General features: G+C 52.4%; 55 protein-coding genes and 1 pseudogene (2 of these 56 only partly in view). 15 read left to right on the top strand and 41 right to left on the bottom strand.

All coding sequences use genetic code 11. The features are described from left to right. Positions 1-400: the 5' portion of a putative RNA methyltransferase gene (locus BJP58_RS26490; RefSeq protein ID WP_233354776.1), read on the bottom strand. Its footprint begins 473 nt before the window's first position; 400 of the gene's 873 nt are visible here — the first part of the coding sequence; the start codon lies at positions 398-400; its stop codon lies off the left edge, out of view. A 451-nt stretch (positions 401-851) separates the two neighbouring features. Between BJP58_RS26490 and BJP58_RS26485 the strand changes: the two genes are divergently transcribed. The 3 genes from BJP58_RS26485 (at position 852) to BJP58_RS26475 (ending at position 3,204) form a co-directional block, all read left to right on the top strand. Continuing rightward, positions 852-1,367 carry a DUF6773 family protein gene (locus BJP58_RS26485; RefSeq protein WP_194545073.1) on the top strand — a complete coding sequence of 172 codons (516 nt, stop codon included), beginning with the start codon at positions 852-854 and terminating at the stop codon, positions 1,365-1,367. Positions 1,368-1,392: 25 nt separating this feature from the next. Further along, entirely contained in the window at positions 1,393-1,590 is a 198-nt protein-coding gene (locus BJP58_RS26480) for a helix-turn-helix transcriptional regulator (RefSeq protein ID WP_009594955.1), read from the top strand. Positions 1,591-1,752: 162 nt separating this feature from the next. Further along, a complete protein-coding gene (locus BJP58_RS26475) occupies positions 1,753-3,204 on the top strand; it encodes an erythromycin esterase family protein (protein WP_194541264.1) in 1,452 nt (483 codons plus the stop codon). A 184-nt stretch (positions 3,205-3,388) separates the two neighbouring features. Here BJP58_RS26475 and BJP58_RS33980 read toward each other — a convergent pair whose 3' ends face one another. From BJP58_RS33980 to BJP58_RS26460, 3 genes are read right to left on the bottom strand one after another with little or no spacing between them, the layout of a single operon-like run. Further along, positions 3,389-3,523: a hypothetical protein gene (locus BJP58_RS33980; RefSeq protein ID WP_267907840.1), complete on the bottom strand. Its 135-nt coding sequence runs from the start codon at positions 3,521-3,523 to the stop codon at positions 3,389-3,391. Between the two features lie 29 nt (positions 3,524-3,552). Continuing rightward, a complete protein-coding gene (locus tag BJP58_RS26465) occupies positions 3,553-4,041 on the bottom strand; it encodes a helix-hairpin-helix domain-containing protein (RefSeq protein ID WP_194541263.1) in 489 nt (162 codons plus the stop codon). Positions 4,042-4,078: 37 nt separating this feature from the next. Beyond that, positions 4,079-4,567, bottom strand: a complete 489-nt coding sequence (locus tag BJP58_RS26460) for a DinB family protein (RefSeq protein ID WP_194541262.1) — start codon at positions 4,565-4,567, stop codon at positions 4,079-4,081. Between the two features lie 112 nt (positions 4,568-4,679). On the opposite strand from BJP58_RS26460, the gene BJP58_RS26455 reads away from it, so the two are divergent. After that, positions 4,680-5,627, top strand: coding sequence for a helix-turn-helix transcriptional regulator (locus BJP58_RS26455; protein ID WP_194541261.1), 948 nt, complete (start codon positions 4,680-4,682; stop codon positions 5,625-5,627). A gap of 182 nt (positions 5,628-5,809) precedes the next feature. Beyond that, positions 5,810-6,471 (top strand): annotated as a pseudogene (locus BJP58_RS26450) (CatB-related O-acetyltransferase). Positions 6,472-6,624: 153 nt separating this feature from the next. On the opposite strand, the gene BJP58_RS26445 reads toward BJP58_RS26450, so the two are convergent. From BJP58_RS26445 to BJP58_RS26410, 8 genes are all read right to left on the bottom strand, one after another. Then, positions 6,625-7,788, bottom strand: coding sequence for an N-acetylglucosamine-6-phosphate deacetylase (locus BJP58_RS26445; protein WP_194541260.1), 1,164 nt, complete (start codon positions 7,786-7,788; stop codon positions 6,625-6,627). Further along, a complete protein-coding gene (locus BJP58_RS26440) occupies positions 7,781-8,569 on the bottom strand; it encodes a glucosamine-6-phosphate deaminase (RefSeq protein ID WP_374198213.1) in 789 nt (262 codons plus the stop codon). The genes BJP58_RS26445 and BJP58_RS26440 overlap by 8 nt, the downstream gene beginning before the upstream one ends. A 19-nt stretch (positions 8,570-8,588) precedes the next feature. Then, positions 8,589-9,617, bottom strand: coding sequence for a Gfo/Idh/MocA family protein (locus tag BJP58_RS26435; RefSeq protein ID WP_194541258.1), 1,029 nt, complete (start codon positions 9,615-9,617; stop codon positions 8,589-8,591). A gap of 54 nt (positions 9,618-9,671) precedes the next feature. Next, a complete protein-coding gene (locus BJP58_RS26430) occupies positions 9,672-10,682 on the bottom strand; it encodes a Gfo/Idh/MocA family protein (protein WP_194541257.1) in 1,011 nt (336 codons plus the stop codon). Further along, on the bottom strand, positions 10,679-11,545 hold the full coding sequence (locus BJP58_RS26425) for a sugar phosphate isomerase/epimerase family protein (RefSeq protein ID WP_194545072.1): 867 nt from the start codon (positions 11,543-11,545) through the stop codon (positions 10,679-10,681). The genes BJP58_RS26430 and BJP58_RS26425 overlap by 4 nt, the downstream gene beginning before the upstream one ends. A gap of 69 nt (positions 11,546-11,614) precedes the next feature. After that, entirely contained in the window at positions 11,615-12,439 is an 825-nt protein-coding gene (locus BJP58_RS26420) for a carbohydrate ABC transporter permease (protein ID WP_194541256.1), read from the bottom strand. Between the two features lie 60 nt (positions 12,440-12,499). Continuing rightward, positions 12,500-13,465 (bottom strand): carbohydrate ABC transporter permease, encoded by a 966-nt coding sequence (locus BJP58_RS26415; RefSeq protein WP_194541255.1) that lies wholly within the window; start codon positions 13,463-13,465, stop codon positions 12,500-12,502. A gap of 30 nt (positions 13,466-13,495) precedes the next feature. After that, complete coding sequence (locus tag BJP58_RS26410; RefSeq protein WP_194541254.1) at positions 13,496-14,860, bottom strand: ABC transporter substrate-binding protein; 1,365 nt, start codon at positions 14,858-14,860, stop codon at positions 13,496-13,498. A gap of 191 nt (positions 14,861-15,051) precedes the next feature. Between BJP58_RS26410 and BJP58_RS26405 the strand changes: the two genes are divergently transcribed. Then, positions 15,052-16,923: a sensor histidine kinase gene (locus BJP58_RS26405; RefSeq protein WP_194541253.1), complete on the top strand. Its 1,872-nt coding sequence runs from the start codon at positions 15,052-15,054 to the stop codon at positions 16,921-16,923. Continuing rightward, positions 16,898-17,959 carry a response regulator transcription factor gene (locus BJP58_RS26400; RefSeq protein ID WP_194541252.1) on the top strand — a complete coding sequence of 354 codons (1,062 nt, stop codon included), beginning with the start codon at positions 16,898-16,900 and terminating at the stop codon, positions 17,957-17,959. The genes BJP58_RS26405 and BJP58_RS26400 overlap by 26 nt, the downstream gene beginning before the upstream one ends. 12 nt (positions 17,960-17,971) lie before the next feature. Here BJP58_RS26400 and BJP58_RS26395 read toward each other — a convergent pair whose 3' ends face one another. Together BJP58_RS26395 and BJP58_RS26390 are read right to left on the bottom strand one after the other, a co-directional pair. Then, on the bottom strand, positions 17,972-18,502 hold the full coding sequence (locus tag BJP58_RS26395; RefSeq protein ID WP_194541251.1) for a GrpB family protein: 531 nt from the start codon (positions 18,500-18,502) through the stop codon (positions 17,972-17,974). Positions 18,503-18,692: 190 nt separating this feature from the next. Further along, complete coding sequence (locus tag BJP58_RS26390) at positions 18,693-19,238, bottom strand: NAD(P)H-dependent oxidoreductase (protein ID WP_194541250.1); 546 nt, start codon at positions 19,236-19,238, stop codon at positions 18,693-18,695. A 248-nt stretch (positions 19,239-19,486) separates the two neighbouring features. Between BJP58_RS26390 and BJP58_RS26385 the strand changes: the two genes are divergently transcribed. From BJP58_RS26385 to BJP58_RS26370, 4 genes are all read left to right on the top strand, one after another. Then, on the top strand, positions 19,487-19,873 hold the full coding sequence (locus tag BJP58_RS26385; RefSeq protein WP_194541249.1) for a winged helix-turn-helix transcriptional regulator: 387 nt from the start codon (positions 19,487-19,489) through the stop codon (positions 19,871-19,873). A 241-nt stretch (positions 19,874-20,114) separates the two neighbouring features. After that, positions 20,115-20,279, top strand: a complete 165-nt coding sequence (locus BJP58_RS33770; protein ID WP_233354774.1) for a hypothetical protein — start codon at positions 20,115-20,117, stop codon at positions 20,277-20,279. 132 nt (positions 20,280-20,411) lie between these two features. After that, positions 20,412-21,563, top strand: coding sequence for an MFS transporter (locus BJP58_RS26375; protein WP_194541248.1), 1,152 nt, complete (start codon positions 20,412-20,414; stop codon positions 21,561-21,563). Positions 21,564-21,816: 253 nt separating this feature from the next. Then, positions 21,817-22,443 (top strand): DUF3298 and DUF4163 domain-containing protein, encoded by a 627-nt coding sequence (locus tag BJP58_RS26370; RefSeq protein ID WP_194541247.1) that lies wholly within the window; start codon positions 21,817-21,819, stop codon positions 22,441-22,443. A 109-nt stretch (positions 22,444-22,552) separates the two neighbouring features. Here BJP58_RS26370 and htpG read toward each other — a convergent pair whose 3' ends face one another. The 15 genes from htpG to BJP58_RS26295 all read right to left on the bottom strand — a co-directional run bounded on the left by htpG (position 22,553) and on the right by BJP58_RS26295 (position 42,046). Continuing rightward, the gene (gene htpG, locus BJP58_RS26365) at positions 22,553-24,430 is read right to left on the bottom strand and encodes a molecular chaperone HtpG (RefSeq protein ID WP_194541246.1); all 1,878 of its coding nucleotides are present in this window, start codon (positions 24,428-24,430) and stop codon (positions 22,553-22,555) included. 249 nt (positions 24,431-24,679) lie between these two features. After that, positions 24,680-25,921, bottom strand: coding sequence for an MFS transporter (locus BJP58_RS26360; RefSeq protein ID WP_194541245.1), 1,242 nt, complete (start codon positions 25,919-25,921; stop codon positions 24,680-24,682). Between the two features lie 53 nt (positions 25,922-25,974). Continuing rightward, the gene (locus BJP58_RS26355) at positions 25,975-29,073 is read right to left on the bottom strand and encodes a glycoside hydrolase family 2 TIM barrel-domain containing protein (protein ID WP_194545071.1); all 3,099 of its coding nucleotides are present in this window, start codon (positions 29,071-29,073) and stop codon (positions 25,975-25,977) included. Positions 29,074-29,222: 149 nt separating this feature from the next. Next, on the bottom strand, positions 29,223-30,035 hold the full coding sequence (locus BJP58_RS26350; RefSeq protein ID WP_194541244.1) for a carbohydrate ABC transporter permease: 813 nt from the start codon (positions 30,033-30,035) through the stop codon (positions 29,223-29,225). After that, positions 30,032-31,039: a carbohydrate ABC transporter permease gene (locus BJP58_RS26345; RefSeq protein ID WP_194541243.1), complete on the bottom strand. Its 1,008-nt coding sequence runs from the start codon at positions 31,037-31,039 to the stop codon at positions 30,032-30,034. The genes BJP58_RS26350 and BJP58_RS26345 overlap by 4 nt, the downstream gene beginning before the upstream one ends. A 23-nt stretch (positions 31,040-31,062) precedes the next feature. After that, the gene (locus tag BJP58_RS26340; protein WP_194541242.1) at positions 31,063-32,340 is read right to left on the bottom strand and encodes an ABC transporter substrate-binding protein; all 1,278 of its coding nucleotides are present in this window, start codon (positions 32,338-32,340) and stop codon (positions 31,063-31,065) included. Between the two features lie 141 nt (positions 32,341-32,481). Then, positions 32,482-33,657: a response regulator gene (locus BJP58_RS26335; protein WP_194541241.1), complete on the bottom strand. Its 1,176-nt coding sequence runs from the start codon at positions 33,655-33,657 to the stop codon at positions 32,482-32,484. Then, positions 33,635-35,380, bottom strand: a complete 1,746-nt coding sequence (locus tag BJP58_RS26330) for a cache domain-containing sensor histidine kinase (RefSeq protein ID WP_194541240.1) — start codon at positions 35,378-35,380, stop codon at positions 33,635-33,637. The genes BJP58_RS26335 and BJP58_RS26330 overlap by 23 nt, the downstream gene beginning before the upstream one ends. Before the next feature lie 210 nt (positions 35,381-35,590). Further along, complete coding sequence (locus BJP58_RS26325) at positions 35,591-37,297, bottom strand: amylo-alpha-1,6-glucosidase (protein WP_194541239.1); 1,707 nt, start codon at positions 37,295-37,297, stop codon at positions 35,591-35,593. A gap of 361 nt (positions 37,298-37,658) precedes the next feature. Continuing rightward, positions 37,659-38,351 (bottom strand): YqeB family protein, encoded by a 693-nt coding sequence (locus BJP58_RS26320; RefSeq protein ID WP_194541238.1) that lies wholly within the window; start codon positions 38,349-38,351, stop codon positions 37,659-37,661. Next, on the bottom strand, positions 38,344-38,943 hold the full coding sequence (locus tag BJP58_RS26315; protein ID WP_194541237.1) for a TetR/AcrR family transcriptional regulator: 600 nt from the start codon (positions 38,941-38,943) through the stop codon (positions 38,344-38,346). The genes BJP58_RS26320 and BJP58_RS26315 overlap by 8 nt, the downstream gene beginning before the upstream one ends. A 169-nt stretch (positions 38,944-39,112) precedes the next feature. After that, positions 39,113-39,310 (bottom strand): hypothetical protein, encoded by a 198-nt coding sequence (locus BJP58_RS26310; RefSeq protein WP_194541236.1) that lies wholly within the window; start codon positions 39,308-39,310, stop codon positions 39,113-39,115. 19 nt (positions 39,311-39,329) lie between these two features. Continuing rightward, positions 39,330-40,538 (bottom strand): hypothetical protein, encoded by a 1,209-nt coding sequence (locus BJP58_RS26305; RefSeq protein WP_194541235.1) that lies wholly within the window; start codon positions 40,536-40,538, stop codon positions 39,330-39,332. Further along, on the bottom strand, positions 40,535-41,002 hold the full coding sequence (locus BJP58_RS26300) for an RNA polymerase sigma factor (protein WP_194541234.1): 468 nt from the start codon (positions 41,000-41,002) through the stop codon (positions 40,535-40,537). The genes BJP58_RS26305 and BJP58_RS26300 overlap by 4 nt, the downstream gene beginning before the upstream one ends. A gap of 525 nt (positions 41,003-41,527) precedes the next feature. Next, a complete protein-coding gene (locus BJP58_RS26295) occupies positions 41,528-42,046 on the bottom strand; it encodes a TetR/AcrR family transcriptional regulator (protein WP_194541233.1) in 519 nt (172 codons plus the stop codon). Between the two features lie 178 nt (positions 42,047-42,224). On the opposite strand from BJP58_RS26295, the gene BJP58_RS26290 reads away from it, so the two are divergent. After that, positions 42,225-42,761, top strand: a complete 537-nt coding sequence (locus BJP58_RS26290; protein ID WP_233354773.1) for a DinB family protein — start codon at positions 42,225-42,227, stop codon at positions 42,759-42,761. Positions 42,762-42,885: 124 nt separating this feature from the next. Here BJP58_RS26290 and BJP58_RS26285 read toward each other — a convergent pair whose 3' ends face one another. From BJP58_RS26285 to BJP58_RS26255, 7 genes are all read right to left on the bottom strand, one after another. Then, positions 42,886-43,617, bottom strand: a complete 732-nt coding sequence (locus tag BJP58_RS26285) for a nucleoside phosphorylase (RefSeq protein ID WP_071221263.1) — start codon at positions 43,615-43,617, stop codon at positions 42,886-42,888. A gap of 1 nt (position 43,618) precedes the next feature. After that, complete coding sequence (locus tag BJP58_RS26280; RefSeq protein WP_194541232.1) at positions 43,619-44,293, bottom strand: sulfite oxidase-like oxidoreductase; 675 nt, start codon at positions 44,291-44,293, stop codon at positions 43,619-43,621. Between the two features lie 91 nt (positions 44,294-44,384). After that, positions 44,385-45,308: an ABC transporter permease gene (locus BJP58_RS26275; protein ID WP_113060298.1), complete on the bottom strand. Its 924-nt coding sequence runs from the start codon at positions 45,306-45,308 to the stop codon at positions 44,385-44,387. After that, positions 45,292-46,359, bottom strand: a complete 1,068-nt coding sequence (locus BJP58_RS26270; RefSeq protein WP_071221266.1) for an ABC transporter permease — start codon at positions 46,357-46,359, stop codon at positions 45,292-45,294. Before BJP58_RS26270 ends, BJP58_RS26275 begins: the two co-directional genes overlap by 17 nt. After that, positions 46,359-47,852 (bottom strand): ABC transporter ATP-binding protein, encoded by a 1,494-nt coding sequence (locus BJP58_RS26265; RefSeq protein ID WP_194541231.1) that lies wholly within the window; start codon positions 47,850-47,852, stop codon positions 46,359-46,361. The genes BJP58_RS26270 and BJP58_RS26265 overlap by 1 nt, the downstream gene beginning before the upstream one ends. A 69-nt stretch (positions 47,853-47,921) precedes the next feature. Continuing rightward, complete coding sequence (locus BJP58_RS26260) at positions 47,922-48,965, bottom strand: BMP family lipoprotein (protein ID WP_194541230.1); 1,044 nt, start codon at positions 48,963-48,965, stop codon at positions 47,922-47,924. 577 nt (positions 48,966-49,542) lie between these two features. Then, a complete protein-coding gene (locus BJP58_RS26255; protein WP_194541229.1) occupies positions 49,543-50,895 on the bottom strand; it encodes an MATE family efflux transporter in 1,353 nt (450 codons plus the stop codon). Positions 50,896-51,295: 400 nt separating this feature from the next. Here BJP58_RS26255 and BJP58_RS26250 point away from each other — a divergent pair, with 400 nt between their 5' ends. Further along, positions 51,296-52,570, top strand: coding sequence for a chitinase (locus BJP58_RS26250; RefSeq protein ID WP_194541228.1), 1,275 nt, complete (start codon positions 51,296-51,298; stop codon positions 52,568-52,570). A gap of 124 nt (positions 52,571-52,694) precedes the next feature. On the opposite strand, the gene BJP58_RS26245 is transcribed toward BJP58_RS26250, so the two are convergent. Further along, positions 52,695-53,060: an MmcQ/YjbR family DNA-binding protein gene (locus tag BJP58_RS26245; RefSeq protein ID WP_194545069.1), complete on the bottom strand. Its 366-nt coding sequence runs from the start codon at positions 53,058-53,060 to the stop codon at positions 52,695-52,697. 213 nt (positions 53,061-53,273) lie between these two features. Here BJP58_RS26245 and BJP58_RS26240 point away from each other — a divergent pair, with 213 nt between their 5' ends. Continuing rightward, complete coding sequence (locus tag BJP58_RS26240) at positions 53,274-54,029, top strand: YheC/YheD family protein (protein ID WP_194541227.1); 756 nt, start codon at positions 53,274-53,276, stop codon at positions 54,027-54,029. Between the two features lie 101 nt (positions 54,030-54,130). On the opposite strand, the gene BJP58_RS26235 is transcribed toward BJP58_RS26240, so the two are convergent. The 3 genes from BJP58_RS26235 to BJP58_RS26225 all read right to left on the bottom strand — a co-directional run bounded on the left by BJP58_RS26235 (position 54,131) and on the right by BJP58_RS26225 (position 55,747). Then, positions 54,131-54,640, bottom strand: coding sequence for a CYTH domain-containing protein (locus BJP58_RS26235; RefSeq protein ID WP_194541226.1), 510 nt, complete (start codon positions 54,638-54,640; stop codon positions 54,131-54,133). 128 nt (positions 54,641-54,768) lie between these two features. Further along, positions 54,769-55,233: a DinB family protein gene (locus BJP58_RS26230; RefSeq protein WP_194541225.1), complete on the bottom strand. Its 465-nt coding sequence runs from the start codon at positions 55,231-55,233 to the stop codon at positions 54,769-54,771. A 199-nt stretch (positions 55,234-55,432) separates the two neighbouring features. Further along, the gene (locus tag BJP58_RS26225; protein ID WP_113060695.1) at positions 55,433-55,747 is read right to left on the bottom strand and encodes a DUF2628 domain-containing protein; all 315 of its coding nucleotides are present in this window, start codon (positions 55,745-55,747) and stop codon (positions 55,433-55,435) included. Between the two features lie 273 nt (positions 55,748-56,020). Here BJP58_RS26225 and BJP58_RS26220 point away from each other — a divergent pair, with 273 nt between their 5' ends. Continuing rightward, positions 56,021-56,995: an aldo/keto reductase gene (locus BJP58_RS26220; protein WP_194541224.1), complete on the top strand. Its 975-nt coding sequence runs from the start codon at positions 56,021-56,023 to the stop codon at positions 56,993-56,995. Between the two features lie 131 nt (positions 56,996-57,126). Here BJP58_RS26220 and BJP58_RS26215 read toward each other — a convergent pair whose 3' ends face one another. Further along, positions 57,127-57,671, bottom strand: the 3' portion of a protein-coding gene (locus BJP58_RS26215; RefSeq protein WP_194541223.1) for an aldo/keto reductase family protein. 394 nt of this gene lie beyond the right edge of the window; only the last 545 of its 939 coding nucleotides appear in the window; the start codon falls outside the window, past its right edge; its stop codon occupies positions 57,127-57,129.

Below are 57,671 nucleotides of genomic sequence, written 5' to 3'. Positions count from 1 at the left end.
TACCCACACCGAGAACGTCCGGCACCATTCGCTGCTCCCGAAGCTTACGTAAAATGGCGGATAGATGGGAGCCCTCCCCGCAGCCTGCATCAAGCAGTCTTACGGGCTTCACGGATTCCTGGGACTTCAGTTCCTGGATCAGGCGAGTCGTTACCGCTTCTACTATGGGGCCGAAAAAGCCGCTGCCGCTGATCGTTCTTCGAGCCTCAAACAAGGCTTTATCGTATTTGGTTTTGGATGAATGGTTCAACAGGTTTACGTATCCCTGTCTGGATATATCATAGCAGTGCCCGTTCTCGCATTCCAGGCTGGCCATCCGTTCTACCTTCATGGCACCGCCGCAAATCGGGCATTGAAACATCTTCTCGTGTATCGAAAATTTTCGTGCTTTTTTTATCAATTTTTCATTGTTGGACACAGCAAAATCACCCTTTCATTCGATTGATCGCAATGAAAAAGGCACAGAAAAATAAACTCCGGCCGCAGTTGTCAAAAAAAATGGGCCGAGCCTACTTTGATCTGTACCTCACATTAACGTAAACGAATGAAATGGATCACGAAAAAACACGCTCCTGACATCAATTCGGGCAAGAGAGATGCCCTATTCCAATTTTAACACGCGAGCACAGAATGTAAACCTCCGGCGCAAGCATCCGGTTCAGCAAAAAATATCAAGAATTAGCTCCCCCTATGGACTATGATGAGTGCTTGAAGCTCTATCCACCTGCTCACTTAAAAAGACAAATATTAAATTCAAAATGACATATATATATTGCAAAAAGACGTAAATACTATTACAATGCATGTATCCGGAAAATCTCAAAACCTATCTCTAACCAAAGGAAGGAATGATGAGCTTGAATTGGTTTAAGAAGAGCACGGCTGAAGATGAGCGTATCGTCAATCTAAAGAACAAGTTATATAAAGAGGTGTATACCTTGATCATGATCATATGCAGCATTTCCGTTATCATCAAATCTTTTGCACTCCCGCGAACGGAGTCCGTCTGGCTGGAAATGCTGATCATACTGGGAGGAAGCTTATATTTTGGGATACGCAGCGTGGCGCTGGGGATTTACTCGGATGAAGTGGAGGTCCATGACCAGCGGAGCAAAATTTCGTTCAGCATGCGTACGGCGATATGGGGGCTCATTATCGGTGTTGCACTTGCTCTTTTTTTCGGTATCCGCAGCGCGATCCTGTTTGGCAATGACAACAGTGCGACCGAGCTCAAATATTTCTTCAGCGTTTTCTTCGTCTCACTGATCATCTACATCCCGCTCTTTGTCGGAGGGAATTGGTTGATCCACTACGGCGCCAACAAGGTAAGCCAGAAAATGTCACAGAACGATCCATTCGACTCATAGAAAGGGATATCAGGGGGACTGCCGCATGAAAAACATCAAATTGAAGATGGCCCGCGTCGAGAAGGATTTATCGCAGGAAGAACTGGCCCAGATCGTCGGTGTCTCCAGGCAGACCATCGGCCTGATCGAGCTGGGGAAATATAATCCGTCCCTCAGCCTGTGCGTGGCCATATGCAAGGCATTATCGCGTACTTTGAACGATCTGTTCTGGGAAGAGGATTAAGCGGCCAGCTCATGGCGGCGTTGAACCAACGAGCCGTAATCTCGGCTATGTTAAGGAGGTGATTCCCACATTCAAGGCAGAAAGCACTTAGTGGCGGGCATCTTTACACGTCCGTTCATACAATTTAAAAATCATACGACATCTTATAAGGAGTGATCCTCTGTGCCACTACATAACGCTAGAAAAGCATTCACCGTGTTTCTGCTCACCGCTTCTATCGTAGGAACTTCCCTAATCCCTCACGGAGATGCATATGCTGCTACCGCCGATTCCATCCAAGGCCAGGTTACAGAAGTTAAAACAGCCCGAACTTCGGATGAAAAGATTGCCGAGTGGGAGGACTGGGCCAAAGACCACGCGTACCGACTGGATACGATTCAACCCGCCGAGACGGCGGGCGGTCCAAACCAATATAAGGATCTGGCTATGCTAAAACCATTGCTGCAAGATAAACGTTTCGTGTTTCTGGGGGAAAGCTCCCACGGGGTTGGCGAGTTCAATCTGGCTAAGACCCGTTTAATTCAATTCCTGCATCAGGAGATGGGGTACAACGTTCTGGCCTTTGAAAGTGGTCTTGGCAATAGCTCCTTGGCTTACGGCCGGGCCGGACAGCAGAGCGCGGAACAAACGATGAAAGATTCCATCTTTGGCGTCTGGTGGTCCAAGGAGATATTGCCGTTGTTCGAATACATACAAACAGCACAAAAGAGCAAGCAGCCGCTCGTGCTGACCGGTTTTGACATGCAGCTGCAGCATCCGCTGTTGGATGGGCAATGGCTGCAGGATCAGGCCATGGCTAAGCGTCTAACGGAAGCTGAGAAGAAATTGTCAGACTACTCTCTTGGTACGGATCTTGCCGCATACCGCAAAGAGAAAAATCAGCTGATTCAAGTATACAAAGATGCCCTAAAATCCTTAAAGACGGAGGCAAACGAGTCTCATCTGAAGCGGCTATATCCAGATAACCCCAAACTGTCCATGCTGCTTGAAAGAAGCTTGAACGACCGGATTCGGGTAGCTCAGGAATATGTGGAGCTCTCCATCAAGTCAACCCTCGGCATGGAAAGCGGGGATTATGAACCGTTCCTGGAATCGATGGAATGGCGGGATCAGGCGATGCATGACAATCTCATGTGGCTGGCAACCGAAGTATACCCGACGGAGAAATTCATCGTTTGGGGACATAACGACCACATCCGCAAAGCCCAAACGGAAGTGATGGGTTCGCCATATCCGGTGACTTTAATGGGAGAAAAACTCTCGGATGAAATGAAAAAATACAGTTACGTGCTTGGCCTGTATCCAGCCAGCGGACAAACCGCAGATAACATGGGGAATGTGCATGACGTTCTGCCGGCAAAGCCGGGATCCATCGAATCGATCCTGTCGGCCGCAGGCTCGCCGTATACCTTCGTGGATCTGCGGTACCAAAAGCGTGGGACAGGTAATTCCTGGATGTTCGAGCCGCGTTTTGCCTATAGCTGGGGCATGATTCCAGAGAGCTTAATCGCCCGTGACCAATACGACGGTATTCTGCTGATCGATGATGTGAACCCGCCTCAATATATGAGATCTTCCGCTTCATCCAAGGCTTCAGTGCCTGCCGAAGAATAAGGTGCTATCATTTTTCTTAATTATATAAGAGTTTAATAGGTTAACATGCCAAGCATTCCCTGATCGTCTGCTTCTTAGAGCACATAAACTGTGGACTCTGGAGCGGACCAGTACGGGGATGCTTCTTTTTCTTATTTTCTAGCATGTTATTTTATCGAGATATTCCCCGAGGAGGTTTTGAGCTTCACCTCATGCTGCCCGTCACCGGAGCGTCCTTCCGTCTTCCGGTTGCTCTCCTTCCTGTCCCGAGCGGAACGGCAATGGACCGATGTCCGCTACCGGATTGCAGCATGACATGTCGCATCAGGCGTTTCTTCATCGAGCTGTATGTTGGTCAAGTTATGGATCCTATGGTTGTCCATCTTTGTTGTCGTACCACGATAATGTTGGACGGGTTGGAGGATATCCGTGCTGCTCCCTGAATTGCTTACGCACTTCGGTAAAGTCATGCCAGCTCTTCCCGCTCCCCGGATGATTGGCATGATATACGATGCAGCGAAACGCATCCTCCACGCAAGGATCCATCCAGAAACCGCTGCTCGCTTCCATCCGGTCCGTTAAAGCAGCAGCGTCTTCATCCTTGATATCTTCCAATGCGTAATACCCCAACTGGACTACGCGTTCAGCCACTTTCGGTCCGATCGAAGGAACCATCTGAAACTGCGCCATTCCCCGGATATATTGGGCGCGGCTATCCGAAACACCTAGCACGCCGGACAATAACTCGATATCCATATGCGCAATATCGCTGAGCTTCATTTTGTTTGACCGCAGCTTTGCTCGCTCTTTGCCGGTTAACGGCAGCTTCGGCGATTTTCCCGGTATTTGTCGCGGCATCCTTCTCCCTCCTGTTCTTAATCAGCACTCCTGACGTTTAATATAAATCGAACATACTCACTTCATAGCCCTGGGCTTTCAGATAATTGAACATTTGCGCCCGATGATGCTGGGCATGCGTGACAATTTCAATCAGCCACTTGGCTTGGGTTGAACCATGCTCCAAGTAGAAGGGTTTCGTTTTCTTCTGCATAAATTCTTCATCTGTCAGTCCGCCCATGTAAGACTTCACATCCGCAAGTCCCTTCGTCATACAGGAGATCAGCTTGTCCTTGTCCACGCCGTCAGCGACGATGCTAGCTTCCAGCTCCCGGATCTCCGCTTCGCTCTTCTCTTGCAAAATTAACAGATCCGTTGCAGGCACTGACACCAGATGATGCACGAGCTCCTGAAGCGATCTCATATTATGGGCAGGCCTGTAATCCCAATGCTCCGGTGAAATTTTGCCGATCAGATTCGAACTGGTCCTAACGATAAGCTCCAGTTCCTCGAACAACAGCTGCTTCATTTCATGCAATTGATTCACGTTTCATCACTCCATTTTTTAGTTATAAGGGGTCTCTGGGTTCTACAGCCAGTATAGCGTATAATGGTGACAACTATTGTCATAGTCATCAAACAGATACGGAGCTGATCTTATGTCCAAATCCAAACGTCTCATGGAGCTGATGATGACCGTGAACCGGATGCGGAAATTCACGGTAAGGGAATTGGCCGATCAATTCGACGTGTCCTCTCGCACGATCTTGCGGGACCTGCAGGAGCTGAGCGAGCTGGGCGTTCCCCTCTATTCCGAGGTAGGACCGCACGGCGGATACCAGGTGCTCAAAGAACGGATTCTCCCCCCGATCGCCTTCAGCGAGGAAGAAGCCGTTGCGATGTTTTTTGCCAGCCACGCCCTGCGTCACTATCTATTTCTTCCCTTTGAAGCCGAGTCCTCTACCGCGCTTCAAAAATTTTATTATTACATGCCGGGTGATGTTCGTGACCGGATTGACCAGATGAAGAACCGTGTGGATTTTCTGACGCATACCAGACGGCAGAAGGCCGAATCTCTCGGCGTTCTGCTGGATGCCGCTGTTGATCAGCGAGTCGTTACGGTGGAATACGAGACCAAAGACGGCTATACGGAGCGGAGCCTTCAGCCGGTGGGCATCTATGCAAGCAACGGCTTCTGGTATTGTCCCGCTTATTGTTTTCTGCGGGAGGATTTCCGTCTGTTCCGTTGTGACCGCATGCAGACCGTGGTATATGATACAACCGGAGTCGAGCCGCGGGATCACCGCCATATCCATCTGGGCAATTGGAGGGAATACGGGGCAGAGAAATCAGTCTATACCCGGATGGTCGTTGATCTGAGCCGGGAAGGCGTTCAGCGCTGCGAATCCGAATTGTGTCCTGTTCCCCATGTTGACATGCAACCGGATGGAAGCGGACGGCTCGATCAGAGCGTTCCTGTCAGCGAAATTTTGTATTTTGCTAAATTTTTTCTCGGCTTAGGAAATGAAGCCACGGTGAAGGAGCCGCAGGAGCTGGTGGATTGCATGAAGGGGATTCTGAAGAAGGTTATGGCGAAATACGATTAAAGATACCCAACAGGGCTTGTAAAGCATGCGTTTGACGAAAAGATCAACCTTTTGTTACAATCTCACCAATACTGAGGAAAAGGATGAGGACGATGGTTCGTCGCTTGATAAGGTTTAAGAATGTCGCTACTGCATTAAGCTTCTAAGTAATGACCTACTCTACTTAGAAGCGAGGTATAAGAATGAAACAACATCGGTTCGAACACTGGTCCGAAATTAAGTATTTAAAGGATATTGTCACTAACCCAATGATTACAGTAGGAGAATACTCTTATTATTCCGGTTATTACGATCATCATGATTTTGAAGATGGTTGCGTTAGATACCTTTGGGGGATGAGAAATCCCGAAGGTTGTTTAATCCCATCGAAGACCATGGTTGGCATATAGATAAGTTGATTATTGGCAATTACGTATGTATAGCAAGTGGTGTTATTATACTAATGGGTGGAAATCACAATCATCATCCTGAATGGATAACTGTGTACCCGTTTGTCGATCAGATTGAAACTTCTTACGCACCAAAAGGCGATACCATCATCGAAAGCGATGCCTGGATTGGAATGAATGCCATGATTATGCCAGGTGTGACCATTGGCGAAGGTGCCATTGTGGCGGCTGGTTCGGTTGTTGCAAAAGATGTCCCACCCTATACGATCGTAGGCGGCAACCCTGCTAAAGAGATGAAGAAACGCTTTACGGATGGAGAAATTGAGAAGTTAAAGGAAATGCGATGGTTCGATTGGGAACGCGAGAAAGTTGAACGAGCCGGTCAGATCTTGTCAAGTTCTTCTGTAAATCAATTATATGACTTTTATCAAAAAGAAATAAAGCCATACGTTTAAAACGTTAGAAAAAAACGGATGCAAATATCCCTTCTTGAATTCAAGAAGGGATATTTTTTACGTGGTCTTTCACATAAAAATGAAAAAGCGAAGAAATCTGCAGCTGTTCATTACAACCTATGGACCCCGTATTAGATATCCTAAAAAGGACACCTAACAATCCCCTTGGTAAACTGAACGGCCTCCCTTGACGGTCTCCACAATGCGGAGGCACCCCTTGCGCTTCTCCAGAAGCACGAAGTCGGCCTGTGCTCCTCTCTTCAGGCCATAGGGTTCCGCTTGCCCCATAACCTCGGCGGGCCGCATGGAAGCCATGTCCCAAGCTTCAGGAAACGTGCACAGCCCCGACTGAGCCAGCCGCCAAACCGCATCGGCAAGCATCATGGCCGAGCCGGCCAACAGCTCGGGCTTGCGGGCGAGATGCAATCGACCCTCAGGCGTTAAGACAACATTTCCACCGATATGGGTCTCGTATTCTCCTGGCGGCATCCCGCTTAAATAGACGGCATCGCTGACGAGCAGCGCTTTGGACGACTTGGCGCGGAGCATCACCTTGATCACCGAATCCGGCAGATGGTTCCCGTCCGCAATGATTCCTGCCCACAGCTGATCTTGCGCAAGCTGCTCCCATATATAATTCGGATGCCGCGGCAGCGTCAGATGTGCGCCATTACCCAGATGGGTGGACATCGTGGCTCCTGCTTGCACGGCTTCCCGAATTTGCGCAGGCGTCGCAGCGGTGTGCCCGATCGATACGACGATTCCCGATTCGACGCACGACCGGATAAAACTCGGGGCATCGGGCCACTCCGGCGATAGGGTGACGATCCGAATCCGGTTCCCCGATGCCGCCTGCCATCTCGCAAACAATGCCCAGTCCGGCTCCTTGATATACCGGGAATCATGCGCTCCCCTTGGGCCTTCCTCCGGAGAAAGGAAAGGTCCCTCCAAATGAATCCCGCCTATGGTTGAACCGACCGCTTCATCCTCCAGGCAAGCCGTGTCGATAACCCGCAGCAATTGCTCGATCTCTTCGTCTCCGTTGGTAATGACGGTGGGGTAGTACAGCGTTACGCCTTTCTCCCATAAGCGCCGGGTTGCCTGAATGATCGTATCCGTTGTGAGCGGCAGCGAATTGAAATCATGTCCGTAACCGCCGTTAATCTGAAGATCGATCAATCCGGGAGCGATCCACGTATCCTCTTCACCATCGTGAGGAAGTATCCGTTCTATCCCGCCGCCAGAGTCCCATTCTAGCCTTATTCGCTCCCCTGTTGCGTAATGACGGCCCATACGAACAAGTTCATGGCTATCCATTCCGGATTTCCCCGTACGACTCCCGGTCCACGTACAGCGTGCAATCCGAATGCTGCCGAAGAATGCTGGCAGGGCAGGCCTCGCTTATATCGCCGTACAGCGTCCTTTGTACCGCCGCTCGCTTGCTTGCGCCGGGAACGACGCAGAACAGATGGGCAGCCGACATTAAGGCCGGAATGGTAAGCGTAAGCGCGTATTTCGGAACCTCCTCCAAGCTCGCGAAACAGCCGTCATTCACCTGCTGTCGGCGACAATCCTCGTCCAGCTTCACCCGCTTTACCCATAACGGATCCGCAAAATCTGCAACGGGCGGATCGTTGAAGGCGATATGTCCGTTCTCGCCAATGCCGAGGACCACCATATCGATCGGCGCAGCGGTAATCAATCCGCTGTACCTGTCGCACTCCCCTTCAGGATCATTCATGCCGTCGATCAGATGCACCTCTCCTGGAGATACGAGATCAAACAGCCGCCGGGATAAAAAGTTCCCGAACCGCTGCGGGGCCGACTTGGGAAGGCCGATGTATTCGTCCATATGAAAAGCCGTGACTCGGCTCCAGTCCAATCCGTCCGATTGCACCAGCGCCGCCAGGCACTCATTCTGGGACGGGGCGGCTGCAAAGACGATGCGAATGCGCTCTTTCTCGGCCAGCAGGCGCTGCATGGCAACACGAATATCGGCGGCGGCCGCCTTCCCCATCGCCTCGCGCTGGTCATAAATGCGGACCTTCAGTTGATCCTGAACTTTTTCAAGCACAGGCTTTACGCTGCGCTGAGACATCATAAAGTCACCTCCATCCCTACAACACCGGTGTTCCGGTCTGCAGTTCGATTTCCTTGCGCTGGCGGGAAGCCTCGTAGGTGCCGAGAATAATCTCCAGCGAATGCCTGCCGTCCTTCCCGGTGATAACAGGCTGTCGGCCTTCGCGAACGGCAAGCGCCATATCTCGAATTTGCAGGCGATGACCGTCCGGTATGACTTTAAATGGCTCGAACTCAGGCAGCTGAATCTGCTGGCCATCGATCTCAAGGGATACGATTGTATCCTCTTCAATGACGAGCACGCCCTTATCCCCATGGATGACCAGCCGCTGTCCTTTGCCGTCGCAGGCCGTCGTCGTGATCTCCAGCACGCCGAGCGCCCCGCTCGCAAATTCAAGCGCAGCGATAACGGTATCTTCGACTTCGATATTGCGCAGAACGGCCTTGGCCTTTGCAGTCAAGGACGCAACAGGGCCTACGAGCCATTGCAGCATATCCACCGTATGGATTCCCTGATTCATCATCGCCCCGCCGCCATCCATGGCCCAGGTCCCGCGCCAGCCCGCACTGTCATAATAGGCTTGATCACGGTACAGCATGACATACGCCGAGCATAAACTCAGCTTCCCAAGCCGTCCTTCTTGAATGACCTGCCGGGCGTACCCGGCCTGCGGGGACATGCGCCTCGGAAAGACCGTTGCGAGAAGCACATCGTTCTCGGCACATACCTCAATCATGCGCTCGACATCGTCGAGCCGGATCGCCATCGGTTTCTCCACCAGCACATGCTTGCCCGCCCGGGCAACCATCGCCGTCTGTTCTGCATGCATGCCGCTTGGCGTGCAGATACAGACGACCTCCACATCCTCGCGTGCCAGCAGTTCTTCCAAGGTGTTGCAGATATCTCCTCCGTACGTTTCGGTAAGCTTGGCGGCTGATTCCCGTTTCGTATCGAATACGGCGGCAAGCTCAGCCTCCTCCGTATTCAAGATGCCCTTCGCATGAATATCCGCAATAATCCCGCAGCCGATCATACCGAATCGGACGGGCAGCCTTTCCTTTGTCATGTTCCCTACGCCTCCTCCATACGCTCTGTTTTCGATGAAAGCCGTATACATTCCCTATTCCCGGATCAGGACCCGTGCTCCCTCATCGGCCATCACCGTAGCCTCCGAGGCTTTGTAAATATCTTCATGCGTGATGACCCCCTCTTCCCCCTCCACCCGGTTCAGGAAATCCTGAGCAAGGGAGAGGGGCGGCGGTGCCAAAGGCAAAGAACGCAGCTCCTGTTCGGTGATGACAAGCGCAACCTCATCACTCGATAATAAGGGATCGCCTTCCAGCCGAATTTCCGCAATGCCGTGCGTCCCCGTAATGAATATCCGGCCGTCTCCCCAAGTCCAGCTGCCAGCGGGTGTGTGCCAGTCGGCGTACAGCTGTGCCGTGATCCCGCCATCCATGAATACCTGCACGCCGGCTGCATCATAGAAGGTCGGGTATTCAGGCAGCATATGCTTCGCCAGATAACCGGATGCAGCCTCCACCTCCCGGCCCGTCAGCCATCGTAACAGGTCAAAATCGTGCACGAAGAGATCGTTAATGATGCCTCCGGATTGCGACTTGTCAAAATGCCAGGCTGGCCTCGATTCCGGATTCAGCCGATGCGGCTTACGCATCGAGATGTGGACGATGTCCCCTAACTCTCCCGCCCGGATCATCCGATGAATGGTATGCAGCGAAGGGCGGAAGCGCTCGGTCAGCATCATCCCTACCTCGATTCTTCCCCGCTCCAGAACGCCGCGCAGCCTGGTAAGCCCCGCCCGATCCGTCACAGCAGGCTTGTCGATCATGACGGGCTTGCCGTGCAGCTCGCACAGCTCAATGACATCCAGCTTCTCATGGTTGATAGCCGCGCAGCCGATAACGCTCACGCCTTCGTCGCTCAGCAGCGATTCCTGATCCCCTGTCAGTTCCAGACCGTACCGGTCGGCAAAAGTACGGGCTAGCGGCTTATTATCCGGTTCGTATACGCCTGCGCATTCGTAGCCCAGTGCCAGCATCTCCTCGATGAACATGCCGATGTGGGCATGCTGGCAGCCGATAATTCCAAATTTCCGCGCGTTCCCCGTCATCCGATCGACACCTCCACAGCCTGCAGCCACTCCTTGATGACCGACAGATCATAAGCAAGCCGTTCCTTCGGCGGATAGGGAGCTGCGCATTCCAGCGTAAGCCAACCCTCGTACCGGTATTCCCGAAGTCCTCTGAGCAGCCCGTCGTGATCCACTTCTCCTTCACCAAGGCGGCACTGCAGGAAGAACTCTTCCCCGTGACGGGTCAAATTCTTGAACGTTCCCGGTGCGCCCCCCTGCGCGATCCGCCGTTCATCCTTGATGTGCACATGGAACAAACGGCTTCCGAGCTGCCGGACCGACTCTTCCCCAAATTCCGTGTCCGTGATGTACATATTCCCTGCGTCATGAATCAGACCAACCTGGTCATCGCCGATCAAATCCAGCAGACGTAGAGCGCTATCTGTCGTCTCTACCAGGCTCTGGTTGTGAATCTCCAGCACGATCCGTTTTCCCGCAGCGCGGGCTTCCTCCGCGCATTTCCGAATCCAGAAAGCCGCCTTGTCATAATGATAATCCTCCGCCAGGAAGGCATTCGGCCCTCCTTGAAAGATCCGTATCATCCCCGCCTCCAACATGACCGCGCGTTCAAGCAGGCCCATAAACTGATCGTAAGCCTCAGCGCATTCCGCATCTCCGCTTGTCGAGAAATATCCCATATAACCAGCCAATGCAGGAATCTCCAAGCCATGGCCTTCCGCAACAGCCTTCATTTCGCGTACCCGCGGCAGCGAAGCTTCCGGACTTAAGTGCGGCTCGCGGCAGGCAATTTCGATTCCGTTAAAACCGAGCCTGGCCGCGATCGACATCGCTTCATGGATGCTGTAATCGATTAACGATCCGCTGAATGCCGCTATTTTCATCTTCTCTTTCATCCTTTCCATCACAGACATGGCCCCTTCCGGAGCCGATAGTAACGTTAGTAACGTTCATTATTTAATCCCGGCCATATTGTGGTTCTGCACAAAATATTTCTCGGCAAACAGGAATACCAGCAGGATCGGAACCAGACTGACCAGTGCGGCTGCGATCATAAGCTGTTCATTGCCGGTCCACTGGCCTGACAAGGAGAGAATGCCGATGGGCAGCGTATACTTCTCATTCGAGGTCAAATAAATGACAGGCGTCAGAATCTCGTTCCACTTGCCCATGAACGTAAAGATCGCCAGCGTCGCCAGGGTAGGCCTGGCCATCGGAATAAAAATCCGCAGGTAAATCTGGAACGGATTGCAGCCCTCCATCTTGGCCGCCTCCTCGTACTCCTTAGGTATATTCATAAAAGCCTGTCGCATGAGGAAAATCCCAAACGGCTGAGCCAGCCATTCGATAATCCACAGCGGCGTGAGCGTATCCAGCATGTTCAGCTTATTAAAAATGATAAAATGCGGGATGATGATGACCACCGCCGGAATCATCATCGTACCCAGCACCATCACGAACAGCGCACTTTTCAGCGGAAAGCGCAGTCTTGCGAACGCATAACCGACCATCGAGCAGGAGATCAGGGCGCCGATGACGGACAATGCGGCTACGAAGACGCTGTTGAGCGTGTAGCCGCCAATATTCCCAAGCTGGAACACCTGGGCGTAATTGGACCATTGGAATACTTCAGGGATCCAGCGGGGCGGAACCGTTGTATATTCCTTGTAGGTTTTCAATGAATTCATGAGTGCCGACAGAAACGGCACGACCATGATGAGCGAGCTGATCCCGATCAGCACGTATCCTATACTTTTTCCCAGCAGCTTTCTTCTCATTTGAGGTCACTCCTTCCTCCGATGCGGTTCCGAATCCCCGGTTCCATCTTGATCGCTTGATCAGTCATAATGCACCCACTTCTTTTGGGCCCGAAGCTGTATCAGCGTCAACAGGAACAGGATCATGAACAGCACCCAGGCAATGGCGGAAGCATACCCCATCCTCATAAAGGTGAACCCTTCGCGATATAAATACAGCATCATGACCAGACTGGAGTTATTCGGACCTCCCGCCGAGCTGATGTCGCCCCTGCCGGTCAGCACGTAGATCTGTTCGAATGCCTGGAAGGTAGAGATGGTGCTCATGATGACAACCAGGAAGGTCGTCGGCGAGATCAATGGAACGGTAATATACCGGAATTTTCGCAGGGCTCCAGCACCGTCGATCTCCGCGGCTTCATACAAATCCCCGGGAACGCTCTGAAGTCCAGCCAGATAAATGACCATAATATAGCCGATCCCTTTCCAAACCGCGATGAACACGAGCAGCGGAATCGCCAGCTTCGGATCCTGCAGCCAGCCTTGCCCTTCCAGCCCCAGCTTGGCAAGCAGCGTATTCGCCAAACCGAAGCGAGGGTTGAATACAGCGTCAGCAACATACAGGATGACGGTCCAGGAGGAGATCACCGGGATAAAATGGGCCATCCGAAACCATTTAAGCCCTTTCAAACGCTGGTTTAGCGCGACGGCCAGCACCAAGGCCAGGAAGGTCTGGAGCGGCACGAACAGAACCGCAAAATACAAGGTATTCCACAGGGAACGCCAGAACATCGAATCCTCGGCCATGCGCCGGAAATTATCCAGTCCGCTCCACTCGGGCGGATTCAGCATGTCATAATCGGAAAAGCTGAAGTACAGGGATGCGGCGAGAGGCCCCGCCACAAAAATGATAAAGTGGAGAACATAGGGGGAGGCCATGAGCAGCCCCCATCTCCCCTCATGATCCCATTTCCGTTTTCGGGCGGGCTTTCCGTGCGGCATCGGATCGGCTTTGAGTGCTGCATTGTCGTTTAGCGTATTGTCCATTTCACTCCCGCCTTTCTTCCACCCTTGGTTTTATTTTTTATAGAAATCATCGAGGACCGCCTGAACGGCTGCGTCCGCTTCGCTTAAAGCCTGATCGATGGTTGCATCCCCCAGGAAGGCACGCTCCGCATGCTCGTTGAATTTGCCTACCCATTCTTCCCAGACCGCGTTATTGTCGAGCGTCTGTGCGAACTCCAGGCTATCCAGGAAAGCTTGGCGATTAGCAGGCTGCTCTCCCGCCTTGAGGAACACTTCGGATTCCGCAACGGATTTTTTCACGGGCACGGCTTCGCCAAGCTCGGTCCACTGCTTCTGCACATCGTCTTCCGTAGCCCAATATTTAATCCACTCCCAGGCAGCTTCCGCTTTCTCGTCGCTTGACTTCTGATTAACCACCCACGAGTTGGCAATGACCGGGGACACCCGCTTGCCGTCAGGTCCCTTCGGCAGCAGCGCCACATCGTAATTCAGACCGGCTTCATTCGCTGCCTGCACCCGGGCATAAATGCCGATCCGCATGGCGGCCGATCCGCTTGGGAACACGGCGGTATTGCTCTGGAAGCTCTTCAGATCGACCGGATCCGTAATGATGCCGCGCTGCATGCCGTCGACCATCCATTCGAACGCCTGCTTGTTCTCAGGGGAATTGATGATCGAGTTCTCCGCTTTCTCGTCAAGGGTTCCACCGCCGTAGGACTTCATCACGGAGAACCAGCCCTCGGTAATGCTGAAGAACGTAAGCCCGAACTGATTCACGCTGGCTGCGTCGAACCCGCTGTCCTCGGCCGTTTTTCCGCCGGCATCCACCGTCAGCTTGGCTGCCGATGATTTCAGATCCTCCCAGGTCCATTCATCCGAAGGATACGCTACGCCGGCCTTATCAAACAGCTCTTTGTTGTAAAACAGCACGCCGACCTGTATGCCCTGCGGCACGCCCCAATAGCGCCCGTCCGCGTCCTTGTTGAAATCGAGGCCGTAGTACTCATCGGCTTTCAGATCCCTTGCAATCCAATCGGTCAGATCCTTGGCCGCGCCCCGCTGGGCGTATTTCATCACGTAGACGCCGTCGGACAGCCATACGTCCGGCGCCTGGCCGGCCGCGATCTGCGTATCCAGCTTCTGATAGAACTGCCCGTAAGGCGCGCTCTGCGTTTTGACCGTAATGTTCGGGTGCTGTTTCTCGAACTGCTCGATCAGCTCCTTCATCTTCGCATCGGAGCTGTCGCTCGAATAATATCCGAGCAGGATTTCTACCTTCTTATCTTCCTCGCCGCCTCCGGTGCCGGAAGATGCGGTGCCGCTCTGACCATCGCCAGCATTTCCGCATCCGCTTACAATGATGGATATCAGCAATAAGGCCGTTACCCAGCTGTAGAACCCTTTTCTCTTTTTCACAATCCTCGCCCCCTATTGTTTGAAATGGATTAATGCGATTGTAGTTGATAACGACCGAATGCGCCCATGTGCTTTCTTAGCCCACTTGTGATTTCTTGCTGCGGCATCATGGTTTTTTATTTACAACTTGTGTTTTTTTGCTACAATGTTCCTTACATTCCCTACTTCAATGCGAGGAAGGCGGAAGAGCGATGAACATCCAAGGCGTTTCCACCGGTAATCTGACCATTAACCAACGTTTGTTCGTGCTGATCACCCTATTCATTGGCCTCCCCTTCTTTCTGCTCGGCAGCTTCTGGTACCAGTCGTCAACTGAAGCGATTGAACAGTTTGCCGCAGGCGCTAACAAGCGTATTATCGAGCAAACCAACGTCTCGCTGGATTCGTACATATCCAATCTGGAGAATTCCACCTATCCCTTTATTCACAACCCTCAGATCCAGCAATTTCTCTCGGCTGCCCAGCTTACTCCCTATGCCTACTTTCAGCTTGCCAAAAAAGTGGAGGACGACTTGTTTGCCCAGATGATTTACGGCAGATCCGACATTATCGGAATCTCGCTCGTCGCCGAGAACAAAAGACAAATTACCGATTACGAAAGCGCGCCGGGACTGCTCGACATGAGTGAAATCCGCAAACGCAACCGATCCTATCAGGCGCAGCTGGATCAATTCAACGATTTTCAAATCATCGGCCTCAGCCGGGTAGGAAACACGCCAGCCCTTACCGTAGCCCGGAAGCTGTATGACAATTCGTCCTTTCTCTATAAAGGCTTATTGATTGTCGACCTCAATCTGAAGCAAATCGGAGCCATCTGCTCTAACGATTCGCTGGGGGGCTTTGACGTCTGGATCATGGGCAAGGATGGGCAGATGATCTACCACCCGGATCCGAGCCGGGTCGGAACCCCAGTCGAACCGGGGCTGTTAACACGTATTCAAAACCGGGACTCCTCCTTCTTCCAGCATCAAGACACCGTTTCGGGCACCGAAAAGATGGTCCTGCATGAACGCTCGCAGATCACCGGCTGGACGGTTGTTGCCGACCTGCCGCTGAACAATCTCATCGGCGGTTTAATCACCCAGCGCAATTACTCGCTTGCGGCCGCAGCCGTTCTCATGATCATTGCATTGGCGCTTGTGGGCGGCTTCTCCTTGTCTTTAACAAGACCGCTCTCCATGCTGCAGAAGCTGATGGCCCGCGTTGAGCGGGGGGATTTTGTGCTTCCTACCAACGTGAACCGGTTCCGCAACAATGAAATGACCGCCGTGTTTCATAGCTTCTACAGCATGACGGGAGAGCTGAAGCGGCTGATCCGGGAGGTCCAGGATTCCCAGCTGAAGGAACGGGAGCTCATGATCAAGCAGAAGGAATCCGAGCTCCGCTCCATGCAGTCCCACATCAACCCGCATTTTTTGTACAATTCATTGGAGATTATTAATTCATATGCCATTGCGGACGATCATATGGAAATCAGCCGCATGACGAGGGCGCTGGCCCATATGTTTCGTTACAATATCGGTCATGCCGGATCCGTCGTTCCGCTGCGGGAGGAGATAACGCATGTCCAGTATTATCTCGACCTTCAAAGCGCCCGTTTCCGCAGGCTCCGGATCGATATGAACCTGAACGAACGGGACCTGGATCGCGTAAACGCCGTCAGGCTGACGCTGCAGCCGATCGTAGAGAATGTGTTCATCCACGGATACCGGGGCAAGAAACCAAGCTACCTCGGGATCAGCTCCCGTGCGGAGGCGGGCTATTTTGCCATCATCATCCGGGACAAGGGGATTGGCATGACGGCGGAAACACTTTGGCAAATCAGGCAAATCCTGCAACCCCGCGAGAAGCCGGGTGAAGGCATGCTGCCAAACGACGGAGAGGAAACCACCAGCGGCATCGGCCTCTTGAACGTACATCAAAGACTTCAGCTTACCTTCGGTGACGAGTATGGCCTGCAGCTTGTGGAATCCGTGCCCTTGGAAGGCACGATATTTGAAATCAGACTGCCGTACAAGACTAGCGAGGAGGGACGCCATGTACCGGATCATGTTGTTAGATGACGAATACGCCATTCATTTGAGTTTGCGAAAGCTTGTAGAGAGGTCGGGTCTTCGGATTGAGTTTGCCGGCGAAGCCGAAGACGGGGTTGAGGCCTTGGAATTGCTGGAGGATAGCCGGCCCGACATCATCGTGACCGATATTTGCATGCCTGAAATGGATGGACTGGAATTTATCCGCCGTGTGCGGGAATCCCATCCCCAGATGTTTTTCATTATCCTGTCGGGCCATGACAACTTCGAATTCGCGCGTCAGGCCCTGCGCTATGGCGTTTCGGACTTCCTGCTGAAGCCCATCGATCCTGCCCAGTTCCAAACGACGCTGGAACGTGCCTGCAGGGAGCTGGATGAGCGGAAAGCGCGGTTCTCCCGGCAAACGGAATGGACGCTTGCGCAGCAGCGCCATAAAGCCAGGCTGGCTGACCTGTTGTATTCTGCCGATGAACAGGGAGCGCTGGAACAATTTCGCGAGATCATGGCTCTTTTCGAGACGAGCGGGCCAGAAGAAGTCAGCGTGTCACGGTACGCCCATATGCTGATGCAGGATCTGCTGACGGCGATGAAAGAACGCGGTTTGCTTCTTGCGATGGAGATTGGCGAGGATCACTGGCCACAGGACGATCCCATTGCCTGCAGCCGTCAATTACAAGAGAAAATCAAGGAAATGCTGGCGTTGATTAAGGGCTCCCGAAATTTAGGGTCTCGCCACAATATTCAGAAAGCCAAACGTTACATTGAAGAGAATTACGCGATGGAGGATTTGTCCTTGCAGGAGGTAGCTGATTCGGTGGGGATGTCGGTCACGTATTTAAGCCGTACCTTCAAGAGCGAAACAAATATGAACTTCGTAAAATACCTGGTGCAGGTACGCATGGAAAAAGCGAGGGAATTGCTGGCCGAGTCTGAGCTTTCCGCTCAGGAAACAGCCTACCGCGTCGGCTTCTCGGACTATGTCCATTTCAGCAAAACGTTCAAAAAATTTCATGGCCTCACCCCTTCCGCTTACCGAAAGCAGTGCAAGGCCATGAATGGAGAATAAATTCGCAGGCGCTTATTCGGATTGCACACCGTTCTTCCATGCTTTCGCCCTGGCAAGCAGCTGCTCAACGAACACATTCTTCTCATCGGAGTATCGGAGCAGGGTCCGGGTCCCTTGTGAAATGATCCGTCGTTTGATCTCGCTGTAACGCTCGGCTTCGACGGCATGTGCCCGCAGGTAATCCCTGATCATGATGTTATGATTCCAGATGTCGCCACGAAATAACACAATATGAACGTTATAGGCAAAGCCGCCTCTTTTGCGGAGATATAAACGGCCTGGAATTCCGGCTTCTCCGAGATCCTCATAACCCATAGCGGTCAGTCTGGGGATGATTTCACTCGAATGCAGCGCATTCTCCACGCCCACCAGAATATCGATGATGGGTTTGGCTGTCATCCCCGGTACGGATGTGCTTCCAAAATGTTCGATGGCAGCCGTATAGGGACCAATCTCCCTCGTTAACGTCTGAAGTTCTTCGCTAAACCGATCGGCCCACTGCTGGTCGTAGGACTCCAAGTGAATGGCTTCGTCAATTGTCATGAAGGCTCCTCCTCACAAGTTTTGTAAGCATGTGCGATGAAGCCGGTTCGAGCCAACCCAACCCGTAAATGGGCTGGCCCAAAAACCCGAGGCACTGCTTCAGGTCATGTCATACATGACTCCATCATGCCTTTTATGGCGCCGGCCGGCAAGTGCCAATCTTCTATCGGTTCAGGCCGAGAAGCATGCCTCAATATCGGCTTTCGGCTGCAGGTGCTAGAACCTGGTCGGCATATCTGCCTGCCTCCGCCTGGAGCTCCTCATCGCTTACCTTCTCTACGTTATAGGTCGCAAAGGCCGGCAAATATCGAACTTTGCACCGGTTCAACGTAGCTTGAATCGGGCGCAGCAGCTCACTTACAGTATACCAATTGTCCCCGCCTGCCTGATATCCTTGTTCTAAGCCTGCTGCCGTCGTGGCCACCATAAATTCCTTGCCCTTCAGATTGTTGCCTTCTGGTCCGAACGCCCAACCGAAGGTCAGAACGTCATCGAACCATTTCTTCAACAGGGGCGGGCAGCTGTACCAGTACAACGGGAACTGGAACACTACTCGATCATACTGAAGAAGAAGCTGCTGCTCGCGCTCAATATCGATAATCCAATTCGGATACTCCTTGTAAAGATCCCGGATATCTACATTTCCATTCGCATAGAGCCTGCTGTGCTGCATCAGCACTCGATTCGCACGCGAGTTGTCTAAATTCGGATGAACCACAATCACCATGATTTTCATATTCAGGTCTCTCCTGTCCCATTTGGTTTGTTTGACACCCCCATTATGTTTCGGATCCGTTTGGTTGAAAAGTACGCTCTTTTTATGTACTTAGTCGGTTTTAGCATACCTATTCATCCCATGCATAGTACGTCAAAACGTACTAAGTACGAAGAAGAATAGTACTGGGTTTAAATCGAATACTGTGCTACATTACTAACATCAAATGAACAAAGACCGATAACACACTTCCTATGGGAGATGAGAACATGAGAACAACCGATCATGAACGGCCTAACACCGACGGCATCCTGACAACGCTGCAATTAATCGGCGGTAAGTGGAAACCGCTGATTCTGTTTATACTGCTTCAGGACGGAACCAAACGGTTCGGGGAGCTCCGGCGTCTGCTTCCGGGCGTGACCCAAGGCATGCTCACGAATCAGCTGCGCGAACTGGAACAGGATGGACTTGTCGTACGCAAGGTATATCAGGAGATTCCGCCCAAGGTGGAGTATTCCATCTCGCAGCATGGAAAAAGCTTGGACAGCGTTCTGACCGACATGTGCACCTGGGGATTTCAACATTTGGATTATGTCGAGAAGGTCAACGGCCAGCCTAAAGAGAGTCACGGAAAAAACGCAGGCGGACTGTAAACAGCAGGAAGCAAAACCCTTAATGCTCTTGCCGGGCACGGCTCGCCTGTGCAAGCACAGGCATCTACTCCCTGCTGTGCAAACCGGATCCAAGTCTGCTATATTTCTCAATTTGAGTTGGCTTCTTTCCCCCTTCGCATTCTTCCAGCCGATCCTTCTGGGATCGGCTTCAATTGTTGCACCTCATATGTATGAAATTTTTGTTCTGGGTGAATTGATGACCGGGGATAAACACGGCTATATGCTCCAAGAGATCCTTAAAAATGCAGTTCCGAAAAAGGTTCGACTCGACTGCCTGGAGCAATATTTAATTTATCTTGAGACAAACCTGCAGCATGTAACGGATTTTGAAGCAAAGATCACGTTCTACAAGCCCGAGCCCGAGAAACAACGGCTTCAATGCTGAGGGTGCTGGATCATCGGAAGCAGATGGCAATGACGAATATCGAGTGGGTCAAGAAAGAAATAACGGCCGTTAAGTCCGAAGAAGACTAGCGTTCAAGCGTTTTTCACATTGGATATAAGGAGGGATACGAAGATGGAACGTTTATGGACGAAACCGTTTATTCAGATGACGGTCGGGATGCTGTTTCTATTTACGGGCTTCTATCTGCTACTGCCCACGCTTCCGCTGTATATTAAGCATTTAGGCGGTTCCGAGACTCAAGTGGGCTTGGCGGCCGGCGCGTTCACGCTGACGGCGGTTGTGTTTCGCCCAATGGTTGGGGGATTGGTGGATCGGTACGGCAGGAGAGCTTTTTACATTTGGGGTCTTATCTTCTTTGTTCTTTCGATGTATCTCTACGATTGGGTCAGCAGCATTCTGCTTCTGCTTGCACTGCGGATCCTGCACGGCGCGAGCTGGGCTTTTTCGACAACCTCTATCGGTACGGTCATTACGGATTTAATCCCGGCCTCCCGCCGCGGGGAAGGCATGGGCTGGTATGGAATGGCGATGACGGTGGCGATGGCCATCGGCCCCATGCTGGGGACCTATATTGTCGGTGGATATTCCTTTCAGACCTTGTTTCTTGTCGCTACCGGGCTCTCTCTGGTTGCCTTCATACTGGCCTACATGACCAGAGCACCTTATCAAGCCAAACCTTCGGCAGGCAGGATTCAGCTAGTCGAGAAATCCGTTCTCCCTGTCACGGTCGCCATCTTTTTTCTGGCTGTCGCTTATGGGGGAATTACAACCTTCCTCCCGCTGTTTGCCGAGTCCATTCGGGTCAATCCGGGAACCTTTTTCCTGGTGTACGCCGTCGCTCTTACGTTGATTCGGCCCTTTGCCGGAAAGCTGTCGGACCGTTTCGGCGAAGCGGCTGTCATCATTCCGTCCCTTGTCGTAACGACTGGCGCTCTCATCGTCTTAAGCCTGTCGAGCGGATTGCCCGGACTGATTATCGCCGCTATTCTGTACGGCATCGGCTTCGGCTCGGCCCAGCCCGCTCTTCAAGCAGCCACCCTGCGCATTGCTCCCGAAGATCGGAGAGGCGCAGCCAACGCCTCCTTCATGACCGCATTCGATCTCGGCATCGGGCTTGGCGCGATCCTGCTGGGCCTGGTTTCCGAGCGTATCGGCTATGCATACTTGTTTACGGTTACGGCAGTATCGGTTGTCGTATCCCTGGTCATATTCACGATCTTTGTAAGAAGACTGCTTACGTCTGGCGTTGCGGAAAAAGAGTGAAGGCTATCCGATTTCCGGCAAACACACGCCACGGACCGGAACCGCCGCATAAGAGCGTTCTGTCTGCTCGAAAGCCGTTCCGCGGAGATGACCGAGTTTCCGAGTTTCCGAGTTTCCAAGCCTCCAAGCCCGCCAGCCTCCGAGGTTCCAAACTTTCGTGGTTCCGGACTTCCGAGCCTCCAGACTTCGTAACCTTCGCGCCCGCTTCCGAATAGGCTAACGTATCTGATGTTAGATTGGAGCGATGGTACGCATGGCGCAATATGTACCGCCGGTGAGCATTCATACCCTCACGCATACGGCACCCGGTCTCGTGATTCATTATCCGCAGGTATACGGCCTCATGAATCCAGGAGCAGAAGAAGCCATCAACCGGGCGATTATTGATCAAATCCAGGATATGCAGTGCGAACAGCAACAGATTCAGACCGGCACCAACCCGCAAACGACGGGCACTTTTGAGATCAAAACGAATGAACGAGGCATCCTTAGCCTCGTGCTGACCAACTACACCTACTCCGAACCTATGGCACATGGACATACGGTAACGAAAGGCCTGACCTTTTCCACGGCCACCGGTAAATCCTACGCCTTATCCGACCTGTTCCGTCCGGGCTCCAGTTATCAAGCCGTTTTGGCCGCCGAAGTGAATCGTCAGATCAAGGAACGCGGCATTCCCGTGCTGGAGAGCAGTCCGGTCACCGTTTCGCCGAATCAGGATTTCTATTTGGCAGATAAGTCACTGGTCATCTTCTATCCGCTATATGCCATCACGCCGTACTATGTCGGCTTTCCGATGTTCCCGATATCGGTATATGACCTCTTGGGCATGGCGCCCGAGACCGGATTGTTATCGGATCTTGCCGGAGACGTGGCGTAGGGAGCTGCATCGTGTTCAGGTGATAAGCATAAAAAACAAACCCGATTCCCTGGTGCCATACCAGCGTTTCGGGTTTGTTTATTATCATCGCATGAGCCAGCTACGACGGTTACACCATGATTTTGCAAATATCGTTCGTGAATTCCACCGGATCGGCAATCGGCAAGCCTTCGATCAGCAGCGCCTGATTGTACAGGAGATTCGTGTAGAGCTTCAGCTTATCTTGATCCGCTTGCTGTGCCTTCAGGGATTTGAACACCTCATGGTTCGTGTTAATCTCCAGCACCTTGTCGGCTTGGATATCCTGTCCGTTCGGCATCGCCTTCAAGATCTTCTCCATCTCAATCGAGACATCGCCCTCCGTGGACAGGCATACCGGATGGGATTTCAGTCGTTTGGAGGCTTTAACGGATTTCACCTTGCCGGCCAAGAGGCTGCCCATAGCTTCAAAGAGCTCCTTATTGTCGTTCTCTTCAGCTTCATTCTCCTGTTTGTCCGTCTCGGAATCGAGGCCAAGATCGCCGCTGGATACCGACTTGAATTCCTTCTCCTTGTATTTCATGAGCATCTTGATCGCAAACTCATCGACATCGTCGGTGAAGTACAGAATTTCATAACCTTTGTCGAGCACCATTTCCGTCTGCGGAAGCTTCTCGATCCGGTCGATGGAATCACCGGAAGCATAATAGATATACTTCTGATCCTCCGGCATCCTCGATACGTACTCGTCCAGGGAGACCAGCTTCTTCTCCTTGGAGGAAGTGAACAGCAGCAGATCTTGAAGATCTTCCTTGTTCATGCCGTAATCGTTGTAGACGCCGAATTTCAGTCCTCTGCCGAAGGATGCGAAGAACTTCTCGTAATTCTCCCGCTCGTCCTTCATCATGCCTTGAAGCGCGCTTTTCACTTTGCTCTTGATGTTCTTGGCAATCAGCGTCAGCTGACGGTCATGCTGGAGCATCTCGCGTGAGATGTTCAGCGACAGATCCTCGGAATCGACCATCCCTTTCACGAAGCTGAAATAGTCCGGCAGCAGATCGCCGCATTTGTCCATGATCAGGACGCCGTTGGAATAGAGCTCAAGCCCTTTCTCGTATTCCTTGGTGTAATAATCGAAAGGCGTATTCTCGGGAATGAACAGAATCGCGTTATATACAACGGCACCGTCCGCTTTTACATGAATGTGTTTGAGCGGTTTATCGAAACCGTACCGTTTCTCGTTGTAGAAATTCACGTAATCTTCGTCCGTCAGCTCGCCTTTGTTCTTGCGCCAGATCGGCACCATGCTGTTGATGGTCTGCTCTTCCTGGACTTCCTCGAACTCATTCTCGGCATCAGCCTTCGGACGCTGCGTTTTCACGTCCATCTTGATCGGATAACGGATGAAGTCCGAGTACTTCTTGATGATCGCTCTTAAGCGGTATTCTTCCAAATACTCGTCATACTGATCATCTTCCGTGTTCTCTTTGATCTTCAGAACGATCTCGGTTCCGATGGAATCCTTGTCGGCCGGCGTAATGGTATATCCATCCGTGCCTTCAGATTCCCACTTGAACGCTTCGTCGCTGCCGAGGGCACGGCTCGTCACGGTAACGACATCGGCAACCATGAAGGCGGAATAGAAACCTACGCCGAATTGACCGATGATATTGTGGCCGTCCTTCGCTTCGTTCTCACTCTTGAATGCAAGGGAACCGCTCTTGGCGATGACGCCGAGGTTGTTCTCGAGGTCTTCCTTTGTCATTCCGATCCCCGTATCGGTAATGGTCAGCGTACGGTTTGCTTTATCTGCGGTAATCTTAACGTAATAGTCTTCTTTATTAAAGGTCAAGTTGTCGTCGGTCAGCGCTTTATAGTAAATCTTGTCGATCGCGTCGCTGGCATTTGAAATCAGCTCACGCAGAAAAATTTCGCGCTGCGTATAGATGGAGTTAATCATCATCTCGAGCAGCCGTTTGGACTCAGCTTTAAACTGTTTTTTCGCCATGAAAAAATCTCCCTTCCAATCTGAACGAGGTTTCTTTTTAGCACTCTTTACAGCAGAGTGCTAACACTTCTTCTATTTAAACATGTACCAATTTTTGATGTCAATATGTTTAAAGACTTTCCCTGGAACAAATACGGATTCAGCCTGCAGTGGTGAAGCAGACAGCGTAAGATGAATTTGAAAGAGACTGCTGCAATCGGCAAAAAGGCCGCCTAAAAGGGGATTCCCCTCTTAGACGGCCTTTCACATTCATGGCTCGATACCGCTGTTTATTCTCTTGGATAAGACAGGGCGAATCCACCATACGTAATACAGGCCGCATAGGAGCAGCACGCCGGCCGTGGCCAGAAAGGGAAGCCGATAATCCTGCCGGGCCAGGATCAGTCCGGCCACAAAGGTTGCCCCGGACGAGCCTAAACTCCGGAATACCGACCTCATGCCGGCGTACAGATTCCGTTCCTTTTCATTAAAGGCCGACATCAGCAGACTGTCCAGCAGATTGGACAGCATGGTCACGCCGCCGCCCCGCAGTAGAAACAGCCCGACAAACAGCCATACGGGGAGAATCATGTATAGAGCGGCAAACAGCACAATATTAACGATAAATACCGAGATAATGGCCGTGTTATAACCGAACCGCTCCATGACGTACGGCGTCATCAACGAGCATATAAACAGAAGGATCGCGCCGATGGCCAGAATCAGGGATACCTGGTCGTCCATCCAATCCAGGCGGAACTTCACGATGACGTTCAGGAAGGAGCCGGTCATGGCGATACAGCCGCCGAGCAGCGCCGTAAACACGGCGAACAGCCACAAGGTCCCGGAGGATAGAGGTCCCATTAGCCTGGAGATGCCTCTCGAAGGTGAAGCTGCCGCCGCTGCCGCCTCCGAAGCCTTGTTCTCGGCAGGCAGCCAGAACGCCCGGATGACGCCGTGAAGCACAAGCACCAGCCCGGTCAGCAGAAGCGACACTTCATAACCTCTGCTTCCTTCGAACCCCTTCGAGATATATCCTGCCGCCAGCGTTCCGAGACCCGTGAAAGCCGTAAAGACGGCAAACATCAAGGAAAATGCACGGGCTTCCTCCTTACGGGAACGGCAATAATGGAAGAGAAGCTGGATCTCCGTCGTCTCCACCAGCGTCAAGCCGGCAGACACCAGTATTTGAGCGGCATAGAACCACAGCAATTCATCGCTGACGGCAAACAGCACATTGCCCGCGGCAATAAAGAATACGCCGGCAACCAGCAGTTTCTTTCTTCCGGTCCGGTTAGCGAGCAGGGATACCGGAATGGCGAGAACGCCCATGATCAGTATGCCCATCGATACCAACGCGCCGATCTCGTCCTCCCTTAGCCCCCGGAAGAGCAGATGCAGATTCAGGACGAGTGTATAGAGACCGATTCCGATGCCGTAGAAGGCCTCGCTTATCAGGAAGCGGCGCACCCCCGTAGACAGCTGCAGCAGGTCTTTGATGTAAAAGGACATGTTATTCCCCTTCTCCAGAAAATCCGAAAACGATCTGAAATGAAATCAGTCGGTTACTTGTATAATTCCGCTTCCGAGCGCATCCGCCGGCTCAGCCGTACCGGGTCGGTATCCTCGGCAGCGTGAGCCTTCAGCAGCATGCGGAACGAGAACGGCTCCGGCTCGATTGAGTGCTCGGGAGCCTGTGCCGGACCGCAGCTGTTGCTGCCAAGCCCGTTCTGCCGGTAATCCAGGTTCAGCGTAATGAAACTGCGCGGAACAAGATCGCTGGCATGCGCCGCGGCCTCGACATCCTGATCGGTGTACCGGCTCGCACTGAAGTTCAAGGCGGGCTCGCCAACGGCGAGAAGCCCCATTCCCGCGCCATCCGCGAGCGAGATCCAGCGGACATCCGATCGGTTCCCGTTCTCCTGCGGATAAATATAAGGCGTGAACAAGCCGTCCACGGTGCTGCGGTATTCCCCGAACCGTCCCGCTTCCAGGCTGTCCGGGTAGCTTTCCCCAGGTCCCCTGCCGTACCACCGGACATGTTCCATGTCGCCCGCGACTTGCATTTGCAATCCGATTTTCGGCAGCATGGCAGGCGGCGTGCCGATTGGCTCACCCTTCACGTCCATGATTATCAGACCGCTGGAGGTGACCGTATAGGTCGTTTCGCAGCGGAAGCCCCAATCATATACCGGCGGAGCAATGCGGGAAACCCGCCGTACCACAACGCATTCCCGGTCTAATCGTTTCCATTCGAAATGATCGATCCGTTCAGAGAGCCGGTCCAGATGGGCCTTGCGCCAATCCGGGAGCACGTACATATCGTTATCGATCGGCGGACGCCAGAAGTTCAGCGCGGGACCGCCAAGCATGATTCTTTTGCCATGCAGGGATAAGCCTTGGAAGCCTGAACGGAGAGCGCTGAGTGACAACTGAAAGCTTCCATTCCCCACTTGTAGGCTATGCTTCTCCTCGCTAATCTGCAAGGGGCCCCGCCGCAGGGCAGCCGTTGACTCGAATTCTGGCTTGGACGATTCCCGCAGCAGAAGCTGGGACCACGCCACCTCATGTCCCCGTTCCGCCCAGCGGCAGTCCTCAGCCAGCGAGAGGGATACCTCAAGCCACAGCTCGGCATAAGGACTCACGCCTATTGTCGCCTGCTCCAAAACCTTCGAGAGGCTAAGCTCTGCACTTGTGCCTGCTTCGATGCGGGGAAGCTCCAGCACTCCGCTGTGGGCAAGCTGCCCGTCGGACAGTACCCGGTAATGGGCCTGCAAATGATCCAGCGAAATGAAATCATAACGGTTCATGATATGAAGCACACCGTATCTTCCCATCGTCATACGGACCGGTTCAATGACCTTTTTGTATTCCAGAAGTCCGGGTGAAGGCGTCCGGTCCGGACGAACCAAACCGTCAATGACAAAATTGCTGTTGTTCGGCACATCGCCGTAATCGCCGCCGTATGCATAATCCTTCCGGCCGTCCGGAGTCCTTCTGCTCAGCCCGTGATCGATCCATTCCCATACGAAACCGCCCGCCAGGCGGGGATGCGCTTCAAAGGTATCGAAGTAGGGGCGCAGTCCGCCGGGCCCGTTGCCCATCGCATGCGCGAATTCGCACAGAATATGCGGCTTGGGATGATCGGTCATTTTGCCGAAGCCTTCCATCTTCTCGACGGAGGAATACATCGTGCTCACCACGTCGCACACCTCGGCTTCACGGTCCTCCTCGTAATGGATCAGCCTCGTGGGATCATTCTCCCGGCACCAGTCCGCCATTGCGCGGAAATTGCAGCCGAAGCCGGATTCGTTGCCGAGGGACCAGAACAGCACGGACGGATGGTTTTTGTCCCGCTCCACCATCCGGCGGACGCGGTCCACGTACGCTTCCTTCCACTCGGGATCGTCGCTCAGGCGGGAAATGTTGCCGAGCGGCTCGAAGCCGTGGGTCTCCAGATCCGTCTCTTCCACCACGTACAGCCCATACACGTCGCACAGCTCGTAGAACCGCGGATCATTCGGATAATGCGCCGTCCGTACGGCATTGATGTTGTGCTGCTTCATCAAGCGGATGTCCTCCAGCATCGTGGACAAGGTGACGGTTCGGCCCGTATCCGGATGATGGTCATGACGGTTGACCCCTTTCAGCAGGATCGCCCTGCCGTTAACGAGGAGCTGTCCGTCCTTTACTTCGATGGTGCGGAAGCCCACGCGCTGCGCCAACGTCTCCAGCGTCTCCCCCTGAGCATCCCGCAGGGTGATCACCAGATGGTACAGTGCCGGTGACTCGGCACTCCATAAATCCGGACCGGCTACCTCTATGGCAAAGTCCTCCACGGCGGAGTGCCCGACGTCTTTCCCGATTGATCCCACTTCCGCTCCGTCTCCATTCAACAGCCGCAACTGGGCGGAGCCGTGCTCTCTTCCTCCCAGTTCCAAACGCACGTTCAGCTTGGCGTTCAGATACTCCTCATCCAGCTCGGTCGTTACGCGGAAGTCGTTGATGCGAAGTCCCGACGGCTCGGCAACCAGATACACATCCCGGAAAATGCCGCTCATCCACCACATGTCCTGGTCTTCCAGATAGCTTCCATCGGACCACTGGTATACCCGGACGGACATCCTGTTTACCCCAGGCTTTAAATAAGGCGTCAGATCGAATTCCGAGGTCAGCCGACTGCCTTGGCTGTAACCGATAAACGACCCGTTCAGCCACACATGAAACGCGCTGTCCACCCCGTCGAATTTGACGCAAATCTTTCTGCCGTCCCAATGTTCCGGAAGCTCGAACTCGCGTACGTAACTTCCGGTCGGATTCGCATTTGGCACATGCGGCGGATCCACAGGGAACGGATAGTACAGGTCCGTGTAATGCGGATGCCCGTAGCCCTGCAGCTGCCAGTGTCCCGGAACCGGAAGGTCATCCCAGGCCGATACATCGTAATCCTCTTGATAAAATGCTTCAGGAGCGCTTTCCGGCTCCTCGGCATAGTGGAATTTCCACACCCCGTTCAGCGATTGGTACCAGGCCGAGCTGCCTCTGTCATAACTGAGCGCTCCGTCCTCATCCGCAAACGGAATGAAATAGGCCCGGCTCTTCGCCCGGTTCCGTTCCAGCACGCTCAGGTCATCCCAATCGCGGCCGATATGACGGTCTTTCATCATGTCTCTCCATCCTTTCCCAAGCGGTCTAAGCTTCTAGTTGTCGTTCAAAAAATCATCTGTCCATGGCTTTTTGAACACGCACAACTATGTTCGGATATTGCATCATGCTGCATCGATCGTGGATGCCTATTATCAACCGGCACCGTTTATCCCTTGATCCCCGTCGTGGCAATGCCGCCAACGATATAACGCTGCGCGAAGAAAAAGACGGCCAGCGGCGGAATCGAGATCAGGCAGGTGATTGCCATGATGGATTGCATGTCGACGCCGTGCATGCCCTTGAATTGGGATAACCCCAGCGTCAGCGTATATTTTGTCTGATCATTCAGGAAGATGAGCGGACCCAGATAATCGTTCCAGCAGCTCATCATATGGAACACGGCCACCAGAATGAGTGAGGGTCCCATTAGCGGCACGATGATCCGCAGCAGAACGGTCATTTTGCCCGCCCCGTCAATCGTTGCCGCTTCATCCAGCTCCTTCGGCAAGGTCATGATGAACTGGCGCAGCAGAAAAATAAAGTAGGCGGAACCGAACCAGGACGGAACAATCAGCGGTTTGAGCGTATTGATCCAGCCCAGGTAGTTGAATTCCATATACTGCGGAATCATGGTCACTTCCCACGGAATCATCATGGTGGCAAGCACGATCAGAAACAGCGCATCCCGCCCCTTGAACTGAAACCGGGCGAACCCGTACGCCACCAGCGTGCACGATATGAGCTGCCCGAGCGTCGACAGCAGTGTCACGATCAGCGTATTTTTCAAAAACAGGTTAAACGGCTGAATGCTCCAGGCTTCCGCAAAATTGCTGAATCTCCACACGGAAGGAAACCATTTTTGAGGAAACAGATACAGCTCCTGCTGCGACTTCAGCGCTGTTGTGATAGCCCAGAAGAGCGGAGCAATGAACAACAGCGAGCACAAGATGAGCAGCGTGTAAGTAATTACTTTTTTCATGCGGAACGCCCCTCTCTGCCGGCAGGCACGCCTGCTTTGGCATGCTTCGGCTTCGCCTTCTCCTTCTTCATCTCGCCCTCATAGAACACCCAGGCCTCCGAGGACTTAAACACAAGGAACGTCAGCGTTAGCACGATCAGGAACATGAACCAGGCGTTGGCTGCGGAATAACCCATCTTAAAGTACTTGAACGCATTCTCGTACATGTACATCGCATAGAAAAACGTCGACTTCAGCGGGCCCCCGCCCGTAAGCAGAAGCGCCAGCGTCAGCTGCTGGAAGGCCGCAATGATGGACGTAATCAGGTTGAACAACAGGGTCGGCGTGATCATCGGGATGGTCACATTGAAGAACTGCCTGATCTTGCCCGCCCCATCCATCGAGGCCGACTCATACAGGTCCTTCGGAATTCCCTTGAGACCCGCCAGAAAAATAAGCATCATCGAGCCCTGACCCCACAGGCTTGCAATGACCATGGCGACCAGGGACCACTTCGTATCGTTCAGCCAATCCGGCCCTTCGATGCCGACCAGCGATAAGAAATAGTTCAGGATCCCGTAATCTCCGCTGTATACCCAGGACCAGATCATGGCGAGGGCTACGCCGGAAATGACCGACGGCAGGTAGAAGGCGGTGCGGAAGAACGCGCTCCCTTTTACCTTCTGATTGAGCAGCATGGCGAGTCCCAGAGCCACGATGATGTTCAGCGGCACGAACAAAGCCGCGAATTTTAACGTAACCAGCAGCGATTTCCAGAACAGCGGATCGTTCGAGAACATCTCCACATAGTTGTCGATGCCGACAAAGGTCACCTGGCCAACGATCGGCCAATCAAAAAACGAAATGACGAGGGAAAACAGCAGCGGACCAAGCGTAAAAACCAGGAATCCGAATATCCATGGAAAAATGAAGAGGTAGGGCACGGCCCCACCCCATCGTTTTGGTCCAAGTCGCTTCGGGGCCGCTGTCTGCTGTTGTGAGTAAGGCGCATGAGTGTGGGCCATTTTCGCGAACCTTCTTTCTTCGTTTATTTCAAATAGCGTTCGCTATCCTTCACCGCCTGGTTCAGAACCTCCTGGGCATCGCTGCCGAACATGACGGATTCCACGGCTGCCGACAGCTGGCGGTTGACTTCGTTCCATTTCGGATTCAGCAGGAAGGCCGGCGTATTGTCCGAACGCTCCAGCATCGTGTAATACGGCTTGTAGAGCGGATCCTGGTCCTTCTTCAGTTCGTTGACCACGCTGACCCGGACCGGCAGATCGGCCACGCGCATTTTGATCGCTTCATCCGATACGTAGAACTTAATGAACTCCCACGCCAGATCCTTGTTCTTGGAATCCTTCGCTATGGATAGCGCGGATTCGGCCAACACGCCCTTCACAGGTTTGCCCTCGAAGGCCGGCATCTCCACCGTACCCACATCGATTCCGGCTTCCCTGAAGGATTCCAGCGGCCAGATACCGCTCTCCCACATGGCAATTTTGCCGGCCTTGAAAATATCCTCACCGCTCTGCTGCCCTTTGCCTCCGGTCAGGACGGCTGAGCCGTTCTTCAGCATATCGCCCAGCATCTGAATGGCTTCCGCCGTTTCCTTGCTGTTCATGTACCCTTCAATCGTTGTCCCGTCCTCCGAAATAAAGGAACCGCCGTTGCTCCATACGAACCCTTGAAGGTCATACGTATCATTCTCGGCCCGAACGCCGAAGCCGTACTGCTTCTTGGATTTATCCGTCAGCTTCTGAGCGAGTTCCTGGAATTCCGTCCATGTCCATCCATCGCTCGGGTAGGGAATGCCCGCATCGTCAAACATCTTCTTGTTGTAGTACACCACCCGGGTCGTAAAGCCCGCCGGGATTCCATACAGCTGATTATCAATCTTGCCGTAGTTAAACAATCCTTGGTAAAAATCATCGATATTCAAGTCCTCATCCTTGGACGCGTAGGAATCCAACGGCTCCAGGGACTGGTGATACGTCGGAAAATCCCACATGTACATCACATCCGGCGGATTGGCTGCGCCAAATCCGGCGGCCAGCTTCTGATCGAATCCGTCGGCGTAGGCCTCCACCTGTACCTTGGTTCCGGGATGCGACTCCTCGAACTTCTTGGCGATCTCTTGTTCAATCTTCAGCGCATCTCCCGTATCCCAGGTCGCGAAGCGAAGCGTCGTTGCCGCGCCCGATGAATCGCCGTCCGGCTGCTTCGATGCTCCAGTCCCGCCGCTGCCGCCGCATGCGGCCAGCAAGGATGCCATTAACGTCATCACCGAAACCAACGCGATCCATGACATTTTCTTTTTCATATTGTCAGCTCCCCTAAAGTATTGAGTTGATATGAATTGAACCGCTTTCATCATAACTCGGATGAAAGCGGTTCAAAACGTGCGCTGATTCGCAGATGATCGTATTTTTGTTCGAACTTGCATAGACGGGTGTTCATTTGTTTACAATGATTCCCCTTTTTGTTCGGCACGGTATTGGCTTGGCGTTTGACCCGTGCAGCGCTTGAACCATTTGCTGAAATATTTGCTGTCGCCAAGCCCGGTCTTCTCGGCGATCTCCTGCATCGTTAAGGAGGTTTCGCGCAGCAGACCATAGGCGAGACGGAGCTTGCGCTTATATTGGAATGTGATGAAGCTGTCGCCAACCGTTTTCTTGAACAGGATCGAAAAATGGCTGCGGCTCAGCCCTACCTGCTGGGCCAGCTCCGCTGCCGACCACTCGTCCGCGGGATGTTCGTGCAGCAGATGAACCGCCTGCAAGATCGGCTCCGGCCAATGCTCGCCGCTCAGACCGTACACCCGTTCCAGCTCGGCTTCCTTGTGCAAGGATTGAAAGGCTGCCTGCACATCCATTAAACCGTGAAGACATTCCCGCGAATTCCAGGTGAGCTTCCCGCACCGGCTCTTGATCTCCACCAGCAGGCTGTCTGCCACTCCCTTAAACTCCTCCGGTACGGCCCAATAACAGCTGTCCGCGCCGTAAGGAATCAGCTTGCTGCTGCGTAAACCCGGCTCATCGGTGCCCTGCTCCTGCAGCAGGTGCTCCCAATTGCTGCTGCAGCCCGCCGTTTTGATCAGATACAGCGAGATGGGCTTGCCCTCTCCAAGCCCGACGCGGCTGCAAAGCTTTCGGAGTTCTCCAGGGAAACGGTCACTGTGCCCGTTAAGCCAAGCAAACAGTTGAGCAGAAACCTGCTCTTCCAACTCGTATCCGTAGGCCGGCGTATCGGACAGCTCACGCTGGAATTTTCCCAGCATCGCTTCGAGCTCTTCGTCCTCGAAGGCGGTTTTCAGCAGATATCCCGAAGCGCCGAGCCGCATCCCCTCTTGGGCATATTCGAAATCCCGGTGACAGCTGAGCAGAATGATCCGGGTTTCCGGTGCAACCTCCTTCACCTTGCGCGACAGCTCGATCCCATCCATCTCTGGCATGACGATATCCGTAATGACCACCTGCGGGCGAAACTCCAGAAACGCCTCCCAGGCCACCTGACCATTGGGGCTGTCCGCCACAACCTCCATCCCGAACCGGTCCCACGGGACCGTGGAGCGGAGTCCCTTCCGCACAATGCTCTCATCGTCGGCAATCATCACCTTAATGTTCCCTGCTTTCATCATCGCAAGACTCCTCCTTTTTCGGCCATCGTATAGTAATCGTTGTTCCTTCTCCCTTAACCGAATGCACCTTGAGTCCGTATAGAGGGCCAAAATGCAGCTTGAATTTCTGATCGGCGTTCCGCACGCCAAGCCCGCCGCGTCCCTTCCGCTTCATCTCCGGCGAGAATAACCGGGCGAGTTTCTCCTCCCTGATGCCGGCTCCGTTATCGCGAAGCGTAAGCACCAGCTCGTCATGATCCTCCTCGACCTTGACATGGATCTCTCCCTGACCATCGGTGAAAGCATGGAAAAAAATATTCTCGAACAGCGGCTGAAGCGTCATCCGCGGAATCAAATAAGGCAGCAGCGCCTCATCGCAATCCAGCGCATAACGGAACACCTCGCCGTACCGGATCTCCTGGATTTTCAGAAAGTGACCGATCATGCGCAGCTCCCTGTTCAGCGTGACGAGCTCCTGCGAAATATCCAAATTCCCCTCCAGCACCATCGTCAGATGATACAGCATCTGACGGATGTCTTCCGCGCCTTCCAGCCTGGCTTTCCACTGGATGGAGTTGAGTGTGTTAAACAGCAGATGAGGATTGATCTGATAATGGAAAGCGCGCAGCTCGGCCTCTTTTTTCAGCCGCTCGCTCTGCTCCACCTCGCCAATCAGGGTCTGCACGCCCGTTACCATCCGGTTAAAACTCATATCGAGGCTGCCCAGCTCATCCCTGCCCTCGATTGGCGTCCGGGTATCCAGCTTGCCGAAGCTTACCTTCTGCATCGAGTCCTTCAAGGTCCGGATTCGGGAGGTGAACCGGGAGGAGAACAGATAGGCGATGCCAAAAGCGAGCAAGCAGGAGACGATGGCAACAACCATCGTGTTCGCCCGGATAATGCCCGAGGATTGATAGAACGCCTTGGCGGGAATTCTGGCTTCCATGCTCCATTGGTTGACGTCAAGCGTCCGCGACCAGGTCACATCGTTGTCACGGGGCGTATACGGAGCATCCGTCTCATACACAATTGTGCCGTCCGGCGATGTAATAAGCAGGTGGGCATGCGTGTCGGCCTCGAACTTGGCATAACTGCGCAGCAGCTCCTCGGCGTTCTCCTCGATCAGAATGATGCTGCCGTCCTGAGCCTTGTCGGGGTGATGGATCGGCACCGCCAATCCAAGGACGGGCACATTGTCGCTATCGCTGCTCTTGATGGAATGATCCTGTTTATAAAAACCGAGCCAATAAGTCCCGGCATATGCCTTCGGCCTCGTGTTCCACAGCGGGATATTGCCGAGTTTATTCACATCCAGATTGTTCTCCCCATAGTAATAGCCGGAGGACGTTATGATGTAAATTCCTGCTGTCAGCTGCGTCCGAAGCGACTTCAACAACGATTCGAAGTCGTTCTTCTCCATAATGTCGCCGTATGTGGATGGCGTCCCGGCTCCGATTCCCGAATGGCTCGGGTCCAGTAAATAGGAATAAATCGTTTCCGCCGTCTGCTTCATCCGCCCCAAGGCCGAACTGGTCTGCTGCTCCAGCTGCGCCACAGCATTATCGCCGTATTTGCCGAATTGGGAGTTAATCACTTTAGCGGATTGAACATAAGAAAGTCCGCCAAGCGAGAACAACGGAATCAGGGTGACGACTAAAAAACAGGTAAGCAGCTTGGTTCTTATGCTGTGATAGGTGCCGGTGAACAGCCGGCCCACTCGATCTTTGATCCCCTGAAGATTCATGGTTACTCTCCCTATTGTCGTATCGTATCGTGAAACTTACATCCACTCGTTCGAATGAGGCAGGACTGCGAACCCGCCCGTGATACCGCTTTCATTATAAACCCGAACAAAGAGCTTGTAATTAGGCGGCAAATGGAAAATGAGAGAAACCGGAAAAAGCACCTCCCCCTCAAGGCCAAAAGCCCGGGAAGAAGTGTTAGTCCGTGACAGTTATAACGTGTATTCATGTCCAAGAATCAAAAATACGCTGGAAGTCCAGGTGAACGCCCGGTCGCGCAGCCCCGCTCCGGTCAGGGCATCAAAATTCTCGGCCATCCCGCTGAGACTGACCATCCGGCAGTACCGCTGCGCAATCTCCATCGCCAGCTCCATATCGCCGGCGGCCGCCACCCCTTCGACCAGCAGCATCGTGGAAGGGGCCCAGATCGGCCCGCGCCAATATCCGTCCGCCTTATAGTAACGGCTGTTTACGCTCTCGGTCGCCCAGCCGTTGCTCGTCAAGAATCGGCCTTCCTCTCGAAGTCCTTCCAATAGAGCCGTGCGGATATACTCGGGAAGGCGTTTTCCCAGCAGAATCGGAACGAACAGCAGCAGGCTGTCTCCCTCGGATACCTCATGCGTTCCCGAACGGCAGGCGGTGAATCGACCGTCTCTCCAGAAATGCCGGAGCATGCGATCCAGCGTATCATCCGCACTCCGTCTCCATTGACTCGATTCCTCGGTCAGGCCCAGCAAACCCGCGATTTCAGCCAGCGTCTCCATCTGGATAATCAAATAAGCGGCAAGGTCAGGGCTCTCAACGGGGATGCCGTTATTGAACGCCGTACTGTTGTCCCAGCCCGAGTCATTGCCGTGGTTATATTGGGGAATGCCGTCGCCGTCATGATCCCGGTGTGTGAACCACCACTGTGTCCATTTCGCTAGAGGACCATAGACCTCGCGCAGCTGGGCCTCCTTGATGTAATCCGTCCGGCGCATCATCCAGGCCAGCGTCCAGCCGTGAATCGGCGGTTTGTTGCAATTCCAAAGCTCGTATCTATCGTTCACGAAGTCGGGGATCAGGCCGCTCTCATCCTGCCGGTCAAAAAAGATCATGAACTGATCCCAAGCCAGCTCCGGCTGATGCCGCACGAGGGCCATCGCGTTAAAGCAGTTGTCCCAGCTCCAGATGTTGGTCATCCAATTCTTGGACATATACATGGCTGGGCGGGTTAAACAGCCTTCGGCCGGAACTACGCAGGACCAGGTAATATAGGCAGCGAGCTCCCTTGCTTCCTGCCACCGTTCAGAGACGGTCAGGGTATTATTCAACCAATTGGCATAATCCTCGCGAACGCTTTCAACCGCATCGTCGAAGGACTCCCAGTCGGTACGCGGCGTCAAGGCGGTCATGAACTCTTCGACCGCAAATTCCGCCATATTCGTTAATGCGTCCACGGAGAAGTCGGCGGTTACCCGCGAGCTCTTGATCTCGTTCCATTCGACCTCCATGCTCATCTGGCCCGCAAGCCGGGTCAGCATGAAGCGGCAGCTATGGGTAAAGCTGTTCACCTCCCAGCTGTCCGGATGGGTCTCATAGGCGTAATCATACGCTGCGGGGAAAAAGGTAAGCCGGATTCCGCAGCCTTCCGAGCGAAACCGGACGGTCCGGGAGTCCGATAAACAAATGTCCGCATGGCCTTCCGAATCGGAGGCCGTTAGCCTGATTTTGTCGGGTGATGCTACAGGTTCAAAGGGAACCGGCTCGTTCTGCCGGTTTAGCAGCTCTATCAGAAACGCCTCGCCAAACTTGTCATCCCCTCCGCGGACGGTTCGCAGGTAAAGTCCTGGTCTGCGGTCCTTTGCCGCGGGCAGAAGGGAAATTGCCAAGAAGGTCTCTCTACGGCTGAAAGGTACGATATTCAGATCAAAATTCATAAGACATCTCCTTCGCTGAGGTATCGCTTTCATTGTAAAACTTCTCATGGGAAGAGAGGACTGCCTGATGTCTTGCCGATAGAGGGATATTGTTTGCCGGAGGTTCGACTGAGCGGGAGAGGTGCCATTTTGTTCGATAAGAAGGGGGACAAATGTTATGGCAAACCACAGCGACGCGAAACTTCTATAAAAACGAAGATGACCGCATCATCGGCTTATGACAATGGCGATCATCTGGTTTAGCTGGGCGACTACTGCCATCTGAATGAACCGCTTGTCGTTCAGCCGGAATTATGCGATTCGGTATTTAGTGCGCCATTATGTCGCTATGATGGCTTCGTCTGCTATAGCTGCTCCGGCGTTATGGCCTCTGCCCGTGCTGCCTCCAATACTGTTTTTTTCCGTCATCCCGCACCGTAATGCCCAGCTTCGAAAGTTCCCGGCGCAGATCGGCTGCATCCTCTTTATCCTCGTTCTCCATCGCCTTCTCCCGTGCCAGGAAGAGCGCGTTCATGCTGGGCGTAAGCCCCGGCGTGTCGGCAACCCATCTGACGTAATGATCGGCGAACGGATCGCGGTCTCTCCAGGAATAACCGTGACGCATGAAGGCTTCGGCCACCGTTTCCCGCTTGGCTTCCGGTTTCTCGCGATAGAGCTCCTCCCCCTCGTTGCCCAGCAGCACCAGCTGCCTGCCGTCCATAAAGGCAGCGGAAACTTCTTCTCTCATAAAGGTTCGTTCAGCCTCATGAATGCGGAGTGTAATCTCCTTGTCCGACAGGCGGACCGCAAGGCTTTCTTTAATGGCTAAGTGGGAGAGCACGATGCCCGCAAGCAGGCCCAGAACAGCGGTTACGATGACGATCCAAGGTCCCTGTATGGTTGCGATTAATTCCAGCGGTCCTTGAAAAGGCACCCAAGCTAGACCCGTTGCCCAATCCGCAATCGCAGGCAGAAACCAGCCGATCACCGCGCCTAATAAAGGCGGCACCGCCCAGACCAGCATTCGGTCTGCCCACGATAATCCGAGATCACTGTATTCCATCCCGTTATTCAATGGGATCCGCTCCTTTCCTGAGAACGCTGTTCACCGCTTCTTTCCAGACCGCCTGATAGTCCAGCGGAATATCCATCATGATATAACTCGTGATATTATCAATGACCAGTGCCAGCACATACGCCTTGGAATCTGCATTTTGCCGCTCAATGATCCCGAAATCTGCGCCTAACCGCATCAGTTCCCGAAAGCCGTCCAGGAACGATTGCTGCATGGCGACCACCCGCTGGCCGTAATTGGCACTCCGGCTTGCGGTCAGCATGAACTCGCTCAATAAGCGCATCACCGGCACGAAAGCCTCTTCCTCTTCCGGAAACATGCGCAATCCCCCTTGATACAGCTTCTCCGCGAAGTTACGCTCGTTCATTTCGGTCAGGGAGAAATAATGATCGAAATGGTAATCGCTGAACATGTACTCAAAGACCCGCTCCACCAGTTCATCCTTGGACGCAAAATGATAGTAGATCGACGGTTTCGTAATGCCCACTTCGCCGGCAATCATCGCCAGGCTGGTCTTCTCGATGCCATGTGTCGCAAACAATCCGATGGCAGCCTCGACGATTTGCTGTGAGGTTAAATCCTTCTTTTTCACGCTGTCATCCGCTCCTTTTTTACCTACCGATAGGTAGAATTTTAAGACGAAGGATGATGGATGTCAATATTTTTTAACTACCGGTAGGCAAAAAAACTAAAAATCGCCGATGCTTATCGCATCGACGATTCATAATAATTAGGATTTGTAGCTTAACCGGCTCAACTGATTAAAGCATTCTTCTTCCCATCATCATGATGGTTTTTAACAGTGACTTCCATTTTCCCTCGACTGTACGTACAGCCGCTGCGGCGTGGGCCGCTTCATTGCGTTTAGAGCGCAATTTCGTTGCCATCCGGCATCGTTCCAGTTCCTGACGGAGATCGCGAACATGCTGTTTGGCAATATCTTCATTATTAATATTCATGTTTCATTCCTCTTTTCTTTTATAGCGACAACATTCCGACATTACCAATACCTGCAAGCTCCTCTTCCGTCCCCTTCACTATAATACTTCCATTGTTTGCCCGAAGGTAAGGGTACAAAATGCCTTTAATTCTTTTTTCCCCTACAACGACTTCGCCGAAAAGATCCAGGGAGGACATCGAAGCCCTAATATCTCCCTCGGTGACGTCATCGTCAAAGGTCAGCGTCCCGTCAACAATGAAGCTCGCCGGCTGGCCCAAAGCCGCCAGCTGATCCTTCGACCAGGTCTCCTCGCCGCTGATGAACACAAACAGCCGCTCATAACTTACGATTTCCGTATTCAGGTTGGGACAGCGCTCCCAGACCAGATCTTCGATCTCTTCGCCGCAAATGATGAACGAACTGGAATGTATCTCCGACACGGCCTGGCTGAAGGCGTCCCGGGTCACGTCCGCCTCGAGAATGAGCGGCTTACTCGTGTAGAGCTTATGGCTTTTAAAGCGCCGTACGCTTCTTGCGTTTAGCCGTAGCGGTTTGGTTACATGCTCGAATCCTGCCGGGATCACCTCGACCAAGCCGTTGATCTTTTTCAATTTATCGTAGAAATAAGGGGATTGATGTTCATGGATAATCGCCTTGCCGTTGACTTGGATCTTTTCAATCCGGGCCGAGAACTGCTCCATATCGAGCTCCTTATCCAGATGAACCATGCCGTTCAGAACCAGCTCCATAGGCTCGCTGCCGGAGGCCAGATATGCATTGTTCAGCTGCACTTTCCCGGACTCGAACCTTGGTTCGTATTCGTAAGCGTGAATCTCCGCGCTGGCGCCTCCCACTTTGAGGAGTGCAGAGGTAACGGCAGCGGCCAGATGCCGGGGAGCATAGACCTCGCCGTTGACCACCAGGTGCAGCGTGCCGTTCTGGAATGCTTCAAGGGATACTCCCTTATCGATGATGACCGTGCCGTTAACGAATACGCGGTCCGGCTGCTCCAAGAGCTGAAAGTATTCCTCGTCCAGCCGCAGGGTGCCGCTGTAATAACGGTGTCCCTCGGGGATTTCAATCGTCTTGCCGATATTGCCTGCGTTTTTTAACAGCGTGAGGAGGTGTGCCGTCTCTGCCCGGTATATCACAAGGCCCACGTTTCCGATCCGTTCGATGCTTGTTACGGTTTCCTCCGTTGCCTGCGTAAGATCCAACATCCCTACATTCTCAATGATTCTGCTCATTTCATATCTTCCTCCCATAGTTTTCTCAATTTTTTGATGGCGGTTTGCAATTTGTAACGAACCGTGGCTGCCGGCATGCCCAGCTGCTCGCCGATTTCCTGGCTGGACATCCCGAGCCAAAAGCGCTTGAACACGATATCGCTCTGCGATTGCGGCAAACGGGCGAGCCATTCCGTCATTTCGATATTGCGGCTTGAAACGGGGAGCTCGGCGATGTCCAGATCATCCTCCCACGATACGAGCCGCTTCTCCCGGCGGCTAATATCGATCATGCGATTTTTGACGACTCTGAAGAACCAGGCCTTTTGCTTGTGAAGGGGCAGCGCTGCCAGGTTCGGCTCCTTGATGGCTTTCATAAAGGCATCCTGGACCAGATCATCCGCTTCGTAAGCATGCTTGGCGATGGATCTGGCATAACGCTGGACATCGTCCTTCAGGTTTTCATAAAGATCACATACTTGCATTAGCCAACCTCTCACTTTTCGTTTTGTCTTTTCTGTTAATATAACGTTTGGGCAAAAGAAACTGATGGATAGTCTTGAAATTTTTTTCGTGCCCATAAAAAAACACGCCAACCGTCTACGCAGTCAGCGTGTTTACCTATAATTAATCCCACATGGAGAACAACACCAGCAGAGTGGCTGTTACACCGAGCAAGACCGTGTGCCTAGAAAACCATATCGAACGTATTTCTTCCTTCATACTTCATTCCTCCTTATTGTTTTCATTTAACCTGATCATTCATCTTCCCTGATGGCTCAGTCCCACCAGCTAAGCACACTTACCAGCATAACCGCTACCAAGAAACCGTCCATAAATTTGAGCTGAAGTTTAGCCAAATTGGATTCACCTCCTTTAAAGAGTCAACCACTCGAGTAATTCATTATTGATTGATCAATCATAATTATTTATAAAAAAGTGCCCTTATCCCACCGCGCACCAGTCTTGAGGTACGCGGTGCGGCACTTCAGAGCGCGCCTGGGCGTACTCTATCTTATGGGCATCATATTCGGCATATCCATCGCCATAGCTACATTGCACAGCATGCCCCGGGCCAGAAAATCGGAGGTTTTCTTGTCGGCATCCTCAAATCCCGCTCGCATAAAGGCATTCTCCACGAGATCCTTCACCTCATTCATTCCCTGCTGCATCGCTTCGCGGATGGGCGCTTCCTGAATCGTCTGCGCCTGCATCTGGAGCAGGATCTCGCTGCGATGCGATTGCACAATCCCTTCGTATGCCTGAATCAAACCCAACTCCAGATTCTCTGAAGAAGCGGATTCGATCACCGCTTGGAATGCCTTCACAATGCGCTCCCAGGAAACAGCCAGCGATTCCACAAGCAGCGACTCCTTGGTAAAGAACCGATAGACGTAAGGCTGGGATATCGCTGCCCGTTCGGCAACCTGAGCCGTGGTCGCGCGATAATACCCGATTTCTGCAAACACTTCGATGGCTGCCGCCACGATGTCATTGCGCCGATTCGCAGAGGTTGACGCTCTAGCCATTTCTTCCCCCTCCTTTCATTCATTTCGATCCATTATTGATTGACCAATCACTAATTAAACAAAGTATATACGGAACGCTTTATTTTTGCAACTGCTTTTTCCAAAATTATTAAATTCAACATCTGGCTATAGCTTAACGCGTAGGGAAGGAATCCGCTATTTCTTATCGAACTGTTTTATGAACCGCAAATTAAACCGCATCATCCAAGAAATTTATTCTGTGATCGATCAAGGAGGACAAATCATGAGTCATGAAGGTCAACAGCTATTCGAACGATGGCATAAACACCGTACGGTCTTGCTTCATCTGCTGCAGGACGTTCAGAACGAGCATTTGGATTATAAACCGTGGGAGAATGCCTATACCTTGGGCGCATTAGCAGTTCATATTGCGGCGTCCTCAGACATGTTCCTGCGTTCCATTGTAAAAGGCTCGTTCTCTCCACCCTCTATTTCCACCGAATTCGAAACCATCGATGACATTAGAAATATCGTGCAAGCTTCGACCGAATCGTCTACGGCGGTTTTTAATGAATTGTCCGACATCCTGCTGGAGCAGCCGCTGGACTTTAACGGGTTCGTTGCCCCAGGAAAAGTGTGGCTGAGCAACATGGTCGACCACGAAATCCACCATAAAGGGCAACTATTCACTTATGTTCGAGCTGTGGGTATTGAGAAGGTTCCCTTCTTCACGGTTCAGCCGCCCAAACAGTAAAGATGGGTATGACTGGATTTTCAGCTGCAAGTTCCTGATACTCCCCCGAATTCATCTCACGCAAAACAAAAAGCCGGGTCTCCTGCAGCTTACGCTTTAGGAAACCCGGCTTTCTTACCCCTTACTAACCCTGCTTCGCCAGCTTCACCACAGCCTGCAAGGCCGTGTTAATCTCGCGTTCCACCGCGTCGGCAACCACATTCGTGTTCGGGTCGTACTCGGCCGCGAGGTCTGCGTCGGCAAAACCGTCCATAGCGACAATCGCGCCCGCGCGAACGCCGCGGATCGCCGCAACGACGTACAATGCCGCAATTTCCATCTCAACGCCGAGCGCTCCCGCTGCTTTATACTTCTGGTGCGGTACTTCTTCAACGCCGTTAAAGAACACGTCCAGGGTTACAGTAATCCCCTTGCGCACCACGCCTTCGCCAATTGAAACCGCGGATTCGTACAGCGCCTCCGCTACCTGGCTGTCTGCAACCGCTGGAAAGCCGTCCGGCACGAGCTGTTTCGTCAGGCCATCCGTACGGATCGCAGCCGTGCTGACCACAAGGCTTCCCGCGGGGGTATCCGCCCGATAGGATCCGGCCGTGCCGACGCGAATCAGGGTTTTCGCCCCCGCGCGAATCAGCTCCTCGAAACAAACCGCAGCTCCCGGACATCCAACGCCGTGGCTGGTTACCGCGAGTTCAACGCCTTCATACGTTCCCACGAAGGTGCGGTACTCGCGGCTGAACGCGAGCTCGCGCGCGTTTGTAAGCTTGCGGGAAATGGTCTCCGCACGCTTGGGATCGCCGCAGACGATCACAAATTCAGGTATATCCTCTGAGTTCACTTGCAAGATAGGCATCAACATTTTAGTCAAACTCCTTATGTGTCCATTCATCTTCGGGTATATCCAGCGCCTCGCCGCTAAACCGCTCTTCCTTGAACGGGTCCGCTTCATTGTGGAAGCCGTTGCGTTCCCAGAAGCCCGGACGGTCTTCCTTCATAAACTCGATCCCGCGCAGCCATTTGGCGCTCTTCCAGAAATAGCGATGCGGCACAACCGTACGCAGCGGCCAGCCATGCTTGTCCGTCAGCGGCTCGCCGTTAAAGCGATAGGCCAGCAGCACATCGTCCTTAAGCAGATCCTCGATGGGTACATTCGTATCGTAATCGGGATCGGCATGAAACATGACGTATTTGGCATCCGGCTTGATCTTCAGCCCCGCCAGGAAATCCCGGAACAGGATTCCCTCCCATACCGTATCGAACTTGGACCAGCGGGTAACGCAGTGGATGTCCGCGTTCACGGTCACCGTTGGCATCGCCAATATATCTTCATAAGAAAACGTCCGTTCCTCTTCGACTTCCCCGAACACCTTGAGCGTCCACTCCGACATGTCGTAATGTGGAACCTCCCCCTCGTGCAAAATGGGGAATTTCTCGGTCAGCGTCTGCCCCGGCGGCAGTTTGGCACGCTGCTCCTCGGTCAGGTTGCTCACCGCCACCGGCTTCATTTTTTTCAATCGTTCTGCCTTTTTGTGCACCAAGTTCATCTCCTTTACGCTTGATCGCTGTTGCATCCGCTTATCGTTTGGATGACTTCAATCACAGGTCGTCGCGGCGCGGCATACGCGCCTATCTGGAGCTGGATCCCTGCTTCAGCGCATCCTGCTGGAAGCTTTTGTCCTTAAAGAAGAACATCGCCAGAATCGTCACGACATACGGCAGCATCTGCGTAAAATGCGTCGGCAGCGCCAGCCCCTGGAACCGGATGCTGAGTGCATCCATAAAGCCAAACAGCAGACTTGCCGCCGTTACCCCAAGCGGACCCGATTGGCCCAGCATCGTGGCAACGAGCGCGATAAAGCCGCGTCCGGCCGTCATGCCTTCCGTAAACATCGTCACTTGTCCAAGCGACAGCTGCGCGCCGGCAAGGGCACATAACACGCCGCTCGCCAGTACGGCTCCATACTGATACCGTCTTACACGGATGCCCACGCTTTTGGCAGCGAGCGGATTTTCGCCGGCAGCCAAGAACCGGAAGCCGTTCTTCGTGCGATAGAAATAATACCACATGAGGCCCGCAATCAAAAACGACAGATAGACAAGCGGCGTCAGGCCGGCCAGAATGGGACCGAGCACCGGTATATCCTCGATAATCGGAATGTTCCATTTCGGCAGCCCGACCATCGTATTATCATAAAATGCACCTTTAACATCAAAAATAGCCCGTAAACTAAACGTGGTCAATCCCGCCGCCAACGCATTCATCGCGATACCGACCACAATGACGTTCGCCTGCAGATTGATGCTGAGATAAGCAAATATAAAAGAGAAAATCGAAACGATTGCAATCGCGAACAATATCGCATAAAAGACGTTGCCGAAGAAGTGGTTCCCCACCACGGCAGAGAAAGCCCCGAGCAGCATAAAGCCTTCCAGACCGACATTGAACAATCCGACGCGCGAACACAGGGCACCGCCGAGGGCCGCAAGCAAGATCGGAGTGAGCACGCGGAGGGCCGAGTTGATTAAAGCAAGATCAAACAGCTGTTCCATCGGATTTGTTCCCCTTTCTGCGCTTCAGGAAGCTGTATGTGAATCGGGCGGATATAAAGAGAATCAGCACGGCTTGGATGATCGCTCCTACCTCAAGCGGCACTTCCGTATTCCGTTCCACGCCCATACCGCCTGTCTGCAGCGCGGCCAAAAAGATCGATGCAATCAGCGTGCCGATCGGATGCGATCCTGCCAACAATGCAGCCATAATGCCCGTCCAGGCATAGTCGGCCGTAGATAATGCACCATCGATATAACGATACTGGGAGCCCAGAATTTCAACGGCGCCGCCAAGTCCGGCCAAGCCGCCGCTGAAGAACATGGCCCCAAGCATCATGGGACCGCGTTTAACGCCCCCAAACAGGGCAAACAGCGGGTTGCCGCCAAGCATCCGCACCTCGTAACCAATCACGGAGCGCTTCAGCAGAACGAATATAATCAACGCAGCCAGCACCGCGAGCACAAATCCTACATGCAGCGGCATGCCGGAAATCAGCTTTGGCAGCCACACGCTGTTATCCAGCATTTCGGATTGCGCCATCGCAGCCGAGCCCGAACGGTCTTTCAGCGGATAGGCAACCAGATAGCCTGCAAACAATACCGCCACATAGTTCAGCAGCAGCGTGGAGATCAGCAGGTTCACCCGGAACCGGGCATCAAAATAACCGGCCATCACCGACCATAATCCACCTGCGATAACACCGGCAAGAATCGCAACGATGCACACCAGCCAGCCGGGACCCGGCATGTACAATCCGACCAATGCGGCAGCGAGTGCGCCAAACACCATCTGACCTTCCGCGCCAAGGTTAAAGAAACCTGCACGGAAGGCAAACGCCGCACCCAGACCGATCAGAATGATCGGGGTCGCCCGGGATAGCGTATTCGTGAAGAAATACATGCCGCCGAAGGCACCCTTCCACATCTCCGCGTAAGTCTGCAGGATATCGCCGCCGGCAATCATGATGGCAATGGCACCGGCGAGCAGCCCCACAATGATGGCGGCGATCGGCTGGAGCAGCGGAAGCGTAAATTTTGTCCATTTATTCATTACAAGGTTCCTCCCGCCATCAGCAGTCCCAATTTCTCCTCTGTCGCTTCCTTCGCCGACAGCTCGCCCGCGATCCGGCCTTCAAACATAACCAGAATGCGGTCGGACAGCTTCAAGATTTCCGTTAATTCCGACGATACGAGCAAAATTCCCGTGCCCTCTTCGCGCCGCTTGAGCAGTTCGCTATGAATCGTCTCCATGGCCCCGATGTCAACGCCGCGCGTCGGTTCGGCTGCGATCAGGAACGGAGTTCCCTGCTCCAGTTCCCGTGCGACGATCAGCTTCTGCAGATTGCCGCCGGATAAATACTGCGTGCTGGTCTCCAGGGAGCCCGTCTTGATCGAGAACTTCTGAACCCATCCGGAAACCAGCTTACGAATGTCCTTCAGATTGAGGAAGCCGCCCTTCTGCAAGCGGCGATGGTGACCCATAAGCCCGGTATCCATAACGGTTGCAATGCGATTCGCCCCCCACACATACCGATCCTCGGGAATATGAGCTAATCCGTGCTCCCGTATTTCTCTTGTCGACATGCCGGTTACGTCCTTGCCCGAAACGGCAATTCGCCCGCTGTCCGGCTGAGCCAGACCGGAGATCACCTGAAGCAGTTCGGACTGCCCGTTGCCGGAAATACCGGCAATCCCGACAACCTCACCCGCACGGACGTCCATATTGACGCCGTCCAGAACCGGCTTTCCTTTCGTACCGCGGATTGAAACATCCGATACTTCCAGCACCTTCTCGCCCGGCGTGACCGGCTTACGATCCAGCTCCATGAGCTCACGGCCGACCATGAGTCGGGAAAGCTCATGGGCATCGGTATTCCCCTTCTCCACTACGCCTGTGACGGCGCCGTCACGGAGCACCGTGATGCGATCAGCCACATCAAGGACCTCGTTCAGCTTATGACTGATCAGAATAAAGCTCTTTCCCTGTTTGGAGAGCTGTTTAATGGCATCCAGAAGCTCCTGCACCTCAAGCGGCGTCAACACGCCTGTTGGCTCATCCAATATAATGATCTCGGCGCCCTGATACAGCACCTTCAATATTTCAACCCGCTGCTGCACGCCGGGGGCGCTGCTGCTAACGGTGGCGCGCGGGTCCACTTTCATGCCGTATTTTTCGCAGAGTCCTTCCACGATCTTTACGGCTTGATTGCGGTCAAACCCTGCACCTGAGCCCGGCTCATTGCCGATCACGATGTTCTCGGCGATCGTAAACGTAGGAAACAGCATGAAGTGCTGGTGCACCATGCCGATTCCGCCTTTAATCGCGTCAAGCGGGCTTGCAAACGAAACTTCCTTGCCATTCAGCCGAATCGTACCCGAGGTTGGCTGCTCCATCCCGTACAATATCCGCATCAGCGTCGTTTTGCCTGCACCATTCTCCCCGACAATCGCATGAACCTCACCCGCGCGCAGCGAAAAATCAATGCCGCGGTTTGCGCTGAACTCGCCATACTTTTTCGTAATATTGTCCATCTGGAGTAGCATCGAGTCATGCCTTCCTTTCGCTTCTGAATGAAAGACCGACTGCTCATGTGCAGCCGGTCCAGGTGAGAACTAATTTTGTTCCAATGCGTTGGTTACTTTAATCTTTCCGGCGATAATATCGTCGGAAATCACCTTAAGCTGATCCACGATGTCTTGTCCAATGAATGGGTTAAGCGGTGTTTTGCTCTCATGCGTAACGTAAGTAAGACCCACGCCGCCTTCTTTCAGTCCGTAATCACGAATATCGAATGAGTATTTGTCTTCTGCAAAGTCTTTAACCGTTTCGTAGACAACAGCGTCTGTACCTTTTAATTGAGCGAGCACAACGTGCTCGGGATCCGTGCCCGTGTTATCCGTGTCTTGTCCTGAAGCGTAGAAGCCTTTCTCTTTCGCGGCTTCGAATACGCCCAAATCACCAACAGCGGAAAGGCCTGCAACGAAATCGGCACCTTTGGAGTTCTGCAGGAGCGCGAGTTCCTTCGCTTTAGCCGGATCTGTGAAACCGCCGACGTAGTTAACGAAAATTTCAACGTTAGGGTTTACCGATTTTGCACCTTCTGCAAAGCCGGTCATATATTTATGCATAATAGGAATGTCGTCTGCAACCACGTTGCCAACCTTGTTGGTCTTCGTAGCCAATCCAGCTGCTGCACCAAGCAGGTAAGCTGCTTCATGTTCACGGAATACGACGCTGCGGACATTCGGCAAATCCACTACCGTATCGATAATGGCAAAAGGCACGTCCGGATTCTCCGGTGCAACCTTCTTCAGTGCATCTTCCATCTGGAAGGTGGATGTAATAATCAAATCATATTTTTCGGCAACCGCCGTACGCAGGTTTTGCTCAATCGAAGCCGGGTCTGTCGATTCAATCGTCTTCACTTCGACATTGAAATCGGCAGCAGCCTTCTGCAATCCTTCGTCCATCAATGCAAAGAAAGGATTCACGCCGATCTTCTCGGGGAGAACAAGTGCAATGCGTTTCTTATCTTGAGATCCTTCAGAACCGCCATTAGCTGCACCACTGTCAGTAGACTTATCATCATTGCCGCAACCTGCAAGCAATCCAACGGATAATACGAGTGTTAATAGAATTGACCATGTCTTTTTCATTTCCTGACCTTATCCTCCTAAGTGAGCACTTTTTATACTATTATCCTATGGTATAGACAAGCAGATGTCAAAACAAAAATTTTAGCGTTTTATGTAGTTTAATGTGTTTTTTAGCAAAAATTTGGTGGAAAACTGCGGATATCACAGAACATTACCTTATCCAATTGTCGATAATGTTCGGAATTTGCCAACATTTGATCAAACGTTTTCGACAGGGATCAGGATGAAAACGCATTATTTTCAAATTCTCGGTATCCTGCAAACATACCTGCAAAAAAAAGGATGCCTGATGGCATACTTTTAAAAACTTGATTTCTATTTAGATGAAGCAAGCAACATGTGAGATGCTTCTCGAACCTTCCTCCATTATTAAGGAAAATCTTTGTTTGGCGATCAATCGATCAGCTCTGCCGCTCTCAATAATCGCTGCAGCATGACTGCCGCTTCACCACGGTCTTTGAAAGATGAAAGGACAGCAGCTGATTCCATCTCATTCATTGCACTCAACCCAGGGATACACATTCCCGAGGTTTTTTTACTCTATGGATTTCCTTATCTTATGACTGCCGTCTACCCATCATGAACTGAAGGATCGTATCCATTTGAATCGGTTGACCTTCACGATCGCCACAAAACACTTCAGAATCTGATCGGACTTCAAGCAAATGAATATGGCGAGCGGTGGTAAGTGGAATACAAACGCGCATAATGCCGATGAGGGTAGCACGATCAGCCACATAAAAATCAAATCATTGTAGAGCACAAAGCGGGTGTCTCCCCCGCTTCGCACAATGCCCGTCAATGCCGGCATCTGATAAGCCGTTCCGACGACGGTGATCGACAACACCGTCATGAAATGCAGCGCGAGTGTCTTCGCCTCATCGGAAATGGAGTAGAAGCCCAGCACGAAATCCTTAATCACAAACAGCACGGCGCCCGTCAGCAAGCCAAGAAGGATATACAGAATCTGCAGCGTTTTGGCATAGGATATGATTTTGTCCATCAAACCTTCTCCGATGGTCTTCCCAATCAGCACAGCCGTTGCGCTGGCCGAAGCGTATACGATGACTGTCACCATCTGGAAAATCGTTGTGGCAATGCTGTTGGCGGCGATCGCCGATTCTCCCATATGCCCCAGGATGGCGGTTTGTGCCGCCATGGCAAGCCCCCATATCGTGTTGGACATCAGAATCGGGGAGCCAACGCGAATGTACTGTTTGAAGAGCTCCATATCGAACTGCAGGAAATCCTGCATTTTTAACAAGATTTTACGGTCGAACCGCTTAATATAAACGATGACGATCACACATTCAATGATTCTTGCCGTCAGGGTAGCGATTGCCGATCCGGCCACGCCCAGTTCAGGGAAACCCAAATACCCGTAGATGAGGATATAGTTCAGGCAGATGTTGATTATCAAGGTCGATAATGATACCACAAAGCCGATTTTTACCGTTTCCACGCTTCGCAGTGAAGCCAGCAAGGAATTGGTGACGGCAAAGAAGATATAAGAGAAACAGATGATTCGTAAATAGTCCACGCCGGCGGCGATGACATTCTCTTCCTTCGTAAACAAAGACAATACCTCATGCGGGAAAAAGAACACGATTATCCATAACACAATACTGAGGAAGATCGCCATGCGCATGCCGATGCTTGCCGCTTTTTTGATCGAGCCTAAATCCTTCGCACCCCAGAATCTGGATGACATGATGACCAATCCTTCGCATACGCCCAAAACCAGCATGTGCAGCAGGAATTGGATCTGGTTCGCGAGGGCAACGCCCGATAGCGCCGATTCACTGTATCCTCCCAGCATGACGTTGTCCGACAAATTCACGCCGACCGATATCAGGTTCTGCATCCCGATGACAAGCGTCAGCCAGAAAAAACTTTTGTAGAACCCTTTTTCGCGAACAAATAAACTCATGTCAGTTAACCCTTCTTCGTCTATAAGATGATGAATCTCTAATATATATATGAAATTACGCAAATGAACAGAACAAAATGAAGTGAAGGATCCTTTCATTAGAATCATAGATTCATAGAATCAAAAACATAATAACATTATAATGTTTTCACGTGAAAAAACTAGTCATCAAGTTGGAGGGCGCTGCGAATGCCGGTATTCGAACTTCGACGGCATCCTTGGCCATTCCACAGCATATCCCCTGCCTATCGTCATATTTCCCCCGGCTTGGTCCCGCCAGAGATTCCCTTCAGTGTCAACTGTGCGTTACATCGTGGGAATTCCTGACTATGTACAAAAAAACATACCGTATATATGATGGCAGTGTAATCCAATCCCAATGATGCAGAGGAGAATGTGTATGACCGTGTGGAAATATCCGTTATCTCGCAAGATGATCCAGCGAAGTATGATTGCAGCGCTCGGCGCTGCCCTCCTCATGCCCCCGCTTCATGCCTTTGCAGCCGATGAAGCGCCCCAAGCCGATGCATCTTCCACTCATTCGGCAGCCAGTACTAGATCCGGCACCTCGGCTCCAGCACAAATCACGGAGAATCCAATCGATTCCCTGGTGATCGGGGAGCATAGGCTGATTAGCCGCAAGGAGATCGACCAGAACTGGGACGGCCTCGATCCGGATTACACTCCGGAGAAGGTGATTGCAGCCGTTAAAGCGCTGCTATCAGAGGAAGATTTCGAGGCGTTGTTCCCTTATCGGCTGGGTTCGGCGGAATGGTTTAAAGTCGCCAGTGGCAAAGAATACTACAAAGCCGATCAGACGGACTATTTCTCATACGATAATCTCATCAACGCGGTCGCGGAGGTGTCCAATCTTAAGATCAAGATCAGCACGCGGCAAGGAACTCCTTCCGCACAGGAGATTTACCGATTAGACAAGGACGCCCGCGTTGAAACACTCGTTGTGCGTTCAGCTGACTTCCATTCGTCTGAGAACCTTAACAAAACGATTGAAACCGTTATCATTGATGGCGGCACTTTCCTGAAGGAAGGGGTCAAGAAGGACCGTAAGCGCGAACTGGCAGCCTTCCTCGCCAATCTGTCCCACGAGACGGGCGGAGGCTGGGCTACCGCCCCGAGAGGACCGCTCCGTTGGGGTTTGTTCTGGAACGAGAACATCGCCGGCCGGACTGGCGTTAATAAAGACGCCTTCGTCGATCCTGCCAGCGCTGAGCTGTATCCCGGAACACCAGACAAACGCTATTATGGACGGGGACCGATCATGCTCAGCTGGAACTTTAACTACGGCCTGTTCAGTTCCATCATCTATGGAGACAAAAGCGTGCTGCTGGACCATCCGGAGATCGTTGCCGCTGACGGTAAGATCGGCTACATGACCGCCATCCTGTTCTGGATGACGCCGCAAGACCCGAAGCCTTCCGCCCACGACGTCATGGTTGGCAGATGGAAGCCTTCCCCGCTCGAGAAGTTCAGAGGGCTTGGCGATCCCGGCTTCGGTACGACCGTAATGGTCTTGAACGGCCTGGAAGCCAACCTCGGTGAAACCGAGGGCAGCCCGGTGCAGCGGCGCGCCGGCCATTACCGCGATATTACAAGCCGTATGGGCGTTGATATTACCGGAGAGAAAATAGATACGTTGGGAATGAGACCATTCTGATACGAAACCTTCCTGCGGATAGGTTGGAACAGGTTTGATGGTATCCTCTAATCATCGCCCTCTGGCAAATGGATGTTTTCCTGCCTCCACTCTGCCACAGGGCGATGAATCATTTCAGCAGGCTTCAGACCAGCCGCTGAGCGATTGCAACGCGCTGAGCTTTAGGTAAGCTCTTGAGCACCAAATCATAGGAATGATCAATCATATCGTGCAGGTCCGCTTCCGTTAAGGAACCGTCCACGGCAACCGTATTCCAATGTTTCTTGTTGAGATGATATCCGGGCTGCACCGCGTCATGCTGCTGACGCAAATTCTCTGCGATCACCGGATCGCATTTCAGGGATATATGGCTGACCTTCTCTCCTGCGATTGTGGTAATCAGGGCAAACATTTTGCCCCCGACTTTCATGACGATCGGAAGCGGTCCGAACGGATAGTCTTCGGATGCAGCTTTCTTGGAAAGACAGTAAGCAATGAGTGGGCTTCGCACCTGGAAATTCTCTCCTTCTTTCATCAGATCTATTTGATTATAGTAGATGATGTTTCCCTGTTCAATCCAGTCGCAGCAGTCTTATTTATCATCTTATTATTTTCGATAAAAAAATTCTTTCAAGTACATAGCTTGGTTCAAGGCCAACGTGGAGGCTTGCTCTACTTTTTCGGCATATGCTGAACAAAAAAGAGAGAGGTGAGCCTCTTAACTATGAAATATAAAAGCAGTACCATCAAGAGCAAATGGAAGAAAACGAAATGGTTAAACGAAGATTCTTATTTCAGACAATACGTACCGCACACATTGCCGTTCAGCAAAAAAAACCTGAACGCTATGCTGGCGGACTACACCACGGTTTTCTTCAAACCTACGGATGGTTCAGGCGGTGTAAACATCGTCCGAATCCGCAAAACGGACGGGGGCTACCAGAGCCAGCTGAATACCAAGAAAACGTCGTACTCCAGCTCATCTCAATTGTACCGTGATCTGAACCGCTTTGCCGGGAGCAGACCCTACCTGCTGCAAAAAGGAATTCGTTTGGCCAAAAGCAATGGCAAGCCATTCGATATCCGGGTGATGGTCCAGAAGACTAAGCAGGGAGCCTGGGTGAGCACCGCCTTATTCACCAAAGTCGGCAACCCTAACAAAGTCGCAACCAATTATAATCAAGGCGGCACCATTGGAACGTTCCGCAAAACGATGAGCGGCACCAATTTCAACTCGGCCTTCACCCAGCAGCTGGAGTCCGAGCTCAAAGGACTTGGCGTGGCCGTTGGCAAAAACTTCGACCGCCATTATCGCGGTTTCAAAGAGCTGGGACTCGATGTAGCTGTGGATTCCAATGGCAGACCATGGATTCTCGAGGTGAACACCAGACCGCAAATTTATCCGCTCAAAACGTTAAAGGATCGGAGTCTGTACCATAAGGTTCTCTCTTACGGAAAGCATTATGGGCGCACGAAATAATAAGGATACACCCTTCTCGGACAAACAAAACTGCCGGGCTTAGTGCCCGGCAGTTTTTTATTGAACCTTACTAGGGGCCGATTTCAGGGGCTTGGTTTCTGCTACGATTCCCTGCCAGCTTGCTGCTGCAGTTCCCGCCATACCTTCTTGTTGCTGTATTGTTTCTCCGTGCTGATATCCTGTCCAAACCACGCCGGCGGTACAAAGCCGTCTGCAGCTTCTATGGAAGGAAACTCTACCTCCAGCACCAGCAATTGAATCTGCGCATAATCGTCGATTTCGATGATCGTGTTCCCTAAGCGGGCGGTAACCCGTCTCTTGGTCAGCGGAATCGCGCCATGCGCCTTCACCACTTGGTCATAGAGTCCTTCGGAAATGGCGAACTCTACTTCCTCCCTGGCAATTCCCCACCCTTTTTTGAACGTATGGGTGAATTCAACCTGTCCCGATGTCAGATCCGTTATTTTGCGGACACGAAGCTCCTGATCCCCATCCAGCGCCAAATACGTCTGCTCGATGAACTGCTCCTTCTCGACCACGATGCTTCCTTCCGATATCAAGTCTTCCGGATAAGCCTCCAATAGGTATTTGCGTTCGATTTCAATCGCCATAATTACATCCTCCAATCGATGATCCCCATCTGTGCCTGATTCCATTATAAGGATCGATCACCGCAGCGACAAACAAAAGCGATAGAAGGGATGCGCGAGGGCACTCTTCTATCGCTTCGTTTTCATCGTTACTTTATTAATTTTCTGTATGCCTTAATCGTCTGCGTGTGCATCCCTTCATGATACAAGCTGAACACTAGAAATTCCCCCACGGTTTGGAACGTCAGGGGACCGATGGTCAGCGGATGAGCTGAAGCCTGGTCGAGGCGATTCGAGAAGGTTTCACGAATTCGGGTCGTTTGCTCCTGCAAAAGCTCTACCAGTTCGGAAATCGCAGGCGGCTTCGACGTCCAATCGGCCGGTTTGGTTCCGGTTGCAAACCACGCCTCGAATCCTTCCGGAAGTCGGGGCTGCTCGCCCGCAGTCGCAAAAGCGAACTGCTCATGCACGGTGTAGATATGTCCCAGGTTCCAGCGAATGCTGTTCGCAAATCCTTCCGGGATGATATCAGCCTCCTGCTCCGTTACATTTTCCACCGACTTTAAGGTCCCGCCTCTGGCAAAATCCAATTGGTTAAAAATCGCTTCATTCATATGATAATCCCCCTTCCAAATGGTTCGTAACTATCCTATCGTAATATTGAGCCTATCGCAAGGAGTCCTAAGGCATTCACACGACCTTTAGTATTTGCGTACATACCGCTTTCGATTAGGCTATAAGATATAACATAGTAAAGCCTGGAGCTTGAATGAAAGATTCACTCAGGTTCCAGGCTTTACGCATGAAATCGAACTATGCTACTCTCGCAATAATTTGGTTATTCTCAAGCACTGCTCTTGCTTCTTCGGTTGCAGGACGATAACCCTTTTCCAACAGTTCTTTAATATAAATCTTGTTATACACGAATGAGAATATGATTCCGCTAATCCAAGCCCCGATTCCCAACGTAAATGGACCGACGACGGCAGAAATAATAAACATAATAACTGCCCACTTCAGATCGCCTCGAAACAAGGCCGGGAAGAAGGCAAAGAATAGTGTCGTCCAGCTAAAGCCTACCTTTACTTGTTTAGTTACCCCAGCATCATTTTTCAGATAAATCTTCATGATTCACACTCCAAAGATTAGTGAAAAAAGAAGTCGTACTCCAACATCCGAAGTAGTTCTTATGTAGTATCTCTCATTGTCCAATCCGAATCTTTTCTCCTAAGACTATATTACCATTTGGTGGTATGGAAGTTAATCACTTTTTTTAGATATTGTCGAAAAAAGATGTAATATCTTACATCTATATCATTCTGTTGCGTTCGATCCATTTGAAGCGGTTCCGGAATCATGTTTATACTATAGGAAAATCAATACATAAAGGAGTGGATCAAGATGAACTACCGCCGTCTTGGCAACAGCGGACTGAAGGTTTCGCAGCTCGGTCTGGGCACGAACGCTTTTGGCAAAAGGGCTGATCAAGGGACATCCACCCGCATCATTGACCATGCACTGGACCATGGCATCAATTTCATCGATACCGCTAATATTTATGCAGGCTCGGAATCCGAGCGCATCATCGGAGAGGCGCTCGCCGGCAAACGCCATAACGTCGTATTAGCCACGAAAGCCGGGCTCGTAAGTGGCCAAGGGCCGAACGAACGCGGTTCTTCCCGCTATCATCTGCAGCAAGAACTGGAGGACAGCTTAAAGCGGCTAAAAACCGATTATGTGGACCTGTATCAGATTCATACGTTTGATCCGCATACTCCCCTCGAGGAAACCTTACGCACGCTGGATGATATGGTATCGTCGGGCAAGGTCCGATATATCGGCGCTTCCAACTATGCCGCCTGGGAAATTATGAAGGCGCTCGGGATCAGCGAGCTTCGCGGATACGCCCGGTATGTATCCACCCAAACGAGTTATTCCCTTGCCGACCGTACGCCGGAACTGGAGCTTGTTCCCCTCTGCCTCGATCAGGGCGTTGGCATCATCCCGTATTTCCCGCTGGCCGGGGGCATTCTCACCGGTAAATACGGTCAAGGCGCCAGCACGCCTTCCGGCTCCCGTGCGGAAACGGACCCGAACTTCAATCGCTTCCTGGAAGATCGCAATCTGAAGCTTGGGCAGCAGGTCAGCCAGTTGGCTGCAGAGCATGGTCATTCTCCAAGCGCCCTATCCCTGGCCTGGCTGATGAATCGTCCTGCTGTCTCCACTGTCATTGTCGGAGCTACGAAAACCGAGCAGCTGGACGATAACTTGAAGAGCCTGGAGATTGAGATCGATGAGGCACTAGGCTCCAGCCTGGATGAAATCAGCGACGACTTTGTTTATGCCAAGCCGTTCGCGACTTATCGACTGGGGTAAACAGCGTTATTACAAATCGAAGAGCTGCGCTAGGGATGGTTGCCCCTTTGGCGCAGCTCTGTTTTTTCATCTTGATTTAGAAACTATTATTTAGACGGCACTGAAGCTTAGATTACCCTTGAACTACTTCCCTATTTCAAAATCTCTTCAATACGAGTTTGAACATCATCGCTGAGCTCAATGCCGGATGCCTTCACGTTCTCGGTTACCTGCTCCGGACGACTTGCGCCGACAAGCGCACTGGCTACGTTCGGCTGGCGCAGAATCCAGGCAAGCGCCAGATTGCCCACCGACACTTCAAGCTCACCCGCAATCTTCTCCAGCTCGCGAACCTTCGCGATTTTCTCCTCAGTAATGCCTTTGCGCATCCACTCCAGCTTCGCGGCACGGCTGCCCTCAGGAATATCGGAAGCCGAAGTATACTTGCCTGTTAGCAAGCCTTGCGCCAGCGGGGAAAATACGACCTGCCCAATGCCGGAACGCTCGCTGAGCGGAATGATTTCCTTTTCAATATAACGTTCAAACATATTGTAGATGGGTTGATTGACCACGATGCGGTCGAGCAGGTAACGATCCGCTACCGTCAATGCCTCCGCGATTTGCGATGCCTGCCACTCGCTGACGCCGACATAAAGCACCTTGCCCTGGCGAACAAGGTCGTCGATCGCGCGGAGCG

Origin of the sequence: Paenibacillus sp. JZ16 (assembly GCF_015326965.1) — a bacterium.
Classification (GTDB): Bacteria; Bacillota; Bacilli; order Paenibacillales; family Paenibacillaceae; genus Paenibacillus_AQ.
This window is presented reverse-complemented; position numbering and strand designations above follow the sequence as displayed.

Excerpts from the sequence above, each read along its gene's own strand:
- BJP58_RS26285 (WP_071221263.1), bottom strand. The coding sequence starts at position 43,617 with ATGTTGATGCCTATCTTGCAAGTGAACTCAGAGGATATACCTGAATTT.
- BJP58_RS26235 (WP_194541226.1), bottom strand. The coding sequence starts at position 54,640 with ATGGCGATTGAAATCGAACGCAAATACCTATTGGAGGCTTATCCGGAA.
- BJP58_RS26325 (WP_194541239.1), bottom strand. The coding sequence starts at position 37,297 with ATGAATTTTGATCTGAATATCGTACCTTTCAGCCGTAGAGAGACCTTC.
- BJP58_RS33980 (WP_267907840.1), bottom strand. The coding sequence starts at position 3,523 with ATGAAGAAACGCCTGATGCGACATGTCATGCTGCAATCCGGTAGCGGA.
- BJP58_RS26355 (WP_194545071.1), bottom strand. The coding sequence starts at position 29,073 with ATGAAAGACCGTCATATCGGCCGCGATTGGGATGACCTGAGCGTGCTG.
- BJP58_RS26445 (WP_194541260.1), bottom strand. The coding sequence starts at position 7,788 with ATGGATAGCCATGAACTTGTTCGTATGGGCCGTCATTACGCAACAGGG.
- BJP58_RS26360 (WP_194541245.1), bottom strand. The coding sequence starts at position 25,921 with ATGTCCTTTTACATCAAAGACCTGCTGCAGCTGTCTACGGGGGTGCGC.
- BJP58_RS26275 (WP_113060298.1), bottom strand. The coding sequence starts at position 45,308 with ATGGAACAGCTGTTTGATCTTGCTTTAATCAACTCGGCCCTCCGCGTG.
- BJP58_RS26435 (WP_194541258.1), bottom strand. The coding sequence starts at position 9,617 with ATGACAAAGGAAAGGCTGCCCGTCCGATTCGGTATGATCGGCTGCGGG.
- BJP58_RS26370 (WP_194541247.1), top strand. The coding sequence starts at position 21,817 with ATGGCGCAATATGTACCGCCGGTGAGCATTCATACCCTCACGCATACG.
- BJP58_RS26270 (WP_071221266.1), bottom strand. The coding sequence starts at position 46,359 with ATGAATAAATGGACAAAATTTACGCTTCCGCTGCTCCAGCCGATCGCC.
- BJP58_RS26440 (WP_374198213.1), bottom strand. The coding sequence starts at position 8,569 with ATGTCTCAGCGCAGCGTAAAGCCTGTGCTTGAAAAAGTTCAGGATCAA.
- BJP58_RS26330 (WP_194541240.1), bottom strand. The coding sequence starts at position 35,380 with ATGAATCTTCAGGGGATCAAAGATCGAGTGGGCCGGCTGTTCACCGGC.
- BJP58_RS26240 (WP_194541227.1), top strand. The coding sequence starts at position 53,274 with ATGAAATATAAAAGCAGTACCATCAAGAGCAAATGGAAGAAAACGAAA.
- BJP58_RS26230 (WP_194541225.1), bottom strand. The coding sequence starts at position 55,233 with ATGAATGAAGCGATTTTTAACCAATTGGATTTTGCCAGAGGCGGGACC.
- BJP58_RS26390 (WP_194541250.1), bottom strand. The coding sequence starts at position 19,238 with ATGAAAATCATGGTGATTGTGGTTCATCCGAATTTAGACAACTCGCGT.
- BJP58_RS26430 (WP_194541257.1), bottom strand. The coding sequence starts at position 10,682 with ATGACGGGGAACGCGCGGAAATTTGGAATTATCGGCTGCCAGCATGCC.
- BJP58_RS26455 (WP_194541261.1), top strand. The coding sequence starts at position 4,680 with ATGTCCAAATCCAAACGTCTCATGGAGCTGATGATGACCGTGAACCGG.
- BJP58_RS26335 (WP_194541241.1), bottom strand. The coding sequence starts at position 33,657 with ATGATGAAAGCAGGGAACATTAAGGTGATGATTGCCGACGATGAGAGC.
- BJP58_RS26465 (WP_194541263.1), bottom strand. The coding sequence starts at position 4,041 with ATGCCGCGACAAATACCGGGAAAATCGCCGAAGCTGCCGTTAACCGGC.
- BJP58_RS26405 (WP_194541253.1), top strand. The coding sequence starts at position 15,052 with ATGAACATCCAAGGCGTTTCCACCGGTAATCTGACCATTAACCAACGT.
- BJP58_RS26255 (WP_194541229.1), bottom strand. The coding sequence starts at position 50,895 with ATGAGTTTATTTGTTCGCGAAAAAGGGTTCTACAAAAGTTTTTTCTGG.
- BJP58_RS26400 (WP_194541252.1), top strand. The coding sequence starts at position 16,898 with ATGTACCGGATCATGTTGTTAGATGACGAATACGCCATTCATTTGAGT.
- BJP58_RS26340 (WP_194541242.1), bottom strand. The coding sequence starts at position 32,340 with ATGAAAAAGAAAATGTCATGGATCGCGTTGGTTTCGGTGATGACGTTA.
- BJP58_RS26305 (WP_194541235.1), bottom strand. The coding sequence starts at position 40,538 with ATGAGCAGAATCATTGAGAATGTAGGGATGTTGGATCTTACGCAGGCA.
- BJP58_RS26385 (WP_194541249.1), top strand. The coding sequence starts at position 19,487 with ATGAGAACAACCGATCATGAACGGCCTAACACCGACGGCATCCTGACA.
- BJP58_RS26295 (WP_194541233.1), bottom strand. The coding sequence starts at position 42,046 with ATGGCTAGAGCGTCAACCTCTGCGAATCGGCGCAATGACATCGTGGCG.
- BJP58_RS26225 (WP_113060695.1), bottom strand. The coding sequence starts at position 55,747 with ATGAAGATTTATCTGAAAAATGATGCTGGGGTAACTAAACAAGTAAAG.
- BJP58_RS26290 (WP_233354773.1), top strand. The coding sequence starts at position 42,225 with ATGAACCGCAAATTAAACCGCATCATCCAAGAAATTTATTCTGTGATC.
- BJP58_RS26265 (WP_194541231.1), bottom strand. The coding sequence starts at position 47,852 with ATGCTACTCCAGATGGACAATATTACGAAAAAGTATGGCGAGTTCAGC.
- BJP58_RS33770 (WP_233354774.1), top strand. The coding sequence starts at position 20,115 with ATGCTCCAAGAGATCCTTAAAAATGCAGTTCCGAAAAAGGTTCGACTC.
- BJP58_RS26485 (WP_194545073.1), top strand. The coding sequence starts at position 852 with ATGAGCTTGAATTGGTTTAAGAAGAGCACGGCTGAAGATGAGCGTATC.
- BJP58_RS26260 (WP_194541230.1), bottom strand. The coding sequence starts at position 48,965 with ATGAAAAAGACATGGTCAATTCTATTAACACTCGTATTATCCGTTGGA.
- BJP58_RS26310 (WP_194541236.1), bottom strand. The coding sequence starts at position 39,310 with ATGAATATTAATAATGAAGATATTGCCAAACAGCATGTTCGCGATCTC.
- htpG (WP_194541246.1), bottom strand. The coding sequence starts at position 24,430 with ATGGCGAAAAAACAGTTTAAAGCTGAGTCCAAACGGCTGCTCGAGATG.
- BJP58_RS26300 (WP_194541234.1), bottom strand. The coding sequence starts at position 41,002 with ATGCAAGTATGTGATCTTTATGAAAACCTGAAGGACGATGTCCAGCGT.
- BJP58_RS26420 (WP_194541256.1), bottom strand. The coding sequence starts at position 12,439 with ATGAGAAGAAAGCTGCTGGGAAAAAGTATAGGATACGTGCTGATCGGG.
- BJP58_RS26220 (WP_194541224.1), top strand. The coding sequence starts at position 56,021 with ATGAACTACCGCCGTCTTGGCAACAGCGGACTGAAGGTTTCGCAGCTC.
- BJP58_RS26350 (WP_194541244.1), bottom strand. The coding sequence starts at position 30,035 with ATGAAAAAAGTAATTACTTACACGCTGCTCATCTTGTGCTCGCTGTTG.
- BJP58_RS26395 (WP_194541251.1), bottom strand. The coding sequence starts at position 18,502 with ATGACAATTGACGAAGCCATTCACTTGGAGTCCTACGACCAGCAGTGG.
- BJP58_RS26415 (WP_194541255.1), bottom strand. The coding sequence starts at position 13,465 with ATGGACAATACGCTAAACGACAATGCAGCACTCAAAGCCGATCCGATG.
- BJP58_RS26425 (WP_194545072.1), bottom strand. The coding sequence starts at position 11,545 with ATGAAAATAGCGGCATTCAGCGGATCGTTAATCGATTACAGCATCCAT.
- BJP58_RS26345 (WP_194541243.1), bottom strand. The coding sequence starts at position 31,039 with ATGGCCCACACTCATGCGCCTTACTCACAACAGCAGACAGCGGCCCCG.
- BJP58_RS26250 (WP_194541228.1), top strand. The coding sequence starts at position 51,296 with ATGACCGTGTGGAAATATCCGTTATCTCGCAAGATGATCCAGCGAAGT.
- BJP58_RS26375 (WP_194541248.1), top strand. The coding sequence starts at position 20,412 with ATGGAACGTTTATGGACGAAACCGTTTATTCAGATGACGGTCGGGATG.
- BJP58_RS26480 (WP_009594955.1), top strand. The coding sequence starts at position 1,393 with ATGAAAAACATCAAATTGAAGATGGCCCGCGTCGAGAAGGATTTATCG.